We start from the raw sequence: 56,336 nt of genomic DNA on the forward strand, positions 1-56,336 counted from the left end.
CGGTGGGCCGTGAAGCGACGAGCGAGCACGGTGACGGCAGGTGCGGTGTCGCCCCTGGACGAACTGGAACTCCGGCACGACGGACGGCGGGTCGACTCCGGGAACGATCCCGGAGGGCGGAAGGAGTGTTTTCCGCGAAGGGGGGTGACGGGTCAGGACGCGGAGTGAGCGGTGTGGGCGGCGGTGACGGCGTCGCGCAGCGAGGAGGCGGGACGGCCGAGGAGGTCGGCGAGGTCCGTGCTGTCCGTCTGCAGGTCACCGTTCGCGATGGACGCGTCGAGGGCCACGACGAAGCCGGCCGTGCCCGCGTCGAGGCCGTGGCCCGTCAGCGCCTCCTGGTACTCCTCGCCCGTGACGTCGCGGGACGTGACGGTCGTCCCGGTGACCTCGGTGACCGTGGCGGCGAGGTCGGTGAAGGTGAACGTCTCGCCCGCGAGCTCGTAGGTGCCCTTGCCCTCGTCGTCGGCGAGCAGCGCGACGGCGGCCGCGGCGGCGTAGTCGGCGCGGCTCGCGGCGCTGATGCGCCCGTCGTGCGTGGCGCCGAGGACCTCACCGGTCGCGAGGTACTGGCCGAGGTTCGCGGTGTAGTTCTCGTAGTACCAGCTGTTCCGCAGCAGGACGTGCGGCAGGCCGGAGGCGGCGATGACCTCCTCCGTTGCCTTGTGCTCGGGGGCCAGGGGGCTCGCGGAGGTGTCCGCGCGCAGCAGGGACGTGTACGCGAGGCGCTGGACGCCCGCGGCCTTCGCGGCCTCGACCACGTTGGTGTGCTGGGTCAGGCGCTGGCCGACCTCGTTGCTGGAGACGAGCAGCAGGCGGTCGACGCCGGCCAGGGCGCTGTCGAGGGAGGCGCGGTCGGAGTAGTCGCCCGCGCGGACGACGACACCGCGGGCGGCGAGGTCGTCGGCCTTCGACGGCGTGCGGACCACGGCCACGACGTCGGACGGGGCGACGCCGCGCTCGAGGAGGGCCTCGACGGCGAGGTGGCCCAGCTGGCCGGTGGCGGCGGTGACGGCGTACGAGGTCATGTCGGTCTCCTGAGGTGAGTGCTGTGCTTCCGAGAGCACTAACGATTCTGCAGTGCTTCCTGTTCCCGAGGTACCCTGGGGTCGTGGACGACGCCCCGGACGGACCAGCGCAGGACCTCGTCGCGGACGTCTTCGCCCGCGACTGCGCCTCCCGCGCCGTCTTCGAGTCCGTCACGGCCAAGTGGGCCTCGCTCGTCCTGCTCGCCCTCGGGGAGGGTGCGTTCCGCTTCAACGCGTTGCGGCGCAAGGTGGACGGTGTCAGCGAGAAGATGCTGGCGCAGACCCTGCAGGCGCTGGAGCGCGACGGCATGGTGACGCGCGAGGTCCTCACGGCGATCCCGCCGCGCGTGGAGTACGAGCTCACCCCCCTCGGCGCCGCGATCGCCGGCCGGCTGCGGGACCTCGCCGACCTCCTCGAGGCGTCCGTGAGCGACGTCGCCGCGGCGCGGCAGGAGCACGCCGGCCGCTGACGCGCGGCCCCGCCACGGGGCGGAAAACACCATTTCCGCCCTCTGGGACCGCTCCCGGAGGGCGGAAAGAGTGTTTTCCGCCTCGGGGGGGAGGTCTGCAGGAGACGCCCACCGTCGTCCCAGCGGACGTGCACCCGCCACCCGTGGACGGCGGCACGGTCGCGTCTGCGGGAAGATCGTCACGATGTCCGCCCGGATCCGACGCCCCCCGCTGCGCCTGCCGCGTCCCTCGCCGGCCCGGCGGGCCGCCTGGGCGCGCTCCCGCGCGACCTTCGGGGCCCGCCCCGTGCCCCGCTTCGCGCGCCGGCACCTGCTGCCGTGGATCGGCGTCCTCCTCGTGACGGCGGTAGGGGCCGGGGTCGGGTTCGCCCTGGCCCCGGGCTCCAGCACGTACGTCGGCCCGCTGCAGACGGAGGTGCGGGTCCGCCCGAGCCTGACCCCCGGCGTCGAGGTCGACCTGCCGCCCGTCGGCAAGGTCACGTTCGACACCCACCGCGCGCCGATCGTCGTGACGGCGAACATCGAGAGCGTCGACGTCGACGCCGCCGCGCGGCTCGTCCGCTCGCCGCAGCAGCTGCTGGCCCTCGAGCTCACCGCCGCCGACACCGTCCGGGCCGCGACCGTCCGGGCGCTCACCTACAGCCTGCTCTGCGGTTTCGGCGGGGCCCTGCTGGCGGCCGTCGTCGTCTTCCGGGGCCGCCGGCGCACCCTGCAGACCGGCGCGACCCTGCTCGTGGTCGTCGTGGCCACCGGGGCCGGGACCTGGGCGACCTTCGACCCCTCCGCCCTGCGCCAGCCCCGCTTCACGGGGCTGCTCTCGCGCGCGCCCTACGTCGTGTCGAGCACCCAGAACGCGCTCGACCGGCTGGAGAGCTACCGCAGCGGGCTGTCCGACATCGTCCGCAGCGTCTCGACCCTCTACGCGGCCGCCGCCAACCTGCCGGTCCTGGGCGACACGCAGACCGGGACGAGCGGACTCGGGGCGGACGTCACGACCGTCCTGCACGTCTCCGACCTGCACCTCAACCCCCTCGGCTACGACCTCACCGACAACCTCGTGAAGCAGTTCCGGGTGCAGGCCGTCATCGACACGGGGGACACGACGACGTGGGGGACCGCGGCGGAGTCGAGCTACCTGGGGCGCATCCGGGGCCTCGGCGTCCCGTACGTCTGGGTGCGCGGCAACCACGACTCCACGCAGACGCAGGAGCAGGTGGCCGCCCAGGGCGCGGTCGTCCTGGACCAGGGCGCCACCGCGGAGGTCGCCGGGCTGGTCCTGGCCGGTCAGGGCGACCCGGTCTTCACCCCCGACGGCGAGGGCGAACGGGCCACCGGCAGTGCCGCGAGCGTGCAGGAGCAGGCCAACGACGTCCTCGCCGACGGCATCGAACGCTGGGACGACGCCCACCCGGACCGGCCCGTCGACGCTGCGCTCGTGCACGACCCCAGCGGTCTGCGACCCCTGCTCGGGCGCGTCCCGCTCGTGCTCGCCGGCCACCTGCACAAGCGGTCGGTCACCCTCGACGCCTCCGGGACGCGGATCATGGTCGAGGGCACGACGGGCGGGGCTGGGGTCACCTCGGCCGGGCTGAACCGCCTCGCCGACGGCGCCCCGCTGCCGCTGTCGGCGACGCTGCTCTACTTCGGCCGGACGGGTGACCTCGCGGGCAAGCTCCTCGCCTACGACGAGGTCACCGTCGGCGGCCTCGGGCTCGCCGAGGTCAACCTGCAGCGGACCGTCCTGACGGCGCAGGACCGGCCGCCACTCGCGGTCCCGAGCCCGACGGGCACCGCGACCGGGAGCCGGACCGCTACGGACGTCCCGACGCCGGCCCCGTCGCCGGCGACGCTGTCGCCGACCGGCACCGCAGGCGGGTGAGCGTGGCCGAAGCCGCCCCGACGGTCGCGGCCGCGGCGTACCGTGGCCCCATCATGACGAACCCGGATCCGGAACCCGCTCCAGGAAAGGGCCGCGCCGTCGTGCCCGGGGCGCGGACGGGCGCGCCGCTCGCGGACACCGTCCTCGCCGAGGAGATCGAGCTCTACACCGACGTCGTCGTCGCCGCGTCCGAGAGCGACGGGCCCCTGCCCGAGGGTGAGCTGGACCGCGTCCTGGGCGTCGACGGGGCCCCCACCCGGGACTGAACGACGCGGGCGGTGTCGGGACCTGGCCCCGGCACCGCCTAGAGTCGCCGGTCGGGTCGTGTGCTCGGCCCGAGGTCGACACCGTGGAGCTTGGCGTGCGTTTCCGACTCACCCCCCAGGACAACTCGTTCTTCGAGCTGTTCGCCGGAACCGGCCGCATCCTCGTCGAGGCCACGACCGTCCTCACCGAGGCCATCGGCAGCGACCAGGCGCGTCGCGTCGAGCTCGGCGCCGTCATGGAGGAGATCGAGCACCGTGGTGACGAGGCCGCCCACGCCGTCCTGCGCCGGGTCAACTCCTCGTTCGTCACCCCGTTCGACCGCGAGGACATCTACCAGCTGACGTCCCGCCTCGACGACTGCCTCGACCTCATGCAGGCGGCGGTCGACCTGATGGTGCTCTACAAGGTCGGCGTGCTGCCCGCCCCGGTGGCCGAGCTCGTCCAGGTCCTGGCCCGGCAGGCCGAGCTGACCGCCGAGGCGATGCCGCGGCTGCGCTCCCTGCCCGACCTGTCCGACTACTGGGTCGAGATCAACCGCCTGGAGAACCAGGCCGACCAGATCCACCGGCGGCTCCTGGCCGAGCTCTTCGACGGTGGCTACGACGCCATCGCGATCATGAAGCACAAGGAGATCGTCGAGACCCTCGAGAACGCCGCGGACGCCTTCGAGCACGTGGCCCACACGGTGGAGACCATCGCCGTCAAGGAGTCCTGAGCCCCCGTGGAGCTCGCCCTCGTCCTCGTCGTCATCGTCGTGGCGCTGTCGTTCGACTTCACCAACGGCTTCCACGACGCGGCCAACGCCATCGCCACCTCCGTCTCCACCCGCGCCCTCACCCCGCGCATCGCGCTCGTCATGGCCGCCCTCTTCAACCTCCTCGGGGCCTTCCTCGGCACCGGGGTCGCCACGACGATCGGCTCGGGCATCGTCGACGTCGGCCTCGGGGAGCACGGCATGGTCGTCGTCCTCGCGGCCCTCTTCGGCGCGATCGGCTGGAACCTGCTCACGTGGCGGCTGGGGCTGCCCTCCTCGAGCTCGCACGCCCTCATCGGCGGTCTCGCCGGCGCGGGCATCGCCTCGAGCACGACCGTGCACTGGCCCGTCATCCTCGACAAGGTCGTCCTGCCGATGATCGCCTCGCCCCTCGCGGGCTTCGTCCTCGGCTACCTGGCCATGGTCGCGATCCTGTGGGGCGTGCGGAAGAAGGCGCCCGCGCCGACGCACCGCCGGTTCCGGATGCTGCAGACCATCTCGGCCGCGGCCATGGCCCTCGGGCACGGGCTGCAGGACGCCCAGAAGACCATGGGCGTCATCGTCCTGGCCCTCGTCGCGGGCGGCTTCCACACGGGGGAGTCCATCCCGTGGTGGGTCAAGGTGTCCGCGGCGCTCGCGATCAGCGCCGGGACCTACTCCGGCGGCTGGCGGATCATGCGCACGCTCGGGCGCCGCATCATCCACCTCGACCCGGCCCGCGGCTTCGCGGCCGAGTCCGTCTCGGCCGGGGTCCTCTACGTCGCGGCCCTCGGCTTCGGGGCGCCCATCTCCACCACCCACACGATCTCCTCGGCGATCATGGGCGTCGGCGCGACCAAGCGCTTCTCGGCCGTCCGCTGGGGGGTGGCCCGGTCCATGGTCGGCGCGTGGGTGCTCACCCTGCCGGCCGCCGGCCTCGTCGCCGCCGCCTTCTACTTCGTCTTCCGGCTCTTCCTCTGACGAGCACGCGAGAGGGCCCCGTCGAGGAATCGACGGGGCCCTCTCGCGCGGGCGCGGTCGGTCAGCCGAAGCGGCCCGAGATGTAGTCCTCGGTCGCCTTCTGCTTGGGGTTGCTGAAGATCGTCGCGGTGTCGTCGATCTCGACGAGACGGCCCGGCTTGCCCGTCGCGGCGAGGTTGAAGAACGCCGTCTTGTCGCTGACGCGGGCGGCCTGCTGCATGTTGTGCGTCACGATGACGATGGTGAACGAGCTCTTCAGCTCGCCGATGAGGTCCTCGATGGCGAGGGTCGAGATCGGGTCCAGCGCCGAGCAGGGCTCGTCCATGAGCAGGACCTGGGGCTGCACCGCGATGGCGCGGGCGATGCACAGCCGCTGCTGCTGGCCGCCGGACAGACCGGCACCGGGCTTGTCGAGGCGGTCCTTGACCTCGTTCCACAGGTTCGCCCCGCGCAGGGACTTCTCGACGGCCTCGGTGAGGACCTTCTTGTTCCGCACGCCGTTGAGGCGCATCCCGGCCGCGACGTTGTCGAAGATCGACATCGTCGGGAACGGGTTGGGGCGCTGGAAGACCATGCCGACGGTCCGGCGGACGTTCACCGGGTCCATCTTGGAGGAGTAGAGGTCGTCGTCGTCGAGCATGACGCTGCCCTCGACGCGGCCGCCGGGGATGACCTCGTGCATGCGGTTCAGCGTCCGCAGGAAGGTCGACTTGCCGCAGCCGGACGGGCCGATGAAGGCCGTCACGGAACGGGGTTCCACCGTCATGGACACGTCCTCGACGGCCTTGAAGCTGCCGTAGTAGACGTTGAGGTCCTTGACGTCGATGCGCTTGGCCACGGGATCTCCCTTACTTCCTGAGCGAGCTGAAGCGGGCGATGGCCCGACCGGCGATGTTGAGCACCAGCACGATGAGCACCAGTGTGAGGGCGGCGGCCCAGACGCGTTCCACCGCGGGTTCGAGCGCCTGCTGACGGTCGTTGTTGATCATCAGCGGCAGCGCCGCCATGTTCCCGCTGAAGAGGTCCATGTTGATCGACTGCGAGTAGCCGACCAGGATCAGCAGGGGAGCCGTCTCGCCCATGATGCGGGCCAGGCCGAGGAGGACACCCGTGAGGATCCCGGAGAACGCGGTCGGCAGGACGATCATGACGATCGTCTTCCACTTCGGGACGCCGAGGGCGTAGGACGCCTCGCGCAGCTCGTTCGGGACGAGCTTGAGCATCTCCTCGGTGGACCGGACGACCACGGGGACCATGAGCAGGACCAGCGACAGCGACACCGCGAAGCCGGACCGGCTGAAGCCGAGGGTCGTGACCCAGAACGCGTAGATGAAGAGCGCCGCGACGATCGAGGGCAGCCCCGAGAGGATGTCAACGGTGAAGCTGACGACGCGCGCGATGCGGCTCGCGCCGTACTCGACGAGCAGGATGGCGCTCATGATGCCCAGCGGCACCGCGATGACCGCGGTCGCCAGCGCCTGCAGCAGCGTGCCGACGATGGCGTGGTAGGCGCCACCGCCCACGATCCGCGGGGTGATGCCGCGCTGGGAGTTCAGCCACCACGTCGAGTCGACGAGGAGCGAGGCGCCCTTCTCGATGACGGTCCAGAGGATCCACACGAGCGGGATGACGGCGATGACGAAGGCCAGCACCATGACGACGGTCGCGATCGTGTTGCGGACCTTGCGGCCGCCCTGCCCGCGGGAGTCGGCCAGCGCCGCCGGCAGCTCGCGCTCGGGGGTCTGCAGGGCGCTCATGCGAAGGCCTTCCGGCGGTTGATGACGATGCGGGCCAGGGCGTTGACCACGAAGGTCAGGATGAACAGCACGAGGCCGGCGGCGATGTAGGCGCCCGTGGACTCGGGGTTGTTGAACTCCGCGGCGTTGTTCGCGATCTTCGAGGCGAACGTCTCCCCGCCCTGCAGCCAGGACGTGAAGAACCCGGCGCCGGGGGCGACGGAGGACACGATGATCGTGATGGCGATCGTCTCGCCCAGCGCACGGCCCAGGCCCAGCATCGCGGCGGAGATGACCCCCGCGCGGCCGAACGGAAGGACCGCGGTGCGGATCATCTCCCAGCGGGTGGCGCCGAGGGCCAGCGCGCCCTCCTTGTTCGCGGCCGGGGTCTGCGCGAAGACCTCGCGCGACATCGCGGTGATGATCGGCAGGACCATGACGGCCAGGACGATGCCGGCGATGAAGACCGTGCCCGTGCTGACGGGGCCGGAGAACAGCGGGAACCAGCCCAGCGCGTCGTTGAGGAACGTCTGCAGGCCGGTCAGGTGCGGCGCGAAGATCTGGATGCCCCACAGGCCGAAGACGATCGAGGGGATCGCGGCGAGCAGGTCGATGACGCTGGCGGCCGGTCGGGCCAGCCACTTCGGGGCGTACTGGGTGAGGAAGAGCGCGTTCCCGACGCCGAGGGGCACGGCGATGATCATCGCGATGACGGAGATCGAGACCGTGGTCCACAGGATCTGCAGGATCCCGAAGCGGAGGTCGCCCGGGGTCGCCTGCCACTCGGTCGAGGTCAGGAAGTTGACCTTGTCGTCCAGGACCGAGGGGACGGCGCTGATGGCGAGGAAGACCCCGGTGAAGACGACGATCGCGATGACGAGGACGCCGGCGAGCCCGGCACCGCCGCCGAAGAGGGTGTCACCGAGGCGGCGCCGGCCACGGTCGCCCGATGGGCCGGTGATCGAGGACATCGTGCTCCTGCACTGTGCGAGAGGCGGACATGCGGTGGGGGGATGGACCGAGGGGGCGGACACCGGGAACCCGGTGCCCGCCCCCCGTCGCGGTCCTGCGTGGCAGTCGTGCGGTGGTGCTCCGGTCAGGCGATGGCCGCGATGGCCGTGCGCACCTTCTGGGAGACCTCGCTGGGCAGCGGAGCGTAGCCGATGTCCTGCAGGCCGGCCTGGGTCTCGTCCTCGGCGAAGTACGTGAGGAAGGACTTCAGCAGCGCCGTCTTGTCGGCGGACAGCCCCTTGGAGCAGACGATCTCGTACGTGACGAGGACGATCGGGTAGGCGCCCGACTCCTTCGTCGCGTAGTCGATCTTCAGGGCCAGGTCGTTGCCCTCGCCGGTCTGGGTCGCGGTGGCGATCGTCTTGCCGGCGGACTCGCCGGTCAGCTCGACGGCGCCGGACCCGTTGTCGACCTTGGCGACGGACAGCTTGTTGTCCTGCGCGTAGGACCACTCGACGTAGGTGATCCCGCCGGAGGCGCCGGCGACGGCCTGCGCGACACCGGCCGAACCCTCGCGCCCCTCACCCTTGCCGGACCACTCCTGGTTGCCGGCGGCCGGCCACGCGTCGGGGGCGGCGGCGTTGAGGTACTTGGTGAAGTTCTCGGTGGTGCCGGAGGTGCCGGTGCGGAAGAAGACGCTGATCTTCGTGGACGGCAGCGTCGCGCTCGGGTTCAGCGCCTTGATGGCCGCGTCGTCCCAGGAGGTGATCTGGCCGGAGAAGATCTTCGCGGCGACCTCGGCGTTGAGCGTGAGGTCCTTCACGCCGTCGACGTTGTAGGCGATGGCGATCGGGCCGGCGACCATCGGCAGGTCCCACACGGGGTTGCCCTGGCAGCGGGCCGTCGCGGCGGCGCGCTCCTCGTCCTTCAGCGCGGAGTCCGACCCGGCCCAGTCGACCTGGCCGGAGGTGAACTGCTTGCGGCCCGCACCGGAACCGGTCGCGTTGTAGTTGATCGTCGCGCCGGAGCACTGCGACTGGTAGCCCTGCTGGATGACCTGGTCGATGGCGTTCTTCTGGGCGCTCGAGCCCTCACCGTTCAGGGTGCCGCTCTTGCAGTCGATCTTCGCGGCCGACGACGTGCCGGACGAGGTGCCGGCTCCGCCCGGGGTGGTGGTGTTGTTGTCGGAGCCGCACCCGGCGAGGGCGAGGACACCGACAGCAGCGATGCCGATGAGGCGGGAGGACTTCCAGAACGTCACTTCGGTCCCTTTCGAGGATCGGTGGCGGCCGGAGGACTCCCGGCCTGCTCGGACCGGGCGTGGCGCCCCGGTCGTTCCGGACGGTAGAGGCGCTGGGTGACGGGGTTCGGCGTCGCAGGTGAACGGGGCGTGAACCCGGCGCGTCCGCTCGTGGACCGGTCATGGGCTGCACCGTGACCGTGAGGTGAACTGGGCCGTTCGGGTGGCCCCGGGGTCGGTGGTGTCCCGGGATCCGTTGCCGCGCTTCGGGACCGGGGTTCAGAACCCGTGCCGCTCCACCGCGAGCAGGTGCCCCGCGTCCGGGCCGGTGGCCGCCACGTGGGCGACGAGGAGGGCGGCCTTGTCGAGCTTGCCGGTCACGCGGGCGTCCAGGGACGGATCGGTGGTGCGCGCGGCGAGGACCTCCTGCAGGTGCGGCAGGACGGGGCCGTGCGAGCAGACGACGACCGGCCGGGCGGCCTCGAGCATACCTGCCACGACGGCGGTCGAGGCGGCCGGGTCGGTGCGGAACGCGTGCTCGGTGAGCGCCGGTTCCTCCTCGACGGGCAGGCCCGTGAGCTCGGCCGCGGGGAGCACCGTCTGCACGCAGCGCGCCCACGGCGACGTCACCAGGGCCCGCAGGTCGAAGCAGCCGAGCAGGGGGGCGAGGTCGCGGGCCTGCGCGTGACCGCGGTCCAGCAGCGGGCGGGAGGCCTCGCCGTCCTCCCCGTCCGGCCAGTCCGTGCGCTTGACGGCGCGCGCGTGCCGCAGCAGGACGAACGGCCAGGTCGCCGGGGGCAGCTCGTCCCGGGGCAGGGCCGCCTGCAGGACGGCGACGTCCGCCGGGTACGTCAGCAGGTCCTCGGCGGCGTCCCGGCCGAACCAGCCCACCTCGGTGATCTCCCCGGCGTCGGCCGGTTCGAGGTCGTCCTCGTGCGCGGAGCCGGCCGGCCGCGCCAGCCAGTACCGCACGCGCTTGGCCAGCCCGTCCGGCCCCGGGCCGGGCACGCGGTAGCGCTGCTCGGGCAGCGGTACACCGAGGTGCACGCGCAGCCCCGTCTCCTCCGCGGTCTCGCGGACGGCGGCGACGGCCGGGTGCTCCCCGTCGTCGAGCTTGCCCTTGGGCCAGGACCAGTCGGCGGACCGCGTCGCGGTCGAGGGCCGGTGCACGAGCAGCACCTCCGGGCCCTCACGCCCGTCGCGCACCACGACGCAGCCGGCGGCCTCGACGTCCGGTGCGGGGCCGGTGGCCTGCGTCCCGCGCGAGGGGCTCACCGACGACGACGGGCGGTGGGCCGACGGCCGGGCCGGGTGGCGATGATGTGCTCCTGCAGGTCGCGCAGCGGTTCGCCGTCGGCGTCGAGGTGGTGGCGGGTCCACGTGCCGTCGGCGTCCAGGTGCCACGAGCTCGTCGTCTCGGCCATGCACTCCTCCAGCAGCAGCGAGATCTCGCGCACGTGGCGGGGGTCGGACAGCCGCACGACGGCCTCGACGCGGCGGTCGAGGTTGCGGTGCATCATGTCCGCGCTGCCGATCATGACGACCGGGTCGCCCGCGGAGGCGAACCAGAAGATCCGGCTGTGCTCCAGGAAGCGGCCCAGGATGCTGCGCACCCGGATGGTCTCGGACAGCCCCGGCACGCCGGGCCGCAGCGCGCAGATCCCGCGGACGACGACGTCGACGGGGACGCCCGCCGCGGACGCGCGGTAGAGGGCGTCGATGATGCCCTCGTCGACGATGGAGTTCACCTTGATCCGCACCCCGGCCGGCAACCCCTGGCGGGCGTTGTCGATCTCGCGGTCGATGCGGTCGATGAGCCCGGTCCGCAGCGAGCGCGGCGCGACGAGCAGTCGCTTGTAGGCCGTCTTCGGCGCGTAGCCCGAGAGCTGGTTGAACAACCGCGTGAGGTCCTCGCCGACCTGGGGGTCGTCGGTGAGCAGCCCCATGTCCTCGTACATCCGCGCCGTCTTGGGGTTGTAGTTCCCCGTCCCGACGTGGCAGTAGCGGCGCAGGCCGCCCTGCTCCTGGCGCACCACGAGGCTGAGCTTGGCGTGCGTCTTGAGGCCCACGAGGCCGTAGACCACGTGCACACCGGCCTGTTCGAGCTTGCGGGCCCAGCTGATGTTGGCCTGCTCGTCGAAGCGCGCCTTGATCTCGACGAGGGCGAGGACCTGCTTGCCCGCCTCGGCCGCGTCGATGAGGGCGTCGACGATGGGGGAGTCGCCCGAGGTCCGGTACAGCGTCTGCTTGATGGCCAGGACCTTCGGGTCGGCCGCGGCCTGTTCCAGGAACGCCTGCACGCTCGTGGAGAACGAGTCGTAGGGGTGGTGCAGCAGGACGTCGCGGTTGCGGATCGCCGCGAACACGTCGGACGGCTTCGCCGTCTCGGCGCCGTCGGTGAGGTCGCGGTGGGTGCGCGCCACGAACTTGGGGAACTTCAGCTCCGGCCGGTCGAGGTCGGCGATGTCGCCGAGACCGCGCAGGTCGAGGGGTTCGGGGAGTTCGTAGACCTCCTGCTCGTGCACGCCGAGTTCGCGCACCAGCAGTTCGCGGACCTTCTGGTCGATGTCGGAGGCCACCTCGAGGCGGACGGCCGGGCCGAACCGGCGGCGCAGCAGTTCCTTCTCCAGCGCCTGCAGCAGGTTCTCGGCGTCGTCCTCCTCGACCTCGAGGTCCTCGTTGCGCGTCACGCGGAACGTGTGGTGCTGGACGACCTCCATGCCCGGGAACAGCTGGTCGAGGTGCTCGGCGATGACGTCCTCGAGCGGGACGAACCGGGCCGAGCGCGGGTCGGCGCCCTCGGCGTGCTCGACGGCCACGAACCGCGGCAGCAGCGGGGGCACCTTGACGCGGGCGAAGTGCTCCTTGTCCGTCGTCGGGTTCCGCACGACGACGGCGAGGTTCAGCGACAGCCCGGAGATGTAGGGGAACGGGTGGGCCGGGTCGACCGCGAGCGGGGTCAGGACCGGGAACACCATGTCCCGGAAGAACCCGTGCAGGCGCACCTGCTCCTTCGGTGCCAGCTCCTCCCAGCGCACGATGGTGATGCCGGCCTCGGCCAGCGCCGGCCGCACCGAGCTCAGGAACACGTCGGCGTGCCGTTCGGTGAGCTCGTGCGCCCGCTGCGCGATCGCGTCGAGCACCTCCCGCGGCTCCAGCCCGCTCGCGGCCGTGACGGCCAGGCCCGTCGCGATGCGGCGCTTGAGCCCGGCGACCCGGACCATGAAGAACTCGTCGAGGTTGTTCGCGAAGATCGACAGGAACCGCGCGCGCTCGAGCAGGTGCGTCTCGGGGTCCTCGGCCAGCTGCAGGACGCGCTCGTTGAACGCGAGCCACGACACCTCGCGGTCGGCGAAGCGGTCGTCGGGCAGCTCGACGGTCTCCTCGGTGGGGGTCACAGCGGGGAGGGGTGTCGTGGCCGTCATGGCGATCAGTCTGCCACCGGCGTCCGACGCTGCCGAGGCGGTCGACGACGACCTGGGGACGGGCGCGTGAACGCTGCGCCGACGCCCGGTGAACGTCGGGGGCGGGGCGGATCAGGGGGCGGGTCAGCGGGACCGGTCAGGAGGTGGGCGCGGCGTACTGCACGTCGACCGCGGCCCGGTCGAAGCCGAGCCGGGCGTACAGCCGCAGCGCCGGCACGTTGTCCCCGTCGACGTAGAGGTCCACGAGCGCCGGGGGAGCGGGCAGGGCGGCCACGGCGCGCAACCCGCGCACGAGCAGCGCCCGGCCCAGTCCGGCCCCCGCGTGCCCGGGGGCGACGCCGAGGACGTACAGCTCGCCGTGGCCCGCCTCGACCTTCATCCAGCAGAACCCCACCACACCGTCGGGCCCCTCGGCCAGCAGGAGGAGGTCGGCGTCGAACCAGGGTTCGGCCAGCCGCGCCCGCAGGTCCGCGACGGTCCACCGGCCCTGTTCGGGGTGCGTGGCGAAGGCCGCCGCGTTGACGGCCACCCACGCCTCGTCGTCCGCGCCGGGCACGAAGGAGCGCACGTGCACGCCCTCGGGCAGCGCCGGGACCTCCAGGTCGGCCAGCCCGGCGGCCGGGCGTTCCAGGCGCAGCAGCTCCCGCACGCGCGTCCAGCCGTGCCGGTTGGCGAGGGCGGCGGCCCCCGCGGTGTCCCCGTGGGACCAGAGCCGGACCGGGGCCCCCGCGGCGAGCCGCTCGACCTCGGCCAGCAGGGCGGTGCCGTGGCCGCGGCGGCGGTGGTCGGGGTGGACGACGAGCTCGCCCTCGCGGGCCTCCGCGGGACCGGCCAGCTGGGCGTAGCCGGCGAGCGCGCCGTCGGGGGTGCGGCGGAGCAGGTGGTGGACGTCCGCGTGGTCGCCGTCGTGGTCGCCGTCGTGGTCGCCGTCGTGGTCGCCGTCGTGGTCGCCGTCGTGGTCGCCCGTCCCGCTGCCCAGGCGCAGGACGGCGTCCTCGGACAGCGCCGTCGCGCCGTCGGTGCGGGAGGCGGCCGCGGCGAGGTCGAGGACCCGGTCGCGGTCCCCGGCGTCGAGGGCGGTCACCGCCGCTGGACCCGGTCCACCACCGGGACGGCGGGCGGCACCGCGACCGGCCGGGAGCCGTCGACGGCCTCGAGCCCGGTGCTCTCGACGTCGCCCGCGTCGTCCGGGCCGTCGACCGTCGCGTCCTCGGCGGGGGCGAGCCCGTCCTCGAGGTCGCGGCCGGAGGAGACGAAGCGGTAGCCGACGTTGCGGACCGTGCCGATGGCGTTCTCGTGCTCGGCCCCGAGCTTGGCACGCAACCGTCGCACGTGGACGTCCACGGTGCGGGTGCCGCCGAAGTAGTCGTAGCCCCAGACCTCCTGCAGCAGCTGGGCGCGCGTGAAGACGCGGCCCGGGTGCTGGGCGAGGTGCTTGAGCAGCTCGAACTCCTTGTACGTGAGGTCGAGCTGGCGCCCGCGCACGCGGGCGGAGTAGGCCGCCTCGTCGATGACGACGTCCCCGGCGCGGATCTCGGCGGCCTGGCCGTCGTCGGGTTCCTCGACCGGACGGCGCAACCGCCCGGCGGCCAGCCGGAGCCGGGCGTCGAGCTCGGCCGGCCCGCAGGTGTCCAGGACGATGTCGTCGGCGCCCCAGTCGGCGGCGACGACGGCCATGCCGCCCTCGGTGACGACGAGCAGGAGCGGCTGGGACAGGCCCGTGGTGCGCAGCAGGCGGCACAGCGACCGCGCGGCGGCCAGTTCGCGGCGGCCGTCGACGAGGACGGCGTCGGACGTGGGCTCGTCGACCAGCACCGACGCCTCCGCCGGCAGCACGCGCACGCTGTGCGGCAGCAGGCCCAGCGCGGGCAGGACCTCGGTGGACGGGGCCAGGGCGTTGGTGAGGACGAGGATCTGGGCCACGGGTGTCCTGCCCTCCGTTCGCTGCGGGTGTCCGGGTCGGACCCGCCGACCACGACGCCACGAGCGACCCGAGCGCGGCGGGCGTCGTCGGGCCAACGGTGCTCAGACTACGCGTGTCGCCGAGGCGAACGGACCACCCCGAGCGGGTTCGCGCGCCTCTGGGAGGATCACCGACGTGACCGTCGTCGTGACCGAACGAGAGGGACCCACCGCGCCGGGTGCCCGGGTGGACCTCCCGTGAGCGCGTCCGCGACGGCCACCACCACCTTCGCCCTCGCCGCCCTCGTGGGCCTGGCCTCCTTCGGCGGGCTCGCCGTCCTGGCCCTCGCCGTCGTCCTCGTCGGCGCGCTCGTGGCCGCCGGCTGGCCCGAGCTCCTCGACCTGCCGGCCCGGCGCAGCTCGACGGCCGTCGTCGCCCTCGTGGCCGTGGCCTCGGCCGTCGTCGCGGTGCTGGCCGTCACCGCCGCCCGGAGCGCCGGCAGCCAGGTCTCCGGCGTGCTGGGCCAGCTCCCGGCCGTCGCCGCGCTGGCCCTGCTCGTCGCCTTCGCCCACCAGCTGCTGCGCCGCGACGGCCGGCCCCGCCTCGTCGAGTCGGTCACGGGCGTCGTCACCGCGCAGGCCGTCGTCGTGCTCGCCGCCGCCTGGGTGGCCGTCCCGACGACGTACGCGGGGGCGACGCTGGCGCCCGTCGTGCTCGCGGCCGTCGCCGCGACCAGCGCCGTCGCCGCGACGACCTGGCCCCTGCGGGTGGCGGGCCCCGTCAACCTCCTCGTCGGCGCGGCCACGGGCTGGCTCGTCAGCTCGGTGACGGCCCTGCTGGGCGGTGGGGGGACGGCCCCGCTCGTGGGTGGGACCTCGGCCGTCTCCGAGGGCCGGTGGGCCGTCGCCGGGATCGTCGCCGGCCTCGGGGCGGGCGTCCTCGTCTCGGCGTGGCGGGCGCTGTCGACGCGCCTGCCGGCGGCCCGGACGGTCCCGGCCGCGCTCGCGGTGGCGGCGGTGCCCGTCGCGCTCGCCGGCGGGGGCGCCTACCTCGTCGGACGCCTGCTGCTGGTGTGAGCCGCGGTGCGGGCCGGGAGTGAGCCGCCCCACGTCGGAGGGTCCACGTCGGCCCGCGCCGGTAAGGTCGATCCGTGCATGCGCTCGAGGTCTTCTTCCTGGTCCTGCTCATCGTGGTGTCGCTCGTCATCATGTGGTTCGCGGGCTACGTGGTCTACCGCCTCTTCCAGGGACAGCGCTGACCCGTGGTCGTCCCCCTGCGCACCGACACCCCGCTCGTCCTCGTCCCGCTGTCGTGGCTGATCGGGCGGTGGGAGGGCGCCGGTGTCCTCGGGCACCCCGCCCGCGGTGAGACCGACACCCGCTTCGGGCAGGTCGTCGAGTTCTCCCACGACGGCCGCGACTTCCTGCGGTACTCCTCGACGACGTGGGCCCTGGACGAGGACGGCCGGACCACCGAGCCGCTCGACGTCGAGACCGGGTTCTGGCGGCCGCAGCCGGTCGACCTGGACTCCCCGGCGCCCGCCGACGGGCCGCGGTCGGTCGAGCTCGAAGTGCTCCTGACCCACCCCACGGGTGTCGTGGAGATCCTGGCCGGGACGGCCCGCGGTCCCCGGATCGACCTCAGCACCGACGTCGTGGCGCGCACGACGACGGCGCACGAGTACACGGCCGGGACGCGGATGTACGGCCTCGTCGAGGGCGACCTGCTGTGGGCCCTCGACGTGTCCCTGCAGGGACACCCGATGCGCAGCTACGCCTCCGCGCGCTTGAAGCGCGTCGGCGACGTGTCCGACGGCGGGAGCACGGACCAGTCGGACGCCACCCCCGCCCCGTGACGGGCACGACGGGTGGGGTCGACGACCTCGGGCCCGTCCTGCACGCCCGCGGGTTGCGGCTCACCCCCCAGCGCCGGCGGGTGCTGGCGGCCGTCCGGGCCCTCGGGCACGCGAGCGCCGAGGAGGTGGCCGCGCACCTGGCCGCCCCCGCCCACGTCGGTGGCCAGGGCCCGGAACAGTCCGTGCGTGGGCGCGGTTGGTCCCCGGTGGACCCCTCGACCGTGTACCGGGCGCTGGCGGTCCTGGAGGAGGTCGGGCTCGTCGCCCGCACCCAGATCGACCGGCGGGTGCCGTCGTTCCACGCCGTGGAGCACGGCGGGCACCTGCACCTGGTCTGCGACGGGTGTGGCGCGGTGGCCGAGGCCGACGCCGGGCCCGCCCGGGAACTGGCCGCGGTCGTCCTGTCCCGCAACGACTTCGTCGTGGACACCGAGCACCTGGCCCTGCGCGGCCGGTGCGCCGCGTGCCGCGCCGCCGAGGAGGAACCGTGAGCACGACCACCACCCGCACGCCCCTGCTGGACGCCCCGGGCGCCGTGGCCGCCGAGGGGTTGGACGCCGGGGTCGCGTGGCACTACGGGGACCCGCACGGCGAGCAGCGCGCACTCGTGCGCGGGGAGGCCGTGGTCGACCAGTCCCACCGCGGGGTCCTGCGGCTCACCGGTCCCGACCGGCTCTCCTGGTTGCACAGCATCACGACGCAGGCGCTCACGGGCCTGGCGCCGGGGACGTCGACCGAGACGCTCGTGCTGAGCCCCACCGGGCGGATCGAGCACGCCCTGCACCTCCTCGACGACGGCGAGGCCACCTGGATCACCGTCGAACCCGGGCAGGCGGACCCGCTGCGCACGTGGCTGGAGCGGATGCGCTTCATGCTGCGCGTCGAGGTCGAGGACGTCTCGGACCGGTACGCGGTGCTCGGGGAACCGGACCGGTCCACCGAGTCCTCGCGCGGGCCGGTCTGGGTGGACCCCTGGCCCGGCGCGACCCCGCTCGCCGAGGGTGGCAGCGCGGACACGGCGAGCTACGCGGCGGTCTCGACGTTGGAGCACCCCGGCGCCGAGCGCCCCTGGCGCGAGGTACTCGTGCCGCGCGGGGAGCTCGTGGCCGCGGTCGCGGGCCGTCGCTTGGCGGGGACCTGGGCGGCGGAGGCGCTGCGCGTGGAGGCCTGGCGGCCGCGGCTGGGGCGGGAGACCGACGAGCGGTCCATCCCCCACGAGCTGGACTGGCTGCGCACGGCCGTCCACCTGCACAAGGGCTGCTACCGCGGGCAGGAGACCGTCGCCAAGGTGCACAACCTCGGCCGGCCGCCGCGTCGGCTCGTGCTGCTGCACCTGGACGGGTCCTCGCACGACCTGCCCGCGCCCGGGGACGCCGTCGTCGACGGCACGCAGGGCGACCGGCGCGTCGGGCACGTCACGACGGCCGCGCGCCACCACGAGCTCGGGCCGGTCGCACTCGCCGTCGTCAAGCGGTCGCTGCCGGTGGACGCCCAGCTCGTCGCGCTCGCCGGCTCGGCCGTCGCGGACCCGGCGACCGGGGAGGCCCCGCGGCGCATCGCGGCCGCGCAGGAGGTCGTCGTCGCCCCCTGAGGCGCGCCCACACCCCCGGGGCTCCTGCGCCGGGGGTGCCGGTGGGTCATACTCGGCGTGCACGCTTCGTAGTTGCACGCGTGCCGAGAGTTGTTCTCAAGCCGGGGGAGGCATCGTGGACGAGCGCGGGGACGGTCAGGTCAGCGGGTACCAGGCGGGGGGACGACGGGCCTTGGACAAGGTCCTGGCCCCCGACTTCCTGGACGGCCTGCGGGACATGGACCTGGAGACGTTGCGGGAGCACCGCACGGTCGCGGAGCAGGAGGAGGCCGACCTCTCCTACGCGCGACGGCTGCTGCAGGGCCGGCTCGACCTGCTCGGGGCCGAGGAGGAGCGTCGCGCGGGTGCCGACGGCGCCTCCGACGTCCGGCACGCGCGCTCCGACGCCGAGCTCGTCGCGAAGCTGACCGACGTCCTGGCCGACCCGCGGCGCACCGACCACGGCATGGGCCGCTTCAGCTCCGTCGAGCCGTCCCGGGTGGGGGAGCACCGTCGCCGCGCCGAACTGGCCGTCGCCGACCCGCACCTGTCCGACCTGACGGCCATGGACGACGCCCAGCTCGCCAGTGCGCGGGAACGGCTCGTGGCCCTCGAGCAGGAGCTGTCCGCCGACCGCCACCGCGTGCAGGTGGCGATGGACGCGTGCACGGAGGAGATCACCCGCCGCTACCGCGACGGGGTCGTCTCCGTCGAGGACGCGTTGCGCAGCGCGCGCTGACCCGCCCGGCCCGCGTGGGGCCGGTCAGACGCCGTGCTCGGCGAGCAGCACCCGCAGCGCCTCCGTCGTCGCCGCGTGCTGCCCCTGCGTCAGCGACGCGGTGAAGGCGCGCTCGGTCTCGAGCAGCAGCGGCAGGACCCGGTCCACGAGCGCGGTCCCGGTCGGGGTCAGGGACAGCCGCGTCACGCGGCCGTCCCGCTCGTCGGGGGTGCGCTGGAGGTGCCCCACCCGCGTGAGGTGGTCCAGCCGCTTCGTCGTCGCGGCGCCCGAGGCGAGCGTCGCGGCGGCGATGCCCGTGGGCGTCAGGGGGGTGCGGCCGGCGCGCCGCACCGCGCTGAGGACGTCGAACTCGGGGCGCGTCAGGCCCTCGGCGCGCACGACGGGTTCGGTGGCGCGGGCCAGTGCGGCGGCCACGAGCCGCAGCCGGCCCGTCAGGTCCATGGGGGTCGTGTCGAGGTCGGGGCGCAGGGCGGACCACTCGGCGCGGACGACGTCGACCGGGTCGGGGGAGGAGCTCACGAAGTGATCCTCGCACAAGTGCTTCGCTGGTGAAACACCTGCTAACTTGATGGGGACACTCTCACCGCGCACCTGTCCGCAGCGGTCCGCGGCTGGTCGCGGATCGCCCCCGGCGCCCACCCCTGGTGGGCGGCGGCGACGGCCACCCTCGCCCTGGGCGTCCCGCTCGCCGTCACCATGGCGACCGACGTCCCGCTCCTGGCAGCGCCGGCCACCTTCGGGGCCCTGGCCACCCTCTACGGCCGGCACGAGACGTACACCCGGCGCTGGCGCACCCAGGCCTGGACGGGACTCGGGCTCCTGCTCGCCGTCCTCGCCGGCGCGACGAGCGCCGTCCTGCCGCTCGCGGGGTGGGCCGACGTCCTCGTCCCGGCCCTCGTCGTCGCCGTCGTGGCCGCGGTCGCCAAGTTCGTCACCGACGCCGTCCGGACCGGTCCGCCCGCCGGGCTCATCCCCGTCTTCGCGGCCGGCACGCTGAGCGCCGAACCCCTGCGCGCGAGCGACCTGCCCGCCGTCGCGGCCGTCACCGTCGCGTGCGCGGCCTTCGGGGTGGCGCTGTCCTGCGCGGCCGGGCTGCACCGGCCCGACGGTCCCGAACGGCGGGCCGTCGCCCGGGCCGTCGGGGCCGTCCTGGCGACGGGCCGGGGCACGGGCCTCGGGGAGGCCGCGGCCCGGCACCGCGCCACCGTCGCCGTGCACGCGGCCTGGGACGTGCTCGGCCCCCGCGCCGCCGGCCCCCTCGGCGGCTGGCTCGCGCACGCCGAGCGCGTCCTGCACACCGGCGCCCCCGACCGGCCGCTGCGCCTGCTGCTCGCCGCGCTCCCCGGTCGCCGTCCCGTCCCCGCACCGCCCGCCGGGCCGGTCCCCGCGCCCCACCCCTGGCCCCGACGTCGCGTCCTCGCGGCGCTGCGCGGGACGGGGCACCTGCGGGTGCCCGCGCTGCGGGTCGGGCTCGCCTGCGCCGGCGTCGTCCTCCTCGCGGCCGCGCTCGGTCTCGGGCACGTCTACTGGGCGGCGGTCGGTGCCGCGGCCGTCCTGCAGTCGCCGTCGGCGGGGGTCACCGTCCAGCGCGGGGTCCAGCGCGGGGTCGGGACGGTCGTCGGGGTGCTCCTGGCCGCGGGGCTCGTGACGCTCGCGACCGACGACGTGCGCCTGTGGCTGCTCACGGTGCTGTGCATGTTCGCGGTCGAGTTCTGCATGCCCCGCAACTACGCCCTGGGCACGGTCGCCATCACGGGGCTCTCGCTCCTGCTCACCCGCCTCGGCACGTCCGGGACCGGTCTCGGCGGCCTCGTCCTGGACCGCCTCGCCGACACCGCGCTGGGGGTCGCGGCCGCGGTCGTCGTGGCCGTCGTCGTGCGCAACCGGTCCGCCGTCCGCGCCCTCGACGGAGCGCTCGCCGACCTCGGTTCGGCGCACGACCCCGCGACCCTGCGGGCCCGCCTCGTCGCCGTCGCCGAGGCGCGGGCGCGGCTGGCCGACGACGACTGGCGGCTCCCCGCCCCGCGGTCCGCACTCGAGTCCGAACGCGACGGCTACCGCCGGTTGGGGGACCTGCTCGGGGCCGACCGGGCCGATCGCGGAACTCCCGGGGCCCCTCGACCGTAGAGTCCAGGTGTGTTGGACGCGCTGAACAGCCTGCAATCCGGTGTCGTGCTGCTCCTCGGGGTCGCCGCCTTCGGTCTGGAGGTGTGGGCGCTCGTCGACTGCCTCCGCCGCCCGGCGGGGGCCTTCGTGTCGGCGGGCAAGCGGACCAAGACCTTCTGGACGGTGATCGTCGCCATCGCGACGGCCGTCGGGTTCGTCTCGATCTTCTCGCCGTTGAGCCTGTTCGGCGTCATCGCCGTCGTCGGGGCGGCCGTCTACCTCGTCGACGTGCGGCCCGCCGTGCGCCAGTTCGGCGGCGGCCCCCGCCGCGGCGGGGGCGGGAACTCCGGGCCCTACGGCCCCTGGTGACCCTCAGCGGGCGGGCGACGTGCCCGTCCGCTCCTCCCGGTCCGTGCCCCGGCGGACCAACCGCCACGCACACCGTCCGAGCGTGAGCACGGCCACCAGCACGGCCGCCACCGACAGCAGGTCGGCCTCCGTGAACCCGCGGTCCAGCGTCCAGCTGTGCAGGATCCGGCCCTCGACGGGCTGGTTCACGCGGGACCAGATCGCGGCCAGCAGCCCCAGCACGAGGGCCGCGTCCACGCGCGGCCGCCACAGCGCTCCCAGTGCGCACACCGCGACCGCCAGCAGGGTGAGCGGGATGACCACGGGAGCGTCGAGCAGGGTGTGCAGCACCCGTCGATCGTAGGTCGGCAACCCTCCCGCCGCGTGAGGTCCACCTCCCGGCCACCCCACCACCACCCCCAGGGAGCAGCAGTGCGCGCCGTCGTCCAACGGGTCACCCGGGCCAAGGTCACCGTCCAGGGCGAGGACGGCCCCGAGGTCGTCGGCGAGATCGCCGAACCCGGGCTCCTCGTGCTCCTCGGCGCCACCCACGACGACGGCCCGGCCCAGGTCGAGCTGGTCGCCCGCAAGGTCGCCCAGCTGCGGATCCTGCGCGACGAGCGTGCCGCGGTCGACGTCGGCGCACCCGTCCTGCTCGTCAGCCAGTTCACCCTCTACGCCGACACCCGCAAGGGCCGCCGTCCCACCTGGAACGCCGCAACCCCGGGGGCCGTGGCCGAACCGCTCGTCGACGCCGTCGCGGACGCGCTGCGCGGGCACGGCCTGCGGGTGGAGACGGGACGGTTCGGCGCCGACATGGCCGTCGAACTCGTCAACGACGGGCCGACGACGATCCTGCTGGAGGCCTGAGCGGGCTGCGGCCGACGGTGTCCTGAGCGCGCTGCGCGCGACGGTCGTCCTGAGCGCGCGGCGCGCGACGGTCGTCCCGGAACGCCGTGCCCGCGTGCCGCAGCGCCGCCCGGGCCGCGGCCGTCACCCCGCACGCGTTGACGAACCCGTGGACCTGGCCCGCGTGCTCGACGAACCGGACCTCGACCCCCGCCGCCCGCAGGCGGTCGGCGAACTCGGCGCCTTCGTCGCGCAGGACGTCGAAACCCGCGACCGCGACGTAGGCCGGGGCGGCCCCGGCGAGGTCCGGGGCGCGCAGCGGGGAGACGCGCGGGTCGAGGGCCGCGGCCGGGTCGCGCAGGTAGTGCCCCGCGTACCAGTCCATCTGCGCCTCGGTGAGGAAGTAGCCGACGGGGAAGAGCTCGTAGGAGCGGCGCTTGCGGCCCAGGTCGGTGACCGGGAAGAGCAGCAGCTGGTGCGCGGGCCCGCCGGCGGCGTCCGCCCGGGTCTCCAGCGCCGTCACGGCGGCCAGGTTCCCGCCCGCGCTCTCACCGCCGACGCCGACGCGGTCCGCCGTGGTGCCGAAGAGGTCGGCGTGGTCCCGCACCCAGCGGAAGACGTCGACGGCGTCGTGGACCGCGGCCGGGAACGGGTGCTCCGGGGCCAGCCGGTAGTCCACCGACACGACCACCGCGCCGGAGCTGCGGGCCAGGGCGCGGCAGGCGGCGTCGGTGCTGGCCAGCGACCCCAGGACCCAGCCGCCGCCGTGGAACCAGACGAGGGCCCCGGTCGGTGGCGTCCGCGCCTCGGCGCGGTAGGTGCGCACCCGGACGCGCCCGTCGCGGGTCGGGACGAGCAGTTCGCCCACGGCGTCCAGGGGCGCCTCGTCCCCGAACGTCCAGGCTTCCCGGTCGATGTGCCGACGGGCCCGGTCGAGCGGCCAGCGCTCGAACCCGGCGCCCGCCGTGGCGTTGACGACCCGCAGGGTCAGCTGCACGGCCGGGTCCAGGCGGCGGCCGTCGACGACGACGGCCCGCCCGGCCAGGGCGCGCAGGACGGGGCCCGGGAGGGAGCCCAGGGCCCGGGCTCCGCGCCGCAGGAGGCGATCGGTGGCGGTGGGTGCGGGGCTGCGGTGCACGGGACGTCCTCTCGCCGGAGCGCTGCTGGTCGGCGCATCATGGCACCACCGTCCAGCGATCGTCAGCGGGAACTCAAGAAGTGGCGTCCCAGGGTCGATGTCCTGGTACGTCTGTACCGACGAACCGTCAGAGCGTCTCGGCCGCCGCGAGGGAGGTGAACCCCACGACCAGAGCCCGCAGCGCCCGCGCCAGCGTGCGCGAGCCGTCCGCCCCCGGTGCCGCGACCCGGTGCAGGGCCGCCCCGTCGAGCAGGGCCACGACGGCCTCGGCCGCGGCCGGGTCGTGGACCCCCGCCGCCCGCAGCGCCGCCCGGGCCAGGTCGCGGGTCTCGGCCAGCAACCCCTGCACGTGCCGCTGCAACGTCTCCGACCGCGCCGCTGCCAGGTACGCCTCGAACTGCGCGACCGTGCTCTCGTCCGACTGCCCGCGCACGAGGTCCACGAACCCGTCGACCGCCGCCGCGGGCGTCAGGTCCCCGGCCTCGAGCTGCTCCCGGAACGCCCGCAGCCGCGCCAGCTCCGTCTCGACCGCGTGCACGACGGCCTCGCCGACCATCTCCTCCAGCGAGGCGAAGAAGTACGTCGTGGACGCCAGCGGCACACCCGCGCGCTCGGCCACCGCCCGGTGGCTGACCCCCGCGATCCCGCGCTCGGCGATGAGGGACACCGTGGCGCCCAGGAGCAACTCCCGCCGCGCCCGGCCCCGCGCCCGCGACCCGGGACCCTGCACACCCTTCCCCTGCGCACCCGCCGTCACCACCCACCCATGCTGTCACCGGAGGACCTCACGCCCCGGGACGGCCCGACCCCGAGGTGTCCCGTGTCCGTCCTCCTGACCCTGACCCGAACCGCCCTGTGGGCCGCCGCCTGGCGCAGCCGCCGCACCGGTGCCGACGCCGCCCGAGCGCTCGCCGCGATCGACCCGCACCGGGCGCCGGCACCGGCGCCCGCCTCCGTGCGCCGCGCGGCCGTCGTGACGACGCGGCCGCTCGCCGGCGGTGCCGTCACGCGCGTCGAACCCCACCGCCGCACTCCCGGGCTGGAACTGCTGTACCTGCCCGGTGGCGCGTACACCCAGCCGATGGTCGCGGGGCAGTGGTGGATCGTGCGCGAGCTCGTGCGGCGGACCGGCGCCTCGGTCACCGTCGCGCACTACCCGCTCGCCCCCGAGCACACGGTCGAGGAGGCGCTGCCGTTCCTCGACGCCGTCCACGCGCAGGTCCACCCGCAGGTCACCGCAGGCCCCGGCACGCGGCGGCTGGTCCTCGCGGGGGACTCGGCCGGCGGCGGACTCGCGCTCGTCCAGGCCCTGCGCCTGCGCGACGCGGGGGGACCGCTGCCCGACGCGCTCCTCCTGCTCTCACCCTGGGTCGACGTCCGGCTGTCCACCCCGGACGCGTGGACGCGGCAGCGGCTCGACCCCACCCTGCGCGTGCCCGGCCTGCGGGCGATGGGGGCGGCCTGGGCCGGCGGGCGATCGACGGCCGACCCGCTCGTCAGCCCCGTCACGGCCGACCTCACCGGTCTGCCGCCGACGACCGTCGTCGTCGGCGACCGCGACGTCTTCCACGCCGACGTGCTGACGCTCGTGGCGCGGGCCCGGGCCGCCGGCGCGGACGTCGAGCTCGTGGACGCGGCGGGCGGTTTCCACGTCTACCCGGGCGCGTTCTGGACCTCCGAGGCGCGCACCGCCCTGGACCGGCTCGCCGCGCGCACGCTGGGGTGAGGCGGGCGTCCGGTCAGCCCGGGGCCCTCGCGGCCGTGGTGCCCCGGACGACGAAGCGGTGGGCCTCGCTGACCCTGGTCGGGCCCACGCGGTCGAGGACGACCTCCAGCAGCACCTCGGCGCTGCGGGCGCCGTCGGCGACGATGTCCCGCTGCAGGCAGCTGATCGCGGGACTGGCGAGCCGGCAGAGCATCGAGTCCTCGCCGGCCACGACGGCGAGGTCCTCGGGCACCCGCACCCCGAGGGCCTCCCGCTCGGCGACGACGGCCGCGGCCATGACGTCGTTGTCGAAGACCACCGCGGTCGGGCGCTCGGGCCGCGCGAGCAGCGTCCGCGTCGCGGCCAGCCCGCCCTCGGAGGTGTAGTCGGCCACGACGACGGGGGCGGCCCGCCCGAGCGCCGAGCGCGTGACCGTGTCCCAGGCCACGTCGCGCCGGCGCGTGTGGAGGAACTCGCGCGGCCCGGACACCCGGGCCAGGCGCCGGTGGCCCTGGGCTAGGAGGTGCTCGACGACGGCGTCGAAGGCCTGCCGTTCGGGGTCGAGCGACGCGGCGAGGCGGCCACCCGTCGGGAGCCGGTCGTCCAGGCCGATGCGGACGGCGCACGGGATCCCGAGCTCGGCCACGAGCGTGACCCGCGGGTCGTCGACGCGCAGGTCCGTCAGGACGACGCCGTCGACGCGCCGCTCGCCCCACCAGTCGCGCAGCACCTCGACGGCGGCGTCCACGTCGGGCACGACGCTCAGCAGCAGGGACAGCCCCTCGCGGGCCAGGACGCCCTCCATGCCGGCGATGAACCGCATGTAGTACGGCTCCTCCTCCAGCAGCCGCAGGTCCCGCGCGACGGCGAGCCCGACGGCTCCCGCCCGGGCCCGGGACAGCGACCGCGCGGCGGCGCTGGGCCGCCAGCCGAGCTCGGTCGCGGTGGCCCGGATGCGGGCGCGCGTCTCCGCCGAGACCCCCGGCAGGTCGTTGAGCGCGTACGAGACGGAGGCCTTCGACACCCCCGCCACGCGGGCGATGTCGCGGATGGTGGGCCGGGCGCCGGCGGCGCCCGCGGTCGTCCGTGCCACCGGACCTCCTCGCTCGATCAGCCGATCATGCCGGACCGGAGCGGGGTGCGACGCAGGACCACGCCACGGTCAGCTCCCCGAGCCGCCAGCGCGCGGCGGAGTCGAGCACGGGCCAGTCCTGCGCCAGCTCGCGGCAGGTCGCGATCCAGCGCTGCCGGAGCCCGAACGTGCCCGCCGGGGCGGCCCGCGCCCACGCCGCGTCCGCCGCCCGCAGGAGGTCGTGGACACCCTCGCCGGGGACGTTGCGGTGGATGAGGACCTTGGGCAGCCGCTCGGCCACGGCCGAGGGGGTCGGCAGCCCCGCCAGTCGCACCGACACGGTCAGCGAGACCGGACCCGCCTCCCGTTCCAGGGCCACCCACGTCGCGCGCCGGCCCAGCTCGTCGCACGTGCCGTCGACGAGGAGGCCGCCGGGGGCGAGACGGTCGCGCACCCGGTCCCACGTCGCCTCGACCTCCTCGGTCTCGTACTGCCGCAGCACGTTGAAGGCCCGGACGAGCACCGGGTCGCCGTCCGTGGGGACCTCGAAGCCGCCGACGTCGAAGACGGGCGGGTCGGGCAGGTGCGCGACCGCGGCGCGCGCCGTCGCCACCCGGTCGGGGGCGATCTCCAGGCCGACGACGCGCACGTCCGGACGCACCCGGCGCAACCAGCGCTGCAGGTCCGTCACCGTGACGGCCGACGCGCCGTAGCCGAGGTCCACGACGAGGGGGTCCGCTGCGCGGCGCAACCGGGCGGCCTGCGTCTGCGCGAGCCAGCGCTCGACCCGCCGCAGCCGGTCCGGACCGGTCGTCCCGCGCGTCACCGCCCCCACCGCGCGGACCCCGGGACCGGCCCCCGCGCCGCCCGAGCGGACGCGGGAGGCAGACTGCCGGGGCACGTGGGGACACTACTGGCGACGTGCAACGGCAGGGCGGCGAGCCGGGAGGCAGGGCGTGCGGAAGGTCTCGCGGGTGGCGATGGTGTCGGTGCACACCTCGCCGCTGGCCCAACCCGGCACGGGGGACGCCGGGGGCATGAACGTCTACGTCCTCGAACTCGCCCGCGAACTGGCCCGGCGCGACGTCGAGGTCGAGGTCTTCACCCGCCGCACGAGCTCGGACCAGCCACCGCTCGCCGACGACCCCGGCGGGCGCGGCGGGGTCCGGGTCCGGCACGTGGCCGCCGGCCCCTACGAGGGGCTGGCCAAGGAGGACCTGCCGGGCCAGCTGTGCGCCTTCACCGCCGGGGTGCTGCACACCGGGGCCCGGCACTCCGAGCACCACTACGACGTCGTGCACTCGCACTACTGGCTGTCCGGTCAGGTCGGCTGGCTCACCGCCGACCGCTGGGACGTCCCGCTCGTGCACTCGATGCACACCATGGCCAAGGTCAAGAACGCGGCGCTCGCCGAGGGGGACGCCCCCGAACCGGCGGGTCGCGTCATCGGTGAGCAGCAGGTCGTCGACGCCGCGGACCGCATCGTCGCCAACACCGCCGCCGAACGCGACGACCTCGTCGGCCTGTACGGCGCCGACCCGGGCAAGGTCGTCGTCGTCCCGCCCGGGGTCGACCTCGAGACGTTCCGCCCCGCCCCCGGCCGGGCCGCCTCCCGCGCCCGCCTCGGGCTGCCCGCCGACGCGGACGTGCTGCTCTTCGTCGGCCGCATCCAGCCGCTCAAGGCCCCCGACCTGCTCGTGCGCGCCGCCGCGGAACTGCTGCACCGCGAACCCTGGCGGCGCGAGCGCCTGCGCGTCGTCGTGCTCGGCGGACCGAGCGGGTCGGGCACCGCCCACCCGGAGTCGCTCGCCGACCTCGTGACCGGCCTGGGGCTGCAGGACGTCGTCACGCTCGCGCCGCCGACCCCGCGCGCGGACCTGGCCGACCACTACCGCGCGGCCGACCTCGTCACGGTGCCCTCGTACAACGAGTCCTTCGGGCTCGTCGCCCTGGAGGCCCAGGCGTGCGGCACCCCCGTCGTCGCGGCCGCGGTCGGCGGGCTGCGCACGGCCGTCGACGCCGACCCGCTCTCCGGGACGGGGGCGCTCGTGCCCGACCACGACCCGGTGACGTGGGCGGGGGTGCTGCGCGACCTGCTCGACGACCCGGGCCGCCGGGCGGGGATGGGGGAGCGCGCGGCCCGCCGCGCCCGCGGTTTCGGGTGGGGCGCGACGGCCGAGGCGACGCTCGACGTCTACGCGCGGGCGCTCGCCGACCGGGAGCGGGAGCCTCGGTAGGCTTGCGCCATGACTGAAGCGGCGCACACCCTCGTCCTCCTGCGGCACGGCGAGAGCGAGTGGAACGCCCTGAACCTCTTCACGGGCTGGGTCGACGTCGCCCTGTCGGAGAAGGGGCGGGCCGAGGCCGCCGCGGGCGGGAAGATGCTCGTCGAGTCGGGCGTCCTGCCGGACGTCGTCCACACCTCGGTCCTGCGCCGCGCCATCACGACGGCCTTCCTGGCCCTCGACGCCGCCGACCGGCACTGGATCGACGTCAAGCGTTCCTGGCGCCTCAACGAGCGCCACTACGGTGCGCTGCAGGGCAAGGACAAGAAGCAGACGCTCGCCGAGTTCGGCGAGGAGCAGTTCATGCTCTGGCGCCGTTCGTACGACACCCCGCCGCCGGCCATCGAGCTGGGCTCGGAGTTCTCCCAGGACGCCGACCCGCGGTACTCCGCGCAGTTCGGCGGTCCCGGTGACGCGGCCCCGCGCACCGAGTGCCTCGCCGACGTCGTCGAGCGGATGCTCCCGTACTGGACGGGGTCGGTCGTGCCCGACCTGCAGGCGGGGAGGACCGTCCTGCTCGCCGCGCACGGCAACTCCCTGCGGGCGCTCGTCAAGCACCTCGACGGCATCTCCGACGAGGACATCGCGGGCCTGAACATCCCCACGGGCATCCCGCTGGTCTACCGCCTCGACGCCGACCTCAAGCCCACCGTGCCGGGCGGGGAGTACCTCGACCCCGCCGCGGCCGCGGCCGCCGCCGCCGCGGTGGCCAACCAGGGCCGCTGAGTGTCGGGTCCCGGACCGCGGGTCCTCGTCCTCGAGGGCGCCCTGCGTGACAACGGGGGCCTGCGGGTCTCCGCCGACCTCGCGCGGCGCTGGCAGGACCTCGGGGCGCGGGTGCGCTTCCTCGTCCTGGAGAACGTGGCGCCGGACGGGCCGATGTACGCGCCGGACGCCCGTCTCGACGTGCGGTGGGGCAGCGACGAGGTGCGCCGGTTCCGGTCGGCCGCGCCACGGATCCTCACCAGCACGCTGCGGCACGTGCGCCGGGCCGACGTCGTCGTCTCCGGCAGCGAGGTCGGCTACGGGCTGCTGCTGGGCTGGGCCGCGGCCCGGATCGCGCGCAAGCCGTTCGTCGTGCTCGTGCAGAGCTCGCTGCCGCGCGCCGTGGCCGCGTGGACCCCGGCGCGGTTGCGTCCGCTGCTGACGCAGGTCCACCAGCGCGTGGACGCGGCCGTCTGCGTCTCGCCCGGACTCGTCCCCGACGTGCTCGAGGTGGGGGTCGACCCCGCGCGCGTGCACGCCGTCGACGTGGGCATCGACGTCGCGGCGACGAAGGCCGCCGTGACCGCCGCCGGCGGTCCGCAGCGGTCCACGTCGGGGCGCACCCGGCTCGTCGCGGCGGGCCGGCTTGTGGACCAGAAGGGCTTCGACGTCCTGCTCGACGCCGTCGCGCGCGTCGTCGCGGGCGGCGGTGACGTCGAGCTCGTGCTCGTCGGCGCCGGCGAGCTCGACACCGCCCTGCGCGACCGCGCGGACCTGCTCGGCATCGCCGACCGCGTCGAGTTCGCGGGGCACCGCGACGACCTGCCGAGCCTGCTCGCCGGGACGGACCTGTTCGTCCTGTCCTCGCGCTACGAGGGCAACGGCAGCCTCGTGCTGCTCGAGGCGCTGGCCGTCGGGGCGCCCGTCGTCGCGACGGACTGCCCGACGGGTCCGCGGTACGTCCTGCGCGACGGCCGGCTCGGCGACCTCGTGCCCGTCGAGGACGCCGGGGCGCTCGCGGACGCCGTGCTCGCCTTCCTCGCCGACCCCGAACCGTTGCGCCGCAAGGCGGCGGCAGGTCCGGACCGGGCGCTGGACTTCGACCAGGAGCACGCCGCCGTCGTCTCGGCCCAGATCCTCGCCGACCTGGTCCGCCGCGGGCGCTGACCCGCGTCAGCTCGTGGACGTCAGCTGGTGGTCGTGGTGGCGCTGGGGGACGACGTCGCGCTGGAGCTGGACGGCGAGGCTCCGGAGCACTCGCGGTCCACGTCGGCCTGCAACCGCTCCTGCGCCTGCACGACGGCGGTCGCGGCCGACGGGTCGGGGTTGACGGCGGCGCCCGCCGCGTCGAGGGCGTCCATGGCCTTGCCGAGGTCCTCGGCGGAGCCCGTCCCGACGTCCAGGGTGCCGACCTGGGTCGCGAGCTCGGTGTAGTAGTCGAGCACCACCTGCGCGTCGGCCGTCGCGTCGGGCGGGGCCGCGGCGAGGACGGCCGCGTAGTACTGCGGTCCCTCGTTCGTCGTGACGATGGTGAACACGGACTGCGCCCGGGGATCGCCCCGCTTGATGCCCAGGCGGTCCAGCTCGGTGCCGTAGGCGTCGTCGAGCCGCTTCTGGGCGCTCTGGACGGACGCGCAGTCGAAGACGGGTCCCGAGCTCGTGGGCGACGCCGACGGGGACGTGCTGCTGACGGGAGCCGGTTCGACCGTGGTCGTCGTCGGCGACGGGTCGGGAGCGTCGCCGCCACCGCACGCCGCCAAGACGCCCGCCGCAGCCAGCGCGGTGACGGTGGTCGTCAGCGTCCGCCGGGTGCGCCACGCGCCCGGCGTCGGACGGGACGTGATCACGTCTGGACGGTACACCCGGGGGAGCGCCGCGGCGCGCCCGCGCGGGTGCCGTCCGGGACGGTCGGTGGGCCTCAGACCCGCTGCGCGGCAGCGTCCTCGTCACGCGAACCGGTGACGAGGAACAGCACGGACTTGGCCACCGACACCGCGTGGTCGGCGAAGCGCTCGTAGTAGCGGCTGCAGAGGGTGAGGTCCACGGCGACCTCGGTCGGGTGGTCCCACGTGCGGGCCAGCAGCTGCTCGAAGACCTGCCGGTGCAGCCGGTCCATCTCGTCGTCGTCGACCTCCATCTGCGCGGCCATCTCGAGGTCGCGGGTGGCGATGACGCTGCCGGCCTTGGCCACGATGCGCTCGGCGACCTGGCCCATCTGCAGGACCGTGCCCCGCAGCTCGGCGGGCACCACCGCGTCCGGGTAGCGCAGCCGGGCCAGCTTGGCGACGTGCCGGGCCAGGTCGCCCATGCGCTCCAGGCTCGAGCTCATGCGCAGGGCGGTGACGACGACGCGCAGGTCGGTCGCGACGGGGGACTGCCGGGCCAGGACGTCGACGGCGCGCTCCTCGAGGTCGCGTTGCAGGTCGTCGATGCGCCGGTCGGCCGAGATGACCGTCTCGGCCAGCTCCCGGTCGGCGTCGAGGAGGGCGGTCGTCGCGCGGGTCATCGCGGACTCGGCCAGCTGGGTCATCTCCACCAGGGTGTCGACGAGGCCGCTCAGTTCGTCCTGGTACACGTTGCGCACGGGGTTTCCTCCTGGAGTCGTCGTGCAGCGCGGTCCCGTGCTGTGCGGGGGACGCCGTGCGGGCATCCTCCCGCGAGCCGGTCGTCGGCGCCGTCCGAGGCACGGTGCCAGGCCCGGGTGAACGAGCGGCCCCCGACGGGTGAACATCTGGGCCCCGCTGCCGTGCCGGGGCGTCGGTGGCCCGGGGTCGCCGTCCGACGACCGTAGGCTGGAGCTGTGCTGGGCGAAGCCTCCGTCTCGATCGCCGCGGCGGTCGGCGTGCTGACCGGGGCCGCCGGCGTCCTCGCGTTCCGCGTGTCCGAACGTCTGCAGCGGTCGCCGGCCCCCCCGTCGACGCCCGTGGGCGGGCTCCCGCCCGGGGTGAGCGACGTCCTCATGGCGTTGCGCTCCTCCGCGGTGGTGCTGGCGGCCGACGACGAGGTCGTCAAGGCCAGCGCGGCCTCCTACGCCACGGGCGTCGTCGCCGGCGGTGAGCTCGTCGACGCGCAGCTGCGCGAGATGGTGCGCGCCTGCCGGCGCGACGGGCGGATCCGCGAGACCGAGACGGAGCTGGGCGCGGGGTTGGGCCGGCCCCCGGCCGTCGTCCTGGCCCGGGTCACCCCGCTGGGTCCGCACCACGTGCTGCTGCTGCTGGAGGACCGGACGGAGTCCCGGCGCGTCGAGGCCGTCCGCCGCGACTTCGTCGCGAACGTCAGCCACGAGCTGAAGACGCCCGTGGGGGCGCTGTCCCTGCTCTCCGAGGCCGTCGAGGACGCCGCGGACGACCCGGACGCCGTGCGGCACTTCGCGAGCCGGATGCGTCGGGAGGCGATCCGCCTGACGACGCTCGTGCAGGAGATCATCGACCTCTCGCGCCTGCAGGCGGCCGAGACCGTCCTGCGGCCGGAGCTCCTCGAGGTGGACCAGCTCGTCGTCGAGGCCGTCGACCGGGTCGGGACGGTCGCCCACCAGCGGGGGTCCGACGTCGTCGTGGCCGGCCAGCGGGGGTTGCACGTGCGGGGCGACCGCGAACTGCTGGTGACGGCCCTGCGCAACCTGGTCCACAACGCCCTGGCCTACTCACCCGAACGCAGCCGCGTCGTCGTCGAGGTGCAGCGGGGGACGGGGCAGGTGGTCGGAACGCCTGCGGGACAGCAGGTGCCGACCATCGACCTGGCGGTCTCCGACCGGGGGGTCGGCATCAGCCAGGCCGACCTGCACCGCATCTTCGAGCGCTTCTACCGCGTCGACCCGGCCCGGTCCCGGTCCACCGGCGGGACCGGTCTCGGCCTGTCGATCGTCAAGCACATCGCCGGCAACCACGGTGGGGACGTGCGGGTGTGGAGCGCCGAGGGCGAGGGGTCGACCTTCACCCTGCGGCTGCCCGACCCCGACCTCGCCGAGTCGACGCCGAGCACCACGGCGGCCCCCGAGGCCGCCGCGGTGGCCGCGTCCGGGTCCGCCTCCACCCCGTCCAGTCCTCCGTCGGCCTCGGGTGGGACCCCCGGCCGCCGGCCCGCACCGAACAGTCCCCTGGAGGTCCGACCGTGACGCGCATCCTGGTGGTGGAGGACGAGGAGTCCTTCTCCGACCCGTTGTCCTACCTGCTGCGGCGGGAGGGGTACGACGTCGCGGTCACCGAGAACGGGCCGGACGCCCTGGAGGAGTTCGACAAGGAGGGAGCCGACCTCGTCCTGCTCGACCTCATGCTCCCCGGCCTGCCCGGCACGGAGGTGTGCCGCCAGCTGCGGACCCGCTCCAGCGTCCCCGTCATCATGCTGACGGCCAAGGACTCGGAGATCGACAAGGTCGTGGGGCTCGAGATCGGCGCCGACGACTACGTCACGAAGCCGTACTCCTCGCGCGAGCTGCTCGCCCGCGTGCGCGCCGTGCTGCGCCGCGGCGCCGAGCCCGAGGAGCTCGTGCAGACGACGGTCGAGGCCGGCGGCGTCCGGATGGACGTCGACCGGCACGTCGTGACGGTGCGCGGTGAGCGGGTGCCCATGCCGCTCAAGGAGTTCGAACTGCTCGAGATGCTGCTGCGCAACGCGGGCCGGGTGCTGACCCGCGTCCAGCTCATCGACCGCGTGTGGGGGTCCGACTACGTCGGGGACACCAAGACCCTCGACGTCCACGTCAAGCGTCTGCGCGCCAAGATCGAGCCCGACCCCTCCAACCCGCGCTACCTCGTCACGGTGCGGGGCCTGGGCTACAAGTTCGAGGGCTGAGCCCGCACGCACGAGAGGGGCGGTCCCGACGGGACCGCCCCTCTCGTGCGTGCATCGAGCCGTGTCGCCGGGCGCTCAGCCCTCGCCGTTCCCGGAGGAGCTGCTGCTCTCGGTGGGCGGGCCGCATTGGATCGACGCGGACGGGGACGCCGAGGCGCTGGCCGTCGGCTGCGAGGCCGGGGCCGTGGGGGTCACCGTCGCGTAGTCGAAGCAGGGGCGCAGCACCTGGGCGTTCACCGAGGCGTTCTGGCCGTTGATCGTGAACGTCACCGGGACGGTCTGACCGGGGATGACGGGCACCTGCGGCACCTGCAGCCAGGCGACCTCCTCGTCGTCGCCGGCGTCGTCGGTGGAGGAGACGTTGTCGGCCACGGCACCCGGGTCGCCGATGTGGAGCGAGGCGTTCTGGGGGATGAAGTACGACTGCGTCGTGGGCGACCCGGCGTCGACGTCGACCGAGACGGACACGTTCGCGGCCTCGGTGCCCGAGTTCACGAGGACGGCGGACAGCACGCCCGGCTCGTCCACCCCGCTGGCCACCATGAGGACGTTGCGGATCTCGACGCCTTCGAGCGCGGTCTGCGACCCGTCGCTGGGTGCGTACGGCTTGAGCACCGTCGGCGGCGAGAAGACGGAGCACCCGGCGACCCCGAGGACGGCGGCCGAGGTGACGACCGCGAGGGCCGAGCGGCGGACGAGGCGGGTCCGGTCACCGCTGGTCAGGAGCGGGGTGCGCAGCTTCACGCGTTCAGACTACCGGCAGTCGTAGCTGCGGTCGCAGGGGAGCTGTGCGCAGCGATCACGTCCTGATCACGGTCTCGTCACGGGCCGGTACGCGGCCCGGAGTCCGTCAGGTGTGGTCGTGAAGTGACGCAGAGCAACGGTCCAGACCGCGCGCGAAGCACGTCACCGGGGACCTGTCAAGCCCTGGGACTGGACCTGTGAGCCTCTGACCTGCGCAAACGCTCCGTCCGGGACTGTCCGCCCCCCGTTCAACGTGGTAACCTGGGTGCAGGGAAAGGGGTCACGTTCTATGGCTTTCACGGTCGGCGAAACGGTCGTCTACCCCCACCACGGGGCAGCACTGATCGAGGAGATCAAGACCCGCACCATCAAGGGTGAGGAGAAGCTGTACCTCGTGCTGAAGGTCGCCCAGGGCGACCTCACCATCGAGGTGCCGGCGGACAACGTGGACCTGGTCGGCGTCCGCGACGTCGTGGGTCGCGAAGGGCTGGACCGCGTGTTCTCGGTCCTGCGCACCCCGTACGCGGAGGAACCGACCAACTGGTCGCGCCGCTACAAGGCGAACCTGGAGAAGCTGGCGTCCGGTGACGTCGTTAAGGTGGCCGAGGTCGTGCGCGACCTGTGGCGCCGTGACCAGGACCGCGGGTTGTCCGCGGGCGAGAAGCGCATGCTCGCCAAGGCGCGGCAGATCCTCGTCTCCGAGCTCGCGCTCGCGGAGAACACCAACGAGGACAAGGCCGAGTCGCTGCTCGACGAGGTCCTGGCCTCCTGAGGACCGCGCTCGTCGTCCCGGCCGCCGGCCGGGGCGACCGGCTCGGCGCGTCGCGCCCCAAGGCGCTCGTGCCGCTGGCCGGTGAACCACTCCTCGTGCACGCCCTGCGGCGCGCCACCGCCTCCGGCGTCCTCGACGTCGTGGTGGTGGTCGCGCCCGCAGGCGCGTGCGACGAGGTACGTCTGCTCCTGCAGCCCGTCGTGCCCGACGTCGTCGTCGTGCCCGGTGGCACCGAACGACAGGACTCCGTGCGCGCCGGGCTGCGTGCCCTGCCCGCGGACGTCGACGTCGTCCTCGTGCACGACGCCGCCCGCTGCCTCACCCCGCCCGACGTGTTCACGTCCGTCGTGGCGGCCGTGCGGGCCGGGGCCTCCGGTGTGGTCCCCGTCGTCCCCGTCGCCGACACCGTCAAACGTGTCGCGGGGCAGCAGGTCCTCGAAACGCTCGACCGGTCCGAGCTGGTCGCCGTCCAGACCCCCCAGGGGTTCGCCGCCGACGTCCTGCGCGCCGTCCACGAGGCGGCCGTGCCCGGCGCGGCGGCCACCGACGACGCCGGCATGCTCGAGGCCCTCGGCCACACCGTGCGCACCGTGCCCGGGGCCGAACGCGCCTTCAAGGTGACCCGCCCGCTCGACCTGCTCCTCGCGCAGGCCCTGCTCTCCTCGGAGGCCCCGTGACCACCCCGCGCGTCGGCACCGGTCTCGACGTCCACCCCCTCGCCCCCGGACGCCCCTGCTGGGTGGCGGGGGTGCTGTGGGAGGACGAGGAGTCCGGTCCCGAGGGCCACTCCGACGGCGACGTCGCCGCCCACGCCTGCTGCGACGCCCTCTTCGCCGCCGCGGGCCTCGGCGACCTCGGTGCCCACTTCGGCACCGCCCGACCCGAGTTCGCCGGCGCCTCCGGGGTGCGGCTGCTCGGCGAGGCCGCCCGGCTCGTCCGCGAAGCCGGCTTCGAGATCGGCAACGTCTCCGTCCAGGTCGTCGGCAACCGCCCCAAGGTCGGCCGTCGCCGCGCCGAGGCGGAGGCCGCGCTCTCGGCGGCGCTCGGAGCCCCCGTCTCCGTCGCCGGCACCACCACCGACGGGCTCGGCCTGACCGGACGCGGCGAGGGCATCGCCGCGATCGCCACCGCGCTCGTCGTCCCGCGCTGACCCGACCAGGTCACCCCAGCGGCGCGAGCTTGCCGGGGTTCAGCAGGCCCTGCGGGTCCATCCGCAGGGCCCACGGCCAGCGCGCCGCGAGGTGCGTGTGGCAGACCCAGGTGTGCGGGTCGTCCACCTCGATCCCCTCGGCCGCGAGCCGGCGCATACCGGCCCGGACGGCGTCGTCGGACACGAACGGGGCCAGGATCCGCCCGGTCAGCGAGGCGCGGCCGTCCACCCGTCCGCCCTCCAGCTGGAGCGAGGCGCCCGGGTAGACCTCCTCGACGAGCGCCCGCCGGCCGACGATCGCCTCGCCGCGGACGAGGACGTGGAACAGCTCGGGTCGGGCCGCCTTGGCCCGCAGCGTCGTGTGGTTGTTGACGAGGGTGGCCAGCAGCCGGTTGGCGTCCGTGCGCACGGACGTGACCCGACCCCCGTGCTGCTCCACGAGCGTGGTGGCGCCGGCCACGGACCCCTCGGTCAGCTGCACGCGGACGTTGACCACCCCCGCCTCCACGCCGGGGTCCTCGGGGAACAGCGCCGCCAGGTCCGCCTCGGTGACGGCCAGCACGCGCGGCAGCGGGTCGAGTCCCAGCAGGTCCAGCGCCAGTGCGGCGCCGGTGTCGAGGTCGGGGACCGAGGCGAACAGGCTCGTCCACGGCCGGGCCGGAACGACCCGCAGACCGACCGAGACGATGACGCCCGTCGTTCCGTAGGCGTGGGTGTGAGGGGCCGTGTCCGGCCAGCGCACGACGTGGGGGGTCGAGTCACCGTCGACGCCGACGACGGTCAGCTCGCGGACGACCCCCTCGTGGTTGAGGCCGAACTCCAGACCCCCCACGCCGCCGGAGCCCCCCGCGACCCAGCCCGCCACCGTCGAGTTCAGCGTCGTCGGGAACGAGGCGAGTTCGCGGCCCAAGGGCAGCAGGGCGTCGGTGAGGTCGTCGAAGCGGGTCCCGGCCGGGACGCGGACGAACTCGTGCTCGCCGTCGTGGTCCAGGTCGGGCGCTTCGACGGGCGGCCCGGTCAGCCCGGTCAGGTCCAGGACCAGCCCCTCGACGAGGGAGACGCTCTGCCCGTAGTTCGACGTGCCGCGCCCGCGCGGGACGACGGGGACCCCCCGCTCGTGCGCCCAGCGGGCCACGACCTGCACCCCCTCGACCGAGGTGGGCCGGACGACGGCACGCGGCGTCCGACGCGGGATGGTGTGCGTGATCACGGGGGAGACCCACGAGAAGTCGCGCAGCGCGGCCTTCCTGCTGGCCTCGTCCGTCGCGACGGTGCCGAGCGCGCCGATCAGCTCCTCGAGCTCAGCCAGGTCGGCGGGACGGGTGTTCGTCAGCTCCACGGTGCGGGTGCCTTCCAGCCAGCGAGTCCGGCGGCCTCGGCGAGGACCGCGAACGTCAGGGGGGTGTGGTCCTCCAGGTACGGGCCGACGACCTGGACGCCGACCGGCAGGCCGGAGTCCTCGCCCGGACCGAGGGCCAGGACGCTGACGGGCAGCTTGCCGATGCTCGTCAGCCGGTTCCACGACACGAGCGCGTCGGCGTCGACGGGTTCGCCGTGCCGGGGGGCCGTGCGGGGCGCGGCCGGGGCGAGCACGACGTCGACCGTCCTGAAGCGGTCCTCCCAACGGTCCATCGCGTCGCGCTGAGCCTCGAGGTCCCGCAGCGCGTCGCGGTGCGTGGCGGTGACCGCCCGCGAGAACGCCGACTCCTCCCGCGTCGAGACGTGGTGGGCCCAGCGCTCGTCGTCGAAGCCGTGGACGACCTCGGCGGCCTGCAGCCGTTGGAACAGCTCGAGGGCCCCGGGTCCGTGGACGGGTGGGGCGGTGAACTCCTCGACGTGCGCGCCGGCCCCCGCGAGGGCGTCGGCGAAGCGCGTGATCGCGGACCGCGTTTCGGGGTCCACGGGGCAGGCGGGGTCGTCCAGCCAGACGCCGACGCGGGTGCCGACCAGGTCACGGTGGCGGGCCCGTGGGAGGTCGAGACGCCAGCCCGTGGCCTCCGGTCCCTCCGCACCGGCCATCGCGGAGAAGAACAGGGCGGCGTCGGCGGCCGTGCGGGTCAGCGGGCCGATCGCCGACGTGGGTGGTTCCAGCCGGCCGCCGCGGGGCCACGGCAGGTTCCCGAGCTTGGACACGACTCCGTTGGACGGCCGGTGGCCGGAGAGCCCGCACCAGGCGGCGGGCAGCCGCAGGGACCCGGCGAGGTCGCTGCCGAGGTCGGCGACGGACAGCCCGCCGGCCACGGCGGCCGCCGCCCCGCCGGAGGACCCCCCGGGGGAGCGGTCGAGGTCCCACGGGTTGCGGGTGCGGCCGAACGCCTCGTTGACGGTCTCGTGGCCGGACAGGTAGACGGGCACGTTCGTCTTGCCGAGCACGACGCACCCGGCGTCCCGCAGCCGGCGCACGGCGGGCGCGTCGAGCGCGGGGACGTGGGCGTCGCTGAGGCGACCGTGGGTGCTGCGCAGACCGGCGACGTCCACGGAGTCCTTCACGCTCACGGGCAGTCCGGCCAGCGGGCCGAGCGGCTCACCCGCCACCCTCGCCCGGTCGACCTCCCGAGCGGCGGCCAGAGCGCCCTCGGCGTCGACGAGGGTGAACGCGCCGAGCGCCGCGCCCGGACCCGCGATGCGTGCGAGGTGTTCGCGGACCAGGTCCTGCGCGGAGACCTCCCGGGCCTGCAGCCGGTGCAGGAGCTCTCCGGCGCTGCAGCGGGTGAGTGCACCGTCCTCGACGCTCGCGGTGCTCACGGCGCCATCCGGATCCCGAGGCGGGGCGCGACCTCCGCGGAGACCAGGTGCATCTGCTCCTGCACGACCTCTCGGGACAACCCGGGGCCGTCGAGCGCGAGCGACAGCAGTTCCAGGCCGAGCGCGCTGCGGTACGCCTCGATGGTCTCGGCGACGTCGTCGGGCGTCCCGACGGCGTAGACGTGCTGGCGCACGGACTCCTCCAGCGTCGGCTGGAACGCGAACGGCACGCTGTCGTGACCGGCCGGGGGGTCGTAGTGCGAGAACCGGCCGTAGGGCGCGAGCAGCTTGGCCAGTTCGTCGTGCGCGGGCCGGACGCGTTCCAGGGCCTCCTCGCGGGTGCGACCCACGTGGGCGTGCAGGACGAGCATCCGGCGGGGTTCCCGGCCGGCCTGGGCGGCGAGCTCGGCGTGCCGGTCCCAGGCGCGCACGAGCGAGGGGATCGACTGCCGGGTGTAGACGCCGACGTGCCCTTGTTCGGCCACGTACTGCACGGTCCGGGCGGACGTGCACGCCTGGTAGAACTCCACCGGGCGCAGGACGTTCGGCACGAGGGTGAGGTCGGTGACGACCCCGCCGCGGTCGGGGATGCCCGTCGGGGGGTAGGTGAAGTGCTTGCCGCTGAACGAGAAGCGGTCCTGCGTGAACGCCAGCTTGAGGACCTCGACGGCCTCGGCGAAGACCTCGCGGTTGGTGTTCTCGGCGTCCGCGTCCATGCCGTTGTCGCCGGACTCGATCCGGGCGCCGAGGGTCTGCATCTCCCGCGGAACGGTGCCGCGGCCCACGCCGAAGCGCATGCGGCCGCCCGTGAGGACGTCCGCGGCGGCGAAGTCCTCCGCGAGCCGCAGGGGGTTCCACTGCGGGACGATGTTGAACATCTGCCCGAAGTTGATCCGCTGGGTCACCGCCGCCGACCACAGGCCCAGGAGGACCTGGTTGGGGACGACCTCGTAGCCCTCGTGCTGGAAGTGGTGCTCGGTGTACCAGAGGGTGTCGAAACCCGTCTCGTCCGCGGTCCTGGCGTAGGCGACGAAGTCGGCGTAGGCGGCCGCGAAGTCCTCGCGGCCGTAGCGGCGCTGCGTGGTCGCGGGTCCGTGCAGGCCGGCGTCCGGCATGGCGACGGCCCCGAGCAGGTTGGTGTCGATGCGCATGGTGGGTCCTCCGGATCGATGCGGATCAGGCCTGGCCGGTGTAGGAGCCCGCGGGGGCCGGCGGCAGGGTCGTGGGGACGGCGACGTCCGGCAGGAACTCGGCGGTGTGCAGGTCCTTCGCGGCGAAGTCCTTCTCGATGCGGCCCAGCTCCTGGAGCTGCCCCGCGAACTCGGTCCAGCGGTCGTCGGTCATCGAGGACATCGTGGTGCGCTCACCGAGCACGTACTGGCGCTGGGTGTCCCACGCGTACCAGTTCTGGTCCTCGGCGAGCTGCTCGTTCGACTTCTTCAGGTCGGCGTTCGTGGCGGTCGCGACGGCGACGTCGGAGACGTAGCGGGCCCAGCCCTCGGCGGCCGCGCCGAGGACGGCCTTGACGAGGTCGCCCTTCTCGTCGAGGAACTGCGTGGTGGCGACGAGGAGGTTCCCGTACGGGCGGTAGCCGGCGTCCAGGTAGGGGAAGAAGTCCACGGGGACGCCCTCGGTGCTGGCGGTGTAGACCTCGTTGGTGGGGAAGGCCTGCTGCACGAGGTCGTCGGACTGCAGGAACGGCGCGATCGAGCCCGAGTACTGCTGGGTGGTGAACTCGATGCCCTGCGACTCCTTGACCCAGTCCTGGCCGATCGAGGTCTGGGTGACGGCCCACGTCTTCCCGCCGAGGTCCTTCCACCCCGTCGCGCGCAGGCTCTTCTTCGTCATGACGCCCGTGGGGGAGACGTCCCAGTCCGCCCCGACGGCCATCAGCGGGATGCCCTGGTCGCGGGCGTCGAGGTAGCTCTCGGCCGTCATCGACGCGATCTGCACCTGGTTCGAGGTGAGGAGCGTCAGTCCCGAGATGTTGGCGCCGCCGGGGGCGAGGGTGACGTCGAGACCGGCGTCGGAGAACAGCTCCTGGTTCGCGGCCGCGTACCAGCCGCCGCTCTGCGCGTTCGGGTACCAGGACATCTGGACGGTGAGGGCGCCGGTGGCGGACCCGCCGCCGGCGGCGGCGCCCGCGGTGGACTCCTGACCGCCGCAGGCGGCGAGGAACCCCGAGGTGCCGAGGCCGAGGGCGGCCAGGGAGAAGCCGCGGCGGGACAGGTGGTGGCGAGGCTGGGTGGGGGTGCGCACGAGGGGCTCCGAGGGTCGTGGGGGAGGTGGGGGGAGGCGCATCACTCGTCGTTCGGCAACGCGGAGTCGTGCCAGCGCTGCAGGAGGAGGCGTTCGGCCAGCGTCATGAGCCCGAACAGGACGAGGGAGACGAGGGAGGCGGCGAGGACGGCGCAGAACAGCTGGGGCATCAGGAGCTGGGTCGCGTCGGTGGTGATGACGTACCCGAGACCACCGCGGCCGCCGCCGATGCCGGCGACGAACTCCCCGACGATCGCGCCGATGACCGAGGAACCGGCCGCGATGCGCAGACCGGTGAAGACGAACGGCAGCGCGTACGGGACCCGGAGGGAGAACATCTCGAAGGTCTTGCCGGCGCCGGCCATGGAGTAGAGCTGGACGAGGTTGCGATCGGTGGACTTCAGCCCCGTCAGGGTGTTCGCGGCGACGGGGAACACCGCGATCATGGCGGCGACGACCGTGTTCGTCGCTGTCCCCGCGCCGAGCCAGACGACGAGCAGCGGTGCCACCGCGATGATCGGGATCGTCTGCAGCAGCACCATGTACGGGTACAGGCCGCGTTCGGCGACGTTCCAGCGGGCCATGACGAGGGCGACGAGGAACCCGACGGCGGCAGCGAGCGCGAACCCGAGGTAGGCCTCCTGCATCGTGACGAGCGCGGGTTCCACGAGCGCGGGCACGGCCTCGCCCACGGCCCCGATGACCGCACCCGGTCCGGGCAGCAGGTAGGTCGGGAGGCCGAACCCGCTCACCAGACCCTGCCACAGCCCGAGGACGAGCACGAGGGCGACGAAGGGCGGCAGCAACTTCCGGCGCAGGTCGCGGCGCGGGCGCCGGGTCACCTGCGGTGTGCCCCCGGGGGCGGGACCGGCGGAACCCGGGGTCGAGGGGGTCACCGGGTCCTGGTGCTGCGTCGTCGTGCTCACGTCTGCTCCTCGCGGGCGGTCGGGGGGTTCACGGGGTTCACGGGGTCCAGCGGTTCACGCGGTGGCGAGGGTGGCGGCGATCTCGCGGGCCAACGCGTCGAGGGCGGCCTCGTCGCGCCGGGCGGCGGGGTCCGCCGACGGCGGGCTCGGGGAGTCGACGACGGTGGCGACCCGGCCAGGACCCTTGGCCATGACGACCACGCGGTGGCCGATCTTCACGGCCTCGCGGATCGAGTGGGTGATGAACATGACGCCGAACCCGCGCTCGCGCCACAGGCGCAGCAGTTCGTCGCTGAGCCGGTCTCGGGTGAACTCGTCCAGGGCCGCGAAGGGTTCGTCCATGAGCATCAGCTCGGGGTCGCTGGCCAGGGCGCGGGCCAGCGAGACGCGCATCTTCATCCCGCCGGACAGTTCCCGCGGCAGGGACCCCGCCACGTGCGACAGGCCCACGAGGTCCAGGGCTTCGGTGGCTGCGCGGCGGCGTTCGGCGCGGGGCACACCGCGGATGCGGGCGACGAGTTCGGTGTTGGCCTGCACGCTGCGCCAGGCCAGCAGGGTGGGGTCCTGGAACACGTAGGACGTGCGCTCGGTCGCGCGGTGGACGGTGCCCGTCGTGGCGCTGGACAGGCCCGCCGCCATCCGCAGGAGCGTGGTCTTGCCGCAGCCGGACGGGCCCACGACGCTCAGCACCTCGCCGGCGCCGATGGTGAGGTCCACCGGTGCGAGGGCCGTGAACCCGTTGCCGTAGGTCTTCGTGACCCCGTCGAAGACGACCAGGTCGGCGGTGCCCGCCGAGGAGCGGGTGGACGCGCTGCCGGCCGCTGCGGTGGTGGTGGAACCGGACACGGTGGACCTGCCTCTCGTGGCGCGGTGGGTGGTGGTTCCGGGAGGGAGTCCCGGTGGATGGGGACCACCGTATACATAGCGTGTTTCATTGGTGTGAAATCTTGAGAAACACGGTAGGGCAGCAGGATCGGGGCGTGGTTCACGGATCCGAAACACGAAGGAAGTGAGTGTGAAACACGCTCTGGATACAACTCTCCCCATGACCACCCGTCGTCAGTTGCTGACCGGCGCGCTCCTCGGCGCGTCGGCGACCGCCCTCGCGGCCTGTTCCGGGGGCACGTCCCGCGCCGGGTCCGCCGCCGCGTCGGGGCGCACACCCCTGTCCGTGGTGCTCGGGTGGTACCCCACTCCCGAGAGCGGCGGTTGGTTCGCCGCACAGGAGGAAGGCCGGTTCACCGATGCCGGCCTCGACGTCACGCTCCAGCCCGGTGGTCCGCAGGTCTCCGGCGTGCAGCTGGTCGCCGCCGGTCGCGCCGACGTGGGCATCGCCTCCGCCGAGGACGTCGTGCGCTCCCGCTCGCAGGGGATCCCCGTCGTCGCCGTCGCAGCGCTCTACCAGCGCAACCCCGTGGGCGTGATGGTCCACGCCGACCAGGGCGCCACGTCGATCGACGACCTCCTCGACCGCACCTGGGTCGTCCAGACCGGTGCCCTCGGTCACGCCTGGGTGGAACGCGTGAAGGGCGTGACGCTGAAGACCCGGGTGTACTCCGGGTCGATCGCCGAGTTCCTCCACGACCCCGCGCTCGTGCAGCAGGGGTGGCCCACGAACGAGGCGTTCACCGCTCAGCAGGCCGGCGTCCCCGTCACGTTCTTCAGCTACGCGGACACCGGGTACGACCCCTACAACGACGTCGTCTTCGTCCGTGAGGACACCCTGCAGGACCGCCGCGAGGACGTTCGCGCGTTCCTGCAGGCGGGGTTGACGGGGTGGAGCGGGTACCTGTCGGACACCGCCGTCGCCGAACGCGCCAACGCGGCGATCCGCCGGGAGAACACCGAGCTCGACGAGGACGCGCTGTGGTTCGCGTGGGACCGGCAGCGCGAGTTCCTCGTCGCTGGGGACGGCGCCACCACGGGCCTGGGCGCCATGACGTCGCAGCGCTGGAGCGACCTCGTCCAGGCCATGGACGACCTCGGCGGGTTGCAGGGCGACGTCGACGCCGCGCAGGTGTTCACGACCGACCTGCTCCCGACCGTCCCCGCGCCGGCGAGCCTGCCCCCCGCCCCCTGACCCGACCCGAGACGTGCCCTCCCCGGAAGGACCCCCGTGACCGTCGAACGCCTCCTGCACCACCTGACGACGGTGGACGTGGCCGCCCTGCCCAAGGACCGGGGTGTGGTCGTCCAGCCGATCGGCGCCGTCGAGCAGCACGGTCCGCACCTGCCCGTCGTCACCGACGCCCTCGTGGCCGAGCGCATCGCTCGCGGGGCGGTGGCGCGGTTGCCCGACGACGCCCCCGTCTGGGTGCTGCCGACGCTGCACTACGGCAAGTCCACCGAGCACCTCGGCCGCGCCGGAACCGTGTCCCTCTCCACGCGCACCCTCCTGTCGGTGTGCGAGGACGTCGGCCGTTCCGTCGCCGCGTCGGGGTTCCGCCGGCTCGTCTTCGTCAACGGTCACGGCGGGAACCCCTCCACGCTCGACACCGTCGCCCGCGACGTCCGCGTCGAGACCGGGTTGCAGGTGTTCCCGGTCACCACCGGACGGCTCGGGCTACCGGCCGACCTCGACCTGCCCGACGCCGAGTTCTCCGTCCACGGTGGGCACGTCGAGACCTCCCTGCTCCTGGCGCTGGAACCCTCGCTCGTCCGGCTGGACCGCGCGGTCGAGGGTGGCCGGGCCGTCGCCGACCTCTACCGGGACAAGCGGCACCTCTCCCTCGAGGGCGTCGTCCCGACGGCCTGGGTGACGGACGACCTGTCCGCCAACGGCGTCATCGGCGACCCGGTGCACGCCTCGGCGGAGGTCGGCCACCGCGTCCGCGAGGCGTGGGAGTCGCGACTCGCGCAGGCTCTGCTGGAGATCGTCGGCTTCGAGTTCCCCGGTACGGTGTGACGTGCCCGCACCCACCAAGAAGCGCAGTCTGGCCGCGCTCGTCACCGACCAGCTCCGCGCGGACATCGTCGGCGGGACCTACGCCCCGGGCGAGCGCCTCGTCGAGGAACGGCTGTCGCAGGTCTACGCGGTCTCGCGCATCCCCGTCCGGGAGGCGCTGAAGGTCCTCGAGAGCGAGGGCCTCGTCACGACTACCGCGTCCAGGGCCCGCATCGTCACGCGCCTGTCGCGCGAGGAGATGAGCGAGATCGCGCCGTTGCGGCGGCTGGTGGAGGGCATGGCCGCCGAACGGGCGGCCCAGTCGCTCAGCGAGGAGTCGCGGGCCGCGCTGCAGTCGCTCGTCCACCGCGGCCAACGGGCCCTCGCGGCCGACGACGGCGCGACGTTGCGCGACGTCAACGCCGAGATCCACAAGGCGGTCGTGCTCGCCAGCGGCAGTGCGACGCTCTTCGCGGTGCACCAGCCGCTGTTGGCCCGCACGAGCTGGAGCAACCGCTCGCTGCTGCACGGCGACCGCAACGACACCTGGCGCGAGCACGTGCAGATCGTCGCCGCCATCTGCGACGGGGACGCCGCGCGCGCCCGCCGCCTCATCGAGGACCACATCGACCAGTGGCTGACGGCGGCCCAGCTGACCGAGGACCCGGCGCCCGCCGCCGGGGTCGACGACGAGGAGGCCTCGTGACCACCACGCCCACCGTCACCGGTACCGACCGGCGGGAGGTCAGGGACCGCTGGACCCTGCGGCCCGGGCACGTCGACCTGCGGCGTCCGGACGTCCCGCCCCGCGCGGTGACCGTCGGTGCCCTGCCGCAGGACCTGACCCTCGACCTGACCCGCACGGCGGTCGTCGTCGTGGACCTGCAGAACGACTTCTGCCACCCCGACGGCTGGCTCGCCTCGATCGGCGTCGACGTCTCGGGTGCCGGCGCCCCGGTCGCACCGCTGCTGGAGACGTTGCCGCCGCTGCGCGCGGCCGGTGCGGGCGTGGTCTGGCTCAACTGGGGCAACCGCCCCGACCGCGCCAACCTGCCGCCCGGCGTCCGGCACGTCTACGACCCCGACGGGGAGTCCACCGGCATCGGTGACGCGCTGCCGAACGGGTCGGCCGTCCTCACCGAGGGCAGCTGGTCGGCCCGGCTCGTCGACGGGCTCGTCCCCGCGCCCGAGGACGTCGTCGTCTCCAAGTACCGCATGAGCGGGTTCCCCGACACGCCGCTGGACTCCGTGCTGCGCCGGATGCGCGTCGACACGCTCCTGTTCGCGGGGGTGAACACCGACCAGTGCGTGCTCGCGACCCTCACCGACGCCGCCGGTCTCGGCTACGACGTCGTCCTCGTCGAGGACCTCTGCGCCACGACCTCCCCGCAGTTCTGCACCGACGCCACCCTCTACAACGTCCGCCAGGTCTTCGGGTTCACGACGACGTCCGCGCAGCTGCGCGCGGCGCTCGCCGCGTCCTGACCGGACCCCCGCACCCCCCACCACCCGTCCAGCAGGAGGCTCCCCGTGTCCACCGCCCCGATCGTCAAGGACCTCGCGTCCATCACGCCCCACTTCATCGGCGAGAACCGGACGGTGAAGCTCGCCGTCCTCGCCGGCCCCGCGGACGGCTCCGGCACGACCGTCGTCTTCGAGGTCTGGGAACCGGGTGGGTCCCAGCCGGACAACAGCCACGAGGAGTCGACGGAGACCTTCGTCGTCCTGCAGGGCAGCGCGACCGCCTACTCCGACGAGCACGTCGCCGAGCTGGTGCCCGGCAACGTCATCGTGCTGCCCGAGGGCTCGGTGCACCACATCGTGAACACCTCCACGACCGAGCGCCTCTACACGCTGACGGTCATGGCCAACGACGGCGGGTTCTCCGACCTCATCACGACCGGGCCGGCCGCGGAGTTCGACGCCGCGGACTTCGCCGTCCTGACGGGAGTCCTGGTCTGAGCCGGGAAGGGAGTTCCGACGTGCCGCAGGACCTGCCCCTCGCGGGTGAGGAGGAGGGGCTGCTCACGGCGTTCGGTCGCTACGAGCGGGCCCTCATGGCCGACGACCTCGCCGAGCTCGACGCCCTCTTCGCCCCCGGCCACGCGACCCTGCGCGCCGACGGCGCCACCGCGCTCGTCGGAGCCGACCACATCGCCGCCTACCGGGCCGCGCGTGGCGGTGCGCCGCAGCGCTGGCTGCGGCGCGTGCACGTGCGGTGGATCGGGCCGGGCGACGCGTACGTCGTCGCCGAGACCGACCGCGTCGCCGGGGCCGGACTGCAGACGCAGTGGTGGCACCGCGACGAGGAGGGCTGGCGGGTGCGCGCGGCGCACGTCTCCGGCGGGCCCGTCGCCGGCCCCGACCCCTCGGCGGCGGCGGATCCCGCGACCTGGCGGCTGCGCGGGGAACCCCTCGTCGCCGGGGCGGGGTCGGGACCGCTGCACGGCCTGCGCGTCGCGGTGAAGGACCTCGTCGCCGTCGCCGGCCAGCGCGTCGGTGGGGGAGTGCCCGCCTGGCTCGCTCAGGCGCCGCTCGAGGAGGCCCACGCGCCGGCGCTGCAGCGCCTGCTGGACGCGGGCGCCGACGTCGCGGGCATCGCCCAGACCGACGAGTTCGCCTTCTCCCTCATGGGGGTCAACGAGCACAGCGGGACGCCCGTCAACGCCCGCGCCCCCGGACGCGTCCCGGGCGGGTCGAGCTCGGGGTCGGCCGCGGCCGTCGCGGCCGGGACCGCCGACCTGGGCCTGGGCACCGACACCGCCGGGTCGCTGCGCGTCCCCGGGTCCTACTGCGGGCTGTACGCCTGGCGGCCCACCCACGGCGCGGTCCCGAGCGAGGGGGTGATGCCGTTGGCGGAGGACTTCGACTCCGTCGGGCTGCTCGCCCGCGACGGGGCCACGCTCCGGCGGGCCGGTCACGTCCTGCTCGGCGCCGACCCGGGGACCCCGGTGGGGCGGCCGGAGGCGCTGCTGCGCAGCCGGACCCTCTCCGAGCTGGCGTCCCCCGAGACGGCGCTCGCGGTCGAGGCGGCGCTGACGGCCCTGTCGGTGGCGACGGGACTGCCCGTCGTGGACGTCGACGTGCCCGCCGACGCCCCGGCGCGGTGGACGGCGGCGTTCCGCACGGTCCAGGCCGCGCAGGCCTGGTCCCACCACGGACCGTTCCTGCAGGCCCACCCCGACGCGGTCTCGCCCTCGGTGGCGGCCCGCTTCCGCGCGGGGGAGGCCGTCGACGCCCCGGCCGTGGCGGCCGCGCGCGAGGTGATCGCGAGCACCCGGGCGTGGCTCGACGTCGTCCTGGCGCAGGGCTGGCTGTGCCTGCCGAGCACGAGCACCCCGGCCCTGCTGCGCGAGGCCGGACCGGACGGCTTCGAGGCCGCCCGCGCGGGCACGCTGCAGCTCACGACGCTGGCCTCGCAGTGCGGTGTCCCGGCCCTCGGGCTGCCGTGGGGACGGGTCGGGGAGCTGCCCGTCGGGCTGTGCGTCCTCGCGCCGCGGGGGGCCGACGCCGACCTGCTCGCTCTGCTGGAGGCGCTGGGCCCGGCCTGACGTCAGTCGCCCGCGGGCTGGGGCTCCTCCTCGGGGTGGCGGACCCGGCGCTTGCGCTTGTTCGAGGCCTCCGCCTGCGGGTTCTCCGGTTCGTCCGGGACGAGCTCGTGGTGCACGTAGCGCAGGATCACGGTGATGATCGCGGTGACGGGCACCGCGAGGAACGCACCCGTGATGCCGAACAGCGTGCCGCCGATCGTCACCGACCCGATGACGACGGCCGGGTGCAGGGCGAGGGACTTGCCGACGAGCAGCGGCTGCAGGACGTTGCCCTCGAGCTGCTGGACGAGCAGGACGATCCCCAGCACGACGAGCGCCTGGACCCAGCCCAGCGTCACGAGCGCCACGAGGACCGCCAGGACCCCGGTCACGACGGCCCCGACGATGGGGATGAAGGCGGCGAAGAAGATCGCCACGGCCAACGGGAGGGCGAACGGCACGCCCACGATGGCCATCCCGACGCCGATGAAGACGGCGTCGACGAGCGCCACCGCGGCCTGGGACAGGATGTAGCCGCGCACGGCGGCCCAGACCCGGGAGCCGAGCGCCGTGGTGTGCCGGTGCGCCTCGGCGCTGAGCCAGCGCCGCGACCACGGCAGCAGCCGGTCCCCGTCGGACAGGCAGAAGAACGTCAGGACCAGCACGAGCAGGAACGTCACGACCCCGGAGCCGATGGTCGCGCCGACCGTCCCGACCCCGCCCACGACGCTGAGGGCGATGGACTGGGCGTTCGTCTGCAGTTCGGCGATGCCCTGGTTGACGAGGTTGCCGATCTGGTCGTCGCCGAGGTCCAACGGTGGGCCGGTCACCCACTGCTGCACCTGCGCCAGGCCCTCGACGGCGGAGTCGGCGACCTCACCGGACTGGTTGGCGACGTTCGGGATGAGGGCGGCGAAGATGCCGACGACCACTGCGACGAGGAGCAGGATCGCGACGAGCGCCGCCAGGGCCCGCGGCAGCACCGCCCGCAGGACGTGCGCGAGCGGCCAGAGGATCGCGCTCAGCAGGATCGCCAGCAGCAGCGGCAGCAGGAGCGACCAGCTCTTGCCGAGCAGCCAGATGGCCGCGGCAACGCCTAGACCCAGCACGAGCAGGCGCAACGACCACCGCGAGGCCTCCGTCACACCGCGCGCGACGACTCCCGTCGCGGGTTCGCGAGGGGTGGGCGCGGGGGCGGGGGGTGGGGCGTCCTGCTGATCACTCACCCCCGGATGCTCTCAGGTGGCACCCTCCTCGGCACTCGGCGGCGCACAGGGAACTCCTTGCAGGTTCCGCCGGCGTGTGCTTACCATCAGTAAGTTACTGGTGGTAAGCGGGAGGGACCCATGACGACGCGACCACGGCTCAGCCGCGCCGAGCGGCACGAGCAGCTCGTGGCGACGGCGCGGACGCTCATCCGTGAAGCCGGCACCGACGACTTCACCCTCGGCCGCGTCGCCGAGCGCGCCGGCGTCACCAAACCCCTCGTCTACGACCACTTCGGTGACCGTGCCGGCGTCCTGGCCGAGCTGTACCGCGCCTTCGAGGCCCGGCAGCACGCGGCGTTGGCCACCGCCCTGACCCGCGCCCGCCCGCAGCTGGACGCCGTCGCGGCGCTCGTGGCCGGGGCCTACGTGGACTGCTGCCTCGCCGAAGGGCGCGAGCTGTCCGACGTCGTCGCGGCCCTCGCCGGGTCCAGTGCGCTGACGGCGGTCCGACGGGAGGCCGAGGAGGACTACCTGGCGGCGTGCCGTGCGGCGCTCGCCCCGTTCGGCACCCTCGACGCGGCCGCCGTCCGGGCCGTCGTGGGGGCCGGGGACGCGCTCGTGCGCGCCGTCCTGGACGGGACGACGGAGGAGGACGACGCCCGCCGGACCCTCTCCCGGGTCCTGCTCGCCGTCACCCGGCCCCACGCCCGCACGACCCCGGAGGAGACCCCGTGACCACCGCCCTGTGGGTCAACGCCCACCCCCGCACCGCCTCGCTCAACGGCCGGCTGACCGCCGCCGGGGTCCAGGCCCTGTCGTCCCGCGGGGACGTGCTGAGGTCGGACCTGTACGCCCAGGACTTCGACCCCGTCCTGCGCGAGCGCGACCTCGGTGACCTCGCCGGGACGCCGGGCACCCTCGCCGAGCAGCTGGGCGAGGCCCACGCCCGGGGGCAGCTGCCCGCCGACGTGCGCGCGGAACAGGCCAAGCTCGCGGCCGCCGAGCTGCTCGTCCTGCAGTTCCCGCTGTGGTGGTACGGCCCGCCCGCCGTCCTCAAGGGCTGGTTCGACCGGGTGTTCACGGCCGGGTTCGCTCTCGGGGACGTCGACCCGTCGACGGGCCTGCCGCTGCGCTACGGCGACGGCGGGCTCACGGGCCGGCGGGCACTGCTCGTGGTGACGGCGGGGGAGGACGCCCGCTCGATCGGCCCGCGCGGGATCAGCGGGGACCTGGAGAGCCTGCTGTTCCCCCTCACCCACGGGACGCTCTGGTACGTGGGGATCGAGACCCTCGGGCTGCACGTCGTCCACGACGCGGACGGCCTGGACGCGGACGGCGTGCAGCACGAGGTCGACCGGTTGCGCCGGCGGTTGGACGGGATCGCGGACGAACCCGCGCGGCCGTTCCGGCGGCTGCGCGACGGGGACTACCCGGCCCGCGCCCTGCGGCCCGACCTCGCCCCCGGGCGGACCGACCTCGCGATCCACCGCGCGGCCGGCTGACGCCCGGCCTCAGTGCCCCCGGTCGATCCACTCCTGCAGGTGCGGGGCCTCGTCACCGATCGTCGTGTCGTCGCCGTGCCCGGTGTGCGCGCGGGTGTCGGCGGGCAGTTCCAGCAGCACCGTCCGGATCGACTCCACGATCGTGGCGAAGTCCGAGAACGACCGGCCCGTCGCGCCCGGGCCACCGGCGAACAGGGTGTCGCCGGTGAAGACGGTCGCCAGGTCCGGGGCGTACAGGCTCACCGCGCCGGGCGTGTGCCCGGGGGTGTGCAGCACGTGCAGGTCGGTCCCGGCGACCGAGACGACCTGGCCGTGGGCCAGGTCCGTCGTCGGAACGTCGGGGTGCGTCAGCTCCCACACGGGCCGGTCGGCCGGGTGCAGCAGCACCGGCACCTGGTGCTCGGGCGTGGAGAACCGCTGGGCCAGTGCGGGTGCCTGTCGGACGTGGTCGTCGTGGGCGTGCGTGCACACGACGGCCAGCAGCCGCCGGTCACCGATCGCCGCGGCGATCGCCTCGACGTCGTGCGGGGCGTCCAGGACGACGACCTGCTCGTCGTCGCCGAGGAGCCAGACGTTGTTGTCGACGTCGAACGTCTGCCCGTCCAGGGAGAAGGTCCCGGACGTGACGAGGTGCTCGACCCGGGCGCTCAGAAGACCACCACCGAACGCAGCACGTCGCCGCTCTTCATGGTGGCGAACGCCTCCTCGACGTCCTCCAGACCGATCCGCTCGGACACGAACGCGTCCAGCGGCAACCGGCCCGCGGCGTGCAGTTCCAGCAGCTGCGGGAAGTCCCGCTCGGGCAGGCAGTCCCCGTACCAGGAGGACTTCAGGGCCCCACCGCGGCCGAAGACGTCCAGCAGCGGCACCTCCAGCGTCATCTCCGGCGTGGGGACGCCGACCAGGACGACGGTGCCGGCCAGGTCGCGGCCGTAGAACGCCTGCCGCCACGTCTCGGGCCGCCCCACGGCGTCGATGACGACGTCGGCGCCGAAGGAGTCGGTCAGCTCGGCGATGGCCGCGACGACCCCGGCCTCGTCCAGACCGCGGGAGTTGACGGTGTGGGTGGCCCCGAGCTGCGTGGCCCAGGCGAGCTTCTTGTCGTCGAGGTCGATCGCGATGACGCGGCGGGCCCCGGCCAGCACGGCCCCGGCCACGGCCGCGCACCCGACGCCGCCGCAGCCGATGACGGCGACGGTGTCGCCGCGCTGGACCGGGGCGGTGTTCACCGCGGCGCCGATGCCCGCCATGACCCCGCAGCCCAGGAGCCCGGCGACCGCCGGGTCCCAGCTGTCGCCGAGGACGGAGGTGTCGACCTTCGTCGCCTGGCCCGCGGCGACGAGCGTCTTGGGGGTGAAGGCGCCGATGCCCAGCGCCGGGGACAGCGGGGTGCCGTCGGTCAGCGTCATGGACTGCGTGGCGTTGTGGGTCGCGAAGCAGTACTGCGGCCGGCCCCGCTTGCAGGCCCGGCACTGCCCGCACACGGCGCGCCAGTTCAGGACGACGGGGTCGCCCACGGCGAGGTTCGTGACGCCGTCCCCGACGGCGGAGACGGTGCCGGCGGCCTCGTGGCCCAGGAGGAAGGGGTAGTCGTCGTTGATGCCGCCCTCGCGGTAGTGCAGGTCGGTGTGGCAGACGCCGCAGGCGGCGACGTCGACGACGACCTCCCCGGCGACGGGTTCGGGGACGAGGATGTCGACGGTCTCGACGGGGGCGCCCTTGGTGCGGGAGATGACTGCGGGAACGGTCCAGGCCATGGTCGCGACCCTAGCGATGCCCTCGGACACGGGTCGAGATCACCGGCGGACGAGGACGCCCGGGGGACCGCCGGCCGCCGGTAGCCTGGAGCCCGTGACCCTCCACCTGCACGACAGCGCCGCCGGCGCGGTGCGCGAGTTCGCGCCGCTCGTCCCCGGGCAGGTCGGCATCTACGTCTGCGGCGCCACGCCGCAGGGGTCGCCCCACCTCGGTCACGTCCGCGCTCAGGTCGTCTTCGACGTCCTGCGCCGCTGGCTCGAACGCTCGGGCCTGCGCGTCACGACCGTCCGCAACGTCACCGACATCGACGACAAGATCCTCGCCAAGGCCGCCGAGGCCGGGGACGAGTGGTGGGCGCACGCCTACCGCTACGAACGCGAGTTCTCCGCCGCCTACGACGCCCTCGGCGTGCTGCCGGCGACGGTCGAACCGCGCGCCACCGGCCACGTCCCGGAGATGGTCGAGCTCATCGGGCGGCTCGTGCAGCGGGGCCACGCGTACGCCGCCGAGGACGGGTCGGGCGACGTCTACTTCGACGTGCGGTCCTGGCCCGCCTACGGCGAGCTGACCCACCAGCGCCTCGACGACATGGAACCGGCCACCGACGCCGACCCGCGCGGCAAGCGCGACCCCCGCGACTTCGCCCTCTGGAAGGGCGCCAAACCCGGCGAGCCGGCGACGGCGTCCTGGGACACCCCGTGGGGACGCGGCCGCCCGGGCTGGCACCTGGAGTGCTCGGCGATGGCCGGCCGCTACCTCGGCCCGCGGTTCGACATCCACGGCGGCGGCCTGGACCTGCGGTTCCCGCACCACGAGAACGAGCAGGCCCAGTCGCGGGCGGCGGGGGACGACTTCGCGAACTTCTGGCTGCACAACTACTTCGTGACGATGTCCGGCGAGAAGATGAGCAAGTCGCTCGGCAACGTCCTGGGGATCCCGCACCTGCTGCGCAGCCACCGCGCCGTCGTCCTGCGCTACTACCTCGTCTCCGGGCACTACCGCACGCACCTGGAGTGGTCGGAGACGTCGCTGCAGGAGTCCGAGGCCGCCTACTCGCGCCTGGAGGGTTTCGTCCGGCGGGCGGCCGAGCGCCTCGGGACGCCGGGGGAGTCGGGCCGGGTGGCGCCCGCCTTCGCCGCGGCGATGGACGACGACCTGGCCACACCGGCCGCGCTCGCCGTCCTGCACGACACCGTGCGGGCGGGGAACTCGGCCCTGACGGCCGGGGACGACGCGGCGCTGCGGACGGCGCTGGAGCACGTGCGGGCCGGGCTCGACGTGCTCGGCCTGGACCCGTTCGCCCACCCGTGGGTGGAGCAGTCCGGCGGCGCGGACGGGGCGCGGGAGGCGCTGGACGTCCTCGTGCGCTCACGGCTGGACGAGAGGGCGGCCGCCCGCGCCGCCCGGGACTTCGCGACCGCCGACGCGGTGCGCGACTCCCTCAAGAACGCGGGCATCGTGATCGAGGACACCCCCACCGGTGCACGGTGGGTTCTGGAAGGTGAGCAGTAGTGGCAGGCAACAGCCAGCGTCGCGGCGCGGTCAGCAAGGGCAAGAAGGGCCCCACGGGGGGCAGCGGTGGCAAGAACCGCCGGTCCCTGGAGGGCAAGGGCCCGACGCCGAAGGCGAGCGAGCGCCCGTACCACCCCGCGGCCAAGGCGGCGAAGAAGGCCGCCCACCGCGCGGTCACGACGAACGCCCGGCCGGGTGGCCGTCCCCCCGTGCGCCGCAAGTCGACCGGTGAGACCGAGTGGATCGCGGGCCGGAACTCGATCGTCGAGGCGCTGCGCGCGGAACTGCCCATCACGGGCATCTACGTCGCCTCGCGCATCGAGACCGACGACCGCGTCCGGGAGATCCTCGCGGCGGCCGGCAACCGGGGGATCCCGCTGCTGGAGGCGTCCCGGCAGGACCTCGACCGGTTCACCGAGAACGCCGTCCACCAGGGCGTCGCGGCGACCGTCCCGCCGTACGCCTACAAGCACCCGATGGACCTGCTCGACGCCGCGTCCGACTCCGGCCGCCCGGCCCTGGTCGTCGCGCTCGACGGGGTGACCGACCCCCGCAACCTCGGGGCCGTCGTCCGCTCCGTCGCGGCCTTCGGCGGGAACGGCGTCGTCGTGCCCGAGCGGCGCGCGGCGGGCATGACGGCCTCGGCGTGGAAGACCTCGGCCGGTGCCGCGGCCCGGGTCCCCGTGGCCCGCGCGACCAACCTCGTGCGCGCGATCGAGGAGTACCAGAAGGCGGGGCTGTTCGTCGTCGGCCTCGACGCCGACGGCGACGTCGACCTGCCCGACCTGCGGCTGGCCGACGGACCGCTCGTCGTCGTCGTGGGCGCCGAGGGTGCGGGGTTGTCTCGGCTGGTCCGGGAGAAGTGCGACCAGGTCGTCAGCATCCCGATGGCCGCGGCCGTGGAGTCCCTCAACGCCGGGGTCGCAGCCGGCATCGCGCTCTACGAGGTCTCGCGCCACCGGTGAGCCTGGACGTCTTCCTGACCCGGTTCGCGGGCGGCGCGGAGGTCCCGCTGGACCTGTCCGCCGCCCGCGCCGTGGTCGAACCGCTCGCGGCCGACCGCGACCCCGAGCACCTCTTCGTGCGCGTGGAGACACCGGACGGGTCGGCCGACCTGTACGGCTACGGCGACCCGCTCGACGCGCTCATGGTCGACCTCGACGGCGACGACGGGGTCCGGCGCTTCCTGCTGGACCTGGCCCGCGCCACCGGGGCCACGCTCGCGACGACCGCGGGGGCGCTCGCCGTGCCCGACGCGACGCTGCTCGAGGACCTGCCCGAGGAGTCGCGGGCCGGCGCCGTCGTCGTCGCGGACCTCGAGGAGCTGGCGGAGTTCCTCCGCTCCTGAGGGGGCGCCGTTGACCCCGCTCGTGAGCGACTCCTATCGTTCCGGGTGTCGATCGCGCAGAATCGCTCACAGGGACCGGTCCACCGCGCTCGACGGACCCGTCCGACGCCCCAGGAGCCGACGTGACCCCCCGCTTCCCCGACGGTGAGCTCGACGGCCTGCGCGCCCGCGGCGCCGTCCACACGGCGACGGAGGTCGCCCAGCAGCCCGCGCTCTGGCGGGAGG

At 74.3% G+C, this 56,336-nt stretch carries 61 protein-coding genes (1 of these 61 running past the window's edge); 34 read left to right on the top strand and 27 right to left on the bottom strand.

Annotation, left to right across the window (positions count from 1 at the left end; translation table 11 throughout):
• Positions 1-152 precede the first annotated feature (152 nt).
• A complete protein-coding gene (locus tag AB0637_RS09595; RefSeq protein ID WP_366171687.1) occupies positions 153-1,025 on the bottom strand; it encodes an NAD(P)H-binding protein in 873 nt (290 codons plus the stop codon).
• Between the two features lie 83 nt (positions 1,026-1,108).
• Here AB0637_RS09595 and AB0637_RS09600 point away from each other — a divergent pair, with 83 nt between their 5' ends.
• The 5 genes from AB0637_RS09600 (at position 1,109) to AB0637_RS09620 (ending at position 5,355) form a co-directional block, all read left to right on the top strand.
• Positions 1,109-1,495, top strand: a complete 387-nt coding sequence (locus AB0637_RS09600) for a helix-turn-helix domain-containing protein (protein WP_366171689.1) — start codon at positions 1,109-1,111, stop codon at positions 1,493-1,495.
• 184 nt (positions 1,496-1,679) lie between these two features.
• Entirely contained in the window at positions 1,680-3,374 is a 1,695-nt protein-coding gene (locus tag AB0637_RS09605) for a metallophosphoesterase (RefSeq protein ID WP_366171691.1), read from the top strand.
• Complete coding sequence (locus AB0637_RS09610; RefSeq protein WP_366171693.1) at positions 3,371-3,640, top strand: hypothetical protein; 270 nt, start codon at positions 3,371-3,373, stop codon at positions 3,638-3,640. Before AB0637_RS09605 ends, AB0637_RS09610 begins: the two co-directional genes overlap by 4 nt.
• Before the next feature lie 95 nt (positions 3,641-3,735).
• Positions 3,736-4,356, top strand: a complete 621-nt coding sequence (locus AB0637_RS09615; RefSeq protein ID WP_366171695.1) for a DUF47 family protein — start codon at positions 3,736-3,738, stop codon at positions 4,354-4,356.
• Positions 4,357-4,362: 6 nt separating this feature from the next.
• Positions 4,363-5,355: an inorganic phosphate transporter gene (locus tag AB0637_RS09620; protein WP_366171697.1), complete on the top strand. Its 993-nt coding sequence runs from the start codon at positions 4,363-4,365 to the stop codon at positions 5,353-5,355.
• 61 nt (positions 5,356-5,416) lie between these two features.
• On the opposite strand, the gene pstB is transcribed toward AB0637_RS09620, so the two are convergent.
• The 8 genes from pstB to AB0637_RS09660 form a co-directional block, all read right to left on the bottom strand.
• Positions 5,417-6,193, bottom strand: coding sequence for a phosphate ABC transporter ATP-binding protein PstB (gene pstB, locus AB0637_RS09625; protein WP_366171699.1), 777 nt, complete (start codon positions 6,191-6,193; stop codon positions 5,417-5,419).
• A 10-nt stretch (positions 6,194-6,203) separates the two neighbouring features.
• Positions 6,204-7,112, bottom strand: coding sequence for a phosphate ABC transporter permease PstA (pstA, locus tag AB0637_RS09630; RefSeq protein WP_366171701.1), 909 nt, complete (start codon positions 7,110-7,112; stop codon positions 6,204-6,206).
• Positions 7,109-8,062, bottom strand: a complete 954-nt coding sequence (pstC, locus tag AB0637_RS09635) for a phosphate ABC transporter permease subunit PstC (RefSeq protein WP_366171703.1) — start codon at positions 8,060-8,062, stop codon at positions 7,109-7,111. The genes pstA and pstC overlap by 4 nt, the downstream gene beginning before the upstream one ends.
• Before the next feature lie 125 nt (positions 8,063-8,187).
• Complete coding sequence (pstS, locus tag AB0637_RS09640) at positions 8,188-9,303, bottom strand: phosphate ABC transporter substrate-binding protein PstS (RefSeq protein WP_366171705.1); 1,116 nt, start codon at positions 9,301-9,303, stop codon at positions 8,188-8,190.
• 258 nt (positions 9,304-9,561) lie between these two features.
• Positions 9,562-10,557 (bottom strand): NUDIX hydrolase, encoded by a 996-nt coding sequence (locus AB0637_RS09645; protein ID WP_366171707.1) that lies wholly within the window; start codon positions 10,555-10,557, stop codon positions 9,562-9,564.
• Positions 10,554-12,707 (bottom strand): RNA degradosome polyphosphate kinase, encoded by a 2,154-nt coding sequence (locus AB0637_RS09650; protein ID WP_366171709.1) that lies wholly within the window; start codon positions 12,705-12,707, stop codon positions 10,554-10,556. The genes AB0637_RS09645 and AB0637_RS09650 overlap by 4 nt, the downstream gene beginning before the upstream one ends.
• 136 nt (positions 12,708-12,843) lie before the next feature.
• Positions 12,844-13,791, bottom strand: coding sequence for a mycothiol synthase (gene mshD / locus AB0637_RS09655; protein WP_366171711.1), 948 nt, complete (start codon positions 13,789-13,791; stop codon positions 12,844-12,846).
• On the bottom strand, positions 13,788-14,630 hold the full coding sequence (locus AB0637_RS09660) for a response regulator transcription factor (protein WP_366171713.1): 843 nt from the start codon (positions 14,628-14,630) through the stop codon (positions 13,788-13,790). The genes mshD and AB0637_RS09660 overlap by 4 nt, the downstream gene beginning before the upstream one ends.
• Before the next feature lie 237 nt (positions 14,631-14,867).
• Here AB0637_RS09660 and AB0637_RS09665 point away from each other — a divergent pair, with 237 nt between their 5' ends.
• The 5 genes from AB0637_RS09665 to AB0637_RS09685 all read left to right on the top strand — a co-directional run bounded on the left by AB0637_RS09665 (position 14,868) and on the right by AB0637_RS09685 (position 18,774).
• A complete protein-coding gene (locus AB0637_RS09665) occupies positions 14,868-15,686 on the top strand; it encodes a hypothetical protein (RefSeq protein WP_366171715.1) in 819 nt (272 codons plus the stop codon).
• A gap of 185 nt (positions 15,687-15,871) precedes the next feature.
• Positions 15,872-16,465 (top strand): FABP family protein, encoded by a 594-nt coding sequence (locus tag AB0637_RS09670; RefSeq protein ID WP_366171717.1) that lies wholly within the window; start codon positions 15,872-15,874, stop codon positions 16,463-16,465.
• Positions 16,462-16,956 carry a Fur family transcriptional regulator gene (locus AB0637_RS09675; protein ID WP_366171719.1) on the top strand — a complete coding sequence of 165 codons (495 nt, stop codon included), beginning with the start codon at positions 16,462-16,464 and terminating at the stop codon, positions 16,954-16,956. The genes AB0637_RS09670 and AB0637_RS09675 overlap by 4 nt, the downstream gene beginning before the upstream one ends.
• Positions 16,953-18,056, top strand: coding sequence for a folate-binding protein (locus tag AB0637_RS09680; protein ID WP_366171721.1), 1,104 nt, complete (start codon positions 16,953-16,955; stop codon positions 18,054-18,056). The genes AB0637_RS09675 and AB0637_RS09680 overlap by 4 nt, the downstream gene beginning before the upstream one ends.
• 115 nt (positions 18,057-18,171) lie before the next feature.
• Positions 18,172-18,774: an aerial mycelium formation protein gene (locus AB0637_RS09685; RefSeq protein ID WP_366171723.1), complete on the top strand. Its 603-nt coding sequence runs from the start codon at positions 18,172-18,174 to the stop codon at positions 18,772-18,774.
• Positions 18,775-18,798: 24 nt separating this feature from the next.
• Here AB0637_RS09685 and AB0637_RS09690 read toward each other — a convergent pair whose 3' ends face one another.
• Positions 18,799-19,293, bottom strand: coding sequence for a MarR family transcriptional regulator (locus tag AB0637_RS09690; protein ID WP_366171725.1), 495 nt, complete (start codon positions 19,291-19,293; stop codon positions 18,799-18,801).
• A gap of 177 nt (positions 19,294-19,470) precedes the next feature.
• Here AB0637_RS09690 and AB0637_RS09695 point away from each other — a divergent pair, with 177 nt between their 5' ends.
• Positions 19,471-20,901 (top strand): FUSC family protein, encoded by a 1,431-nt coding sequence (locus tag AB0637_RS09695; protein WP_366171727.1) that lies wholly within the window; start codon positions 19,471-19,473, stop codon positions 20,899-20,901.
• A gap of 12 nt (positions 20,902-20,913) precedes the next feature.
• The gene (locus tag AB0637_RS09700; RefSeq protein ID WP_366171949.1) at positions 20,914-21,249 is read left to right on the top strand and encodes a DUF2516 family protein; all 336 of its coding nucleotides are present in this window, start codon (positions 20,914-20,916) and stop codon (positions 21,247-21,249) included.
• Between the two features lie 3 nt (positions 21,250-21,252).
• On the opposite strand, the gene AB0637_RS09705 is transcribed toward AB0637_RS09700, so the two are convergent.
• Positions 21,253-21,579 carry a hypothetical protein gene (locus tag AB0637_RS09705; RefSeq protein WP_366171729.1) on the bottom strand — a complete coding sequence of 109 codons (327 nt, stop codon included), beginning with the start codon at positions 21,577-21,579 and terminating at the stop codon, positions 21,253-21,255.
• An 81-nt stretch (positions 21,580-21,660) separates the two neighbouring features.
• Here AB0637_RS09705 and dtd point away from each other — a divergent pair, with 81 nt between their 5' ends.
• Entirely contained in the window at positions 21,661-22,098 is a 438-nt protein-coding gene (gene dtd, locus AB0637_RS09710) for a D-aminoacyl-tRNA deacylase (RefSeq protein WP_366171731.1), read from the top strand.
• On the opposite strand, the gene AB0637_RS09715 is transcribed toward dtd, so the two are convergent.
• Together AB0637_RS09715 and AB0637_RS09720 are read right to left on the bottom strand one after the other, a co-directional pair.
• Positions 22,061-23,215, bottom strand: coding sequence for an alpha/beta hydrolase (locus AB0637_RS09715; RefSeq protein ID WP_366171733.1), 1,155 nt, complete (start codon positions 23,213-23,215; stop codon positions 22,061-22,063). The two genes, dtd and AB0637_RS09715, sit on opposite strands and share 38 nt — an antisense overlap.
• 127 nt (positions 23,216-23,342) lie before the next feature.
• Entirely contained in the window at positions 23,343-23,975 is a 633-nt protein-coding gene (locus AB0637_RS09720) for a TetR family transcriptional regulator (RefSeq protein ID WP_366171735.1), read from the bottom strand.
• A gap of 60 nt (positions 23,976-24,035) precedes the next feature.
• Between AB0637_RS09720 and AB0637_RS09725 the strand changes: the two genes are divergently transcribed.
• Positions 24,036-24,941 (top strand): alpha/beta hydrolase fold domain-containing protein, encoded by a 906-nt coding sequence (locus AB0637_RS09725; protein WP_366171737.1) that lies wholly within the window; start codon positions 24,036-24,038, stop codon positions 24,939-24,941.
• A gap of 13 nt (positions 24,942-24,954) precedes the next feature.
• Here the strand turns inward: AB0637_RS09725 and AB0637_RS09730 are convergent, their stop codons facing one another.
• Positions 24,955-26,013 carry a LacI family DNA-binding transcriptional regulator gene (locus AB0637_RS09730; RefSeq protein ID WP_366171739.1) on the bottom strand — a complete coding sequence of 353 codons (1,059 nt, stop codon included), beginning with the start codon at positions 26,011-26,013 and terminating at the stop codon, positions 24,955-24,957.
• A 25-nt stretch (positions 26,014-26,038) separates the two neighbouring features.
• A complete protein-coding gene (locus tag AB0637_RS09735) occupies positions 26,039-26,893 on the bottom strand; it encodes a class I SAM-dependent methyltransferase (RefSeq protein ID WP_366171741.1) in 855 nt (284 codons plus the stop codon).
• Between the two features lie 79 nt (positions 26,894-26,972).
• On the opposite strand from AB0637_RS09735, the gene mshA reads away from it, so the two are divergent.
• Genes mshA through AB0637_RS09750 form a run of 3 tightly spaced genes read left to right on the top strand, consistent with a single transcriptional unit; the run spans position 26,973 to position 30,149 of the window.
• Positions 26,973-28,229, top strand: a complete 1,257-nt coding sequence (mshA, locus tag AB0637_RS09740; protein ID WP_366171950.1) for a D-inositol-3-phosphate glycosyltransferase — start codon at positions 26,973-26,975, stop codon at positions 28,227-28,229.
• A gap of 9 nt (positions 28,230-28,238) precedes the next feature.
• Positions 28,239-29,003, top strand: coding sequence for a phosphoglyceromutase (locus AB0637_RS09745; RefSeq protein ID WP_366171743.1), 765 nt, complete (start codon positions 28,239-28,241; stop codon positions 29,001-29,003).
• A complete protein-coding gene (locus tag AB0637_RS09750) occupies positions 29,004-30,149 on the top strand; it encodes a glycosyltransferase (protein WP_366171745.1) in 1,146 nt (381 codons plus the stop codon).
• A 20-nt stretch (positions 30,150-30,169) separates the two neighbouring features.
• Here the strand turns inward: AB0637_RS09750 and AB0637_RS09755 are convergent, their stop codons facing one another.
• Entirely contained in the window at positions 30,170-30,829 is a 660-nt protein-coding gene (locus tag AB0637_RS09755) for a hypothetical protein (protein WP_366171747.1), read from the bottom strand.
• Positions 30,830-30,900: 71 nt separating this feature from the next.
• Positions 30,901-31,566 (bottom strand): phosphate signaling complex protein PhoU, encoded by a 666-nt coding sequence (phoU, locus tag AB0637_RS09760; protein WP_366171749.1) that lies wholly within the window; start codon positions 31,564-31,566, stop codon positions 30,901-30,903.
• 216 nt (positions 31,567-31,782) lie between these two features.
• On the opposite strand from phoU, the gene AB0637_RS09765 reads away from it, so the two are divergent.
• Both AB0637_RS09765 and AB0637_RS09770 read left to right on the top strand, forming a co-directional pair.
• Complete coding sequence (locus tag AB0637_RS09765) at positions 31,783-33,096, top strand: ATP-binding protein (protein WP_366171751.1); 1,314 nt, start codon at positions 31,783-31,785, stop codon at positions 33,094-33,096.
• Positions 33,093-33,773 carry a response regulator transcription factor gene (locus AB0637_RS09770; protein ID WP_366171753.1) on the top strand — a complete coding sequence of 227 codons (681 nt, stop codon included), beginning with the start codon at positions 33,093-33,095 and terminating at the stop codon, positions 33,771-33,773. Before AB0637_RS09765 ends, AB0637_RS09770 begins: the two co-directional genes overlap by 4 nt.
• A 75-nt stretch (positions 33,774-33,848) precedes the next feature.
• On the opposite strand, the gene AB0637_RS09775 is transcribed toward AB0637_RS09770, so the two are convergent.
• Complete coding sequence (locus tag AB0637_RS09775; RefSeq protein ID WP_366171755.1) at positions 33,849-34,517, bottom strand: hypothetical protein; 669 nt, start codon at positions 34,515-34,517, stop codon at positions 33,849-33,851.
• A 289-nt stretch (positions 34,518-34,806) separates the two neighbouring features.
• On the opposite strand from AB0637_RS09775, the gene AB0637_RS09780 reads away from it, so the two are divergent.
• Genes AB0637_RS09780 through ispF form a run of 3 tightly spaced genes read left to right on the top strand, consistent with a single transcriptional unit; the run spans position 34,807 to position 36,439 of the window.
• On the top strand, positions 34,807-35,289 hold the full coding sequence (locus AB0637_RS09780) for a CarD family transcriptional regulator (RefSeq protein WP_166615106.1): 483 nt from the start codon (positions 34,807-34,809) through the stop codon (positions 35,287-35,289).
• Positions 35,286-35,966 (top strand): 2-C-methyl-D-erythritol 4-phosphate cytidylyltransferase, encoded by a 681-nt coding sequence (gene ispD / locus AB0637_RS09785; protein WP_366171951.1) that lies wholly within the window; start codon positions 35,286-35,288, stop codon positions 35,964-35,966. Before AB0637_RS09780 ends, ispD begins: the two co-directional genes overlap by 4 nt.
• Positions 35,963-36,439 carry a 2-C-methyl-D-erythritol 2,4-cyclodiphosphate synthase gene (gene ispF / locus AB0637_RS09790; protein ID WP_366171758.1) on the top strand — a complete coding sequence of 159 codons (477 nt, stop codon included), beginning with the start codon at positions 35,963-35,965 and terminating at the stop codon, positions 36,437-36,439. The genes ispD and ispF overlap by 4 nt, the downstream gene beginning before the upstream one ends.
• Positions 36,440-36,449: 10 nt before the next feature.
• Here ispF and AB0637_RS09795 read toward each other — a convergent pair whose 3' ends face one another.
• Genes AB0637_RS09795 through AB0637_RS09820 form a run of 6 tightly spaced genes read right to left on the bottom strand, consistent with a single transcriptional unit; the run spans position 36,450 to position 43,215 of the window.
• A complete protein-coding gene (locus AB0637_RS09795) occupies positions 36,450-37,778 on the bottom strand; it encodes an FAD-binding oxidoreductase (protein ID WP_366171760.1) in 1,329 nt (442 codons plus the stop codon).
• The gene (locus tag AB0637_RS09800; RefSeq protein WP_366171762.1) at positions 37,769-39,184 is read right to left on the bottom strand and encodes an amidase family protein; all 1,416 of its coding nucleotides are present in this window, start codon (positions 39,182-39,184) and stop codon (positions 37,769-37,771) included. Before AB0637_RS09800 ends, AB0637_RS09795 begins: the two co-directional genes overlap by 10 nt.
• On the bottom strand, positions 39,181-40,335 hold the full coding sequence (locus AB0637_RS09805) for an LLM class flavin-dependent oxidoreductase (RefSeq protein WP_366171764.1): 1,155 nt from the start codon (positions 40,333-40,335) through the stop codon (positions 39,181-39,183). Before AB0637_RS09805 ends, AB0637_RS09800 begins: the two co-directional genes overlap by 4 nt.
• Before the next feature lie 25 nt (positions 40,336-40,360).
• On the bottom strand, positions 40,361-41,443 hold the full coding sequence (locus AB0637_RS09810; RefSeq protein ID WP_366171766.1) for an ABC transporter substrate-binding protein: 1,083 nt from the start codon (positions 41,441-41,443) through the stop codon (positions 40,361-40,363).
• 41 nt (positions 41,444-41,484) lie between these two features.
• Entirely contained in the window at positions 41,485-42,369 is an 885-nt protein-coding gene (locus AB0637_RS09815; RefSeq protein WP_366171768.1) for an ABC transporter permease, read from the bottom strand.
• Between the two features lie 54 nt (positions 42,370-42,423).
• Positions 42,424-43,215, bottom strand: coding sequence for an ABC transporter ATP-binding protein (locus tag AB0637_RS09820; protein ID WP_366171770.1), 792 nt, complete (start codon positions 43,213-43,215; stop codon positions 42,424-42,426).
• A 199-nt stretch (positions 43,216-43,414) separates the two neighbouring features.
• On the opposite strand from AB0637_RS09820, the gene AB0637_RS09825 reads away from it, so the two are divergent.
• From AB0637_RS09825 to AB0637_RS09850, 6 genes are read left to right on the top strand one after another with little or no spacing between them, the layout of a single operon-like run.
• Positions 43,415-44,449 carry an ABC transporter substrate-binding protein gene (locus AB0637_RS09825; RefSeq protein WP_366171772.1) on the top strand — a complete coding sequence of 345 codons (1,035 nt, stop codon included), beginning with the start codon at positions 43,415-43,417 and terminating at the stop codon, positions 44,447-44,449.
• Between the two features lie 36 nt (positions 44,450-44,485).
• Positions 44,486-45,274 (top strand): creatininase family protein, encoded by a 789-nt coding sequence (locus AB0637_RS09830; protein WP_366171774.1) that lies wholly within the window; start codon positions 44,486-44,488, stop codon positions 45,272-45,274.
• Position 45,275: 1 nt separating this feature from the next.
• Positions 45,276-45,959 (top strand): GntR family transcriptional regulator, encoded by a 684-nt coding sequence (locus AB0637_RS09835; RefSeq protein WP_366171776.1) that lies wholly within the window; start codon positions 45,276-45,278, stop codon positions 45,957-45,959.
• 56 nt (positions 45,960-46,015) lie between these two features.
• Positions 46,016-46,738, top strand: a complete 723-nt coding sequence (locus AB0637_RS09840) for an isochorismatase family cysteine hydrolase (protein ID WP_366171953.1) — start codon at positions 46,016-46,018, stop codon at positions 46,736-46,738.
• Between the two features lie 45 nt (positions 46,739-46,783).
• Entirely contained in the window at positions 46,784-47,215 is a 432-nt protein-coding gene (locus AB0637_RS09845) for a cupin domain-containing protein (protein ID WP_366171778.1), read from the top strand.
• Between the two features lie 20 nt (positions 47,216-47,235).
• A complete protein-coding gene (locus tag AB0637_RS09850) occupies positions 47,236-48,804 on the top strand; it encodes an AtzH-like domain-containing protein (RefSeq protein WP_366171780.1) in 1,569 nt (522 codons plus the stop codon).
• Between the two features lie 2 nt (positions 48,805-48,806).
• Here the strand turns inward: AB0637_RS09850 and AB0637_RS09855 are convergent, their stop codons facing one another.
• Positions 48,807-50,009 carry an AI-2E family transporter gene (locus AB0637_RS09855; RefSeq protein ID WP_366171782.1) on the bottom strand — a complete coding sequence of 401 codons (1,203 nt, stop codon included), beginning with the start codon at positions 50,007-50,009 and terminating at the stop codon, positions 48,807-48,809.
• Positions 50,010-50,129: 120 nt separating this feature from the next.
• Here AB0637_RS09855 and AB0637_RS09860 point away from each other — a divergent pair, with 120 nt between their 5' ends.
• Both AB0637_RS09860 and AB0637_RS09865 read left to right on the top strand, forming a co-directional pair.
• Entirely contained in the window at positions 50,130-50,726 is a 597-nt protein-coding gene (locus tag AB0637_RS09860) for a helix-turn-helix domain-containing protein (protein WP_366171784.1), read from the top strand.
• On the top strand, positions 50,723-51,493 hold the full coding sequence (locus tag AB0637_RS09865; protein ID WP_366171785.1) for an NAD(P)H-dependent oxidoreductase: 771 nt from the start codon (positions 50,723-50,725) through the stop codon (positions 51,491-51,493). The genes AB0637_RS09860 and AB0637_RS09865 overlap by 4 nt, the downstream gene beginning before the upstream one ends.
• A 9-nt stretch (positions 51,494-51,502) precedes the next feature.
• On the opposite strand, the gene AB0637_RS09870 is transcribed toward AB0637_RS09865, so the two are convergent.
• Together AB0637_RS09870 and AB0637_RS09875 are read right to left on the bottom strand one after the other, a co-directional pair.
• Entirely contained in the window at positions 51,503-52,144 is a 642-nt protein-coding gene (locus AB0637_RS09870; protein WP_366171955.1) for an MBL fold metallo-hydrolase, read from the bottom strand.
• Positions 52,141-53,250 carry an S-(hydroxymethyl)mycothiol dehydrogenase gene (locus AB0637_RS09875; RefSeq protein ID WP_366171787.1) on the bottom strand — a complete coding sequence of 370 codons (1,110 nt, stop codon included), beginning with the start codon at positions 53,248-53,250 and terminating at the stop codon, positions 52,141-52,143. The genes AB0637_RS09870 and AB0637_RS09875 overlap by 4 nt, the downstream gene beginning before the upstream one ends.
• Before the next feature lie 94 nt (positions 53,251-53,344).
• Between AB0637_RS09875 and cysS the strand changes: the two genes are divergently transcribed.
• The 4 genes from cysS to AB0637_RS09895 form a co-directional block, all read left to right on the top strand.
• Positions 53,345-54,763 carry a cysteine--tRNA ligase gene (gene cysS / locus AB0637_RS09880; RefSeq protein WP_366171789.1) on the top strand — a complete coding sequence of 473 codons (1,419 nt, stop codon included), beginning with the start codon at positions 53,345-53,347 and terminating at the stop codon, positions 54,761-54,763.
• Entirely contained in the window at positions 54,763-55,728 is a 966-nt protein-coding gene (gene rlmB / locus AB0637_RS09885) for a 23S rRNA (guanosine(2251)-2'-O)-methyltransferase RlmB (RefSeq protein WP_366171791.1), read from the top strand. Before cysS ends, rlmB begins: the two co-directional genes overlap by 1 nt.
• Positions 55,725-56,111, top strand: coding sequence for a hypothetical protein (locus tag AB0637_RS09890; protein ID WP_366171793.1), 387 nt, complete (start codon positions 55,725-55,727; stop codon positions 56,109-56,111). The genes rlmB and AB0637_RS09890 overlap by 4 nt, the downstream gene beginning before the upstream one ends.
• 122 nt (positions 56,112-56,233) lie before the next feature.
• A protein-coding gene (locus AB0637_RS09895) for an SIS domain-containing protein (protein WP_366171795.1) crosses the window boundary here: on the top strand, positions 56,234-56,336 show its 5' end (the start). It continues 1,010 nt past the right edge of the window; only the first 103 of its 1,113 coding nucleotides appear in the window; its start codon is at positions 56,234-56,236; its stop codon lies beyond the right edge, outside the window.

Source organism: Kineococcus sp. NPDC059986, from assembly GCF_040702905.1.
GTDB lineage: Bacteria > Actinomycetota > Actinomycetes > Actinomycetales > Kineococcaceae > Kineococcus.

Bases quoted from the DNA above. Each gene is read 5' to 3' on its own strand.
- AB0637_RS09825 (WP_366171772.1), top strand. From the start codon at position 43,415: ATGACCACCCGTCGTCAGTTGCTGACCGGCGCGCTCCTCGGCGCGTCG.
- pstC (WP_366171703.1), bottom strand. From the start codon at position 8,062: ATGTCCTCGATCACCGGCCCATCGGGCGACCGTGGCCGGCGCCGCCTC.
- AB0637_RS09875 (WP_366171787.1), bottom strand. From the start codon at position 53,250: ATGGCCTGGACCGTTCCCGCAGTCATCTCCCGCACCAAGGGCGCCCCC.
- AB0637_RS09745 (WP_366171743.1), top strand. From the start codon at position 28,239: ATGACTGAAGCGGCGCACACCCTCGTCCTCCTGCGGCACGGCGAGAGC.
- mshA (WP_366171950.1), top strand. From the start codon at position 26,973: ATGGTGTCGGTGCACACCTCGCCGCTGGCCCAACCCGGCACGGGGGAC.
- AB0637_RS09650 (WP_366171709.1), bottom strand. From the start codon at position 12,707: ATGACGGCCACGACACCCCTCCCCGCTGTGACCCCCACCGAGGAGACC.
- AB0637_RS09805 (WP_366171764.1), bottom strand. From the start codon at position 40,335: ATGCGCATCGACACCAACCTGCTCGGGGCCGTCGCCATGCCGGACGCC.
- AB0637_RS09860 (WP_366171784.1), top strand. From the start codon at position 50,130: ATGACGACGCGACCACGGCTCAGCCGCGCCGAGCGGCACGAGCAGCTC.
- AB0637_RS09780 (WP_166615106.1), top strand. From the start codon at position 34,807: ATGGCTTTCACGGTCGGCGAAACGGTCGTCTACCCCCACCACGGGGCA.
- AB0637_RS09605 (WP_366171691.1), top strand. From the start codon at position 1,680: ATGTCCGCCCGGATCCGACGCCCCCCGCTGCGCCTGCCGCGTCCCTCG.
- AB0637_RS09695 (WP_366171727.1), top strand. From the start codon at position 19,471: ATGGCGACCGACGTCCCGCTCCTGGCAGCGCCGGCCACCTTCGGGGCC.
- AB0637_RS09595 (WP_366171687.1), bottom strand. From the start codon at position 1,025: ATGACCTCGTACGCCGTCACCGCCGCCACCGGCCAGCTGGGCCACCTC.
- pstA (WP_366171701.1), bottom strand. From the start codon at position 7,112: ATGAGCGCCCTGCAGACCCCCGAGCGCGAGCTGCCGGCGGCGCTGGCC.